We start from the raw sequence: 56,702 nt of genomic DNA, 5'->3' as shown, positions 1-56,702 counted from the left end.
TGTCGTCTATGCCTCGATCGATTATACGCTTGGCGCCAATGTCGAAAATCTGGGCCTGCTCGGCACCGCGAACCTGAACGGCACGGGCAACGATCTGGCCAATGTGATCGTCGGCAACAGCGGCAACAACGTGCTGACCGGCGGCGGCGGCAACGATACGCTGACTGGCGGCGCGGGCAGCGACACAGCCGTCTATGCGGGCGTGATGGCGGATTACCAGCTATCGACCGTCAATGGCTTGCTGCGCCTGAAGGACATCAACCTCGCCAACGGAGACGAGGGCAATGATGCGCTGATCGGCATCGAGCAGATCCAGTTCGCCGATCAGACGATCGCAATCTCTTCTCCCATCGTGCTGGATCTCACGGGAGACGGCGTGGCCCTCACCTCGCTGGCGGATTCGACCGCGACGTTCGACATGGACGGCGATGGCGTGGCCGAGAAGACGTCCTGGTTCGGCAAGGGCAGCGCTCTTCTGTTCCTCGATCGCAATGGTGATGGCACGCTGAGCGATGCCGGCGAGATGAGCTTCGTCGACGACAAGCCCGGCGCCAAATCCGATCTCGACGGCCTATCGGCTTTCGACAGCAATGGCGACGGCCTGCTCTCGGCGGCCGACGAGCAATTCGGCAGCTTCAAGCTGTTCGTGGACGGCAATGGCGATGGCAAGGTCGATGCCGGCGAGGTGAAGAGCCTGGCCGATCTCGGCATCGCCTCGCTCACGCTGGCGGGCACGGCGACCGACGCCAGCTGGGCCTTCGGCGACGCGATGGTGCTCAACACCGGCAGCTTCACCTATACGGATGGCAGCAGCGCCAATTTCGCGGACGTGGCCTTCAGCTACAGCGCCGCGAACACAGCGGCCCGGCAATTCGCCGAGGCCGCCGCCGTCTTCACGGCCCCGGCCGGCTCGTCGGAGCTTTCGAACGACCCCGAAAAGAAGCATAACGAGCTGGTTTCGATGGTTTATGCGGGGCACCACGCGATCTGATGGACGCACAGAACGGGGCGGATATTCCGAATTCCCCGAACCAGCCGTTTCCCGCCGATGACGGGCTGATCGCTCTCGCCACATTGCTCGCGCTGCACCGGATCCCCGCGGATCCGGCGCAGATGCGTCATGAACTGGGCCATGGCGACCCCGCTTCCGCCCAGGATCTGCTGCGGCTGATCCAGCGGCAGGAGGGTGCCAGGGGGCGGCTCGTGGATGCCAGCCTCGCCCGCCTGAAGCGTCTGCCGCTTCCGGCGATGGCCGAGGCGCATGGGGGCTGGTTCCTGATCGGCGCCGTGCGGGACGACATGGCGATGATCCAGCGCCCCGGCGAAGGCCCCGTCTCCATTCCGCTTGAGGAACTGGAGCGGATCTGGACGGGCCGGCTGATCCTCGTCACCACGCGGGAGGGCGTGGCCGGCCTTTCCGGCCGGTTCGACGTCACCTGGTTCATCCCGCAGATCGTCCGCTATCGCCGGCTGATCGGCGAGGTGCTGCTCATCACGCTCGCCATCAATCTGCTGGGGCTGGCCGCCCCCCTCTTCTTCCAGAGCGTGATCGACAAGGTTCTGGTGCACAACACGCTGGCCACGTTGCAGGTGCTGGCGATCGGCTTCGTCGCCGTCTCGCTCTGGGAAGTCGCGTTCGGCTGGCTGCGCACGCGACTCTATTCCGAAACGAGCCAGAAGATCGATGTCGAGCTGGGCGCGCGCCTCTACGCGCATCTGCTTCGCCTGCCGGTGGGCTTTTTCGAGAGCCGCCGCGTGGGCGATACGGTGATGCGCGCGCGCCAGCTGGAATCGATCCGCGAATTCCTCACCAATGCCTCGCTCTCGGTGCTGATCGATCCGGCCTTCACGATCGTCTTCATCGTCGCGATGCTGATCTATTCGCCGCTGCTCACGCTGATCGTGCTGGTATCGGTGCCACTCTACGTGGCCATATCGATGGTGGTGACGCGGCCGCTGCGCGCGCGCCTCAACGAGATGTTCGAGCGCAGCGCGGCCAACAATGCGCTGCTGGTGGAAAGCGTCTCCGGCATCCAGACGATCAAGGCGTCGGCGGTGGAGCCGCAATGGCAATCCCACTGGGAAAGGCAGCTGGCCGGTTATTCCGCCGCCAATCAGCGCGTCATCAATCTGGGCAATTCGGGCACGCAGGCCGTGCAGCTCGTCAGCAAGCTCAGCCTCGCGGCGATCCTCTATTTCGGCGCGCAGCAGGTGATTGCGGGCGCGCTCACGGTGGGCGGCCTCGTCGCCTTCAACATGTTTGCCCAGCGCGTCACCGGCCCCGTGATCCGGATGGCGCAGATGTGGCAGGATTTCCAGCGTGTGCGCCTCTCGGTGGAGCGGCTGGGCGACATCCTCAACACGCCGGTCGAGGCCGGCACGGGATCGCGCACCGCGCTTCCCGCCGTGAAGGGGCATATCCAGTTCGATCATGTGCGCTTTCGCTATGGCACGGAGGGGCCATGGACGCTGGACGACATCTCGTTCGATCTGCCGGCGGGCACCACGCTCGGCGTCTGCGGCTCCTCGGGCTCCGGCAAGTCGACCCTCACCAAGCTGCTCCAGCGGCTTTATACGCCTGCACTCGGCCGCGTGCTGATCGATGGCGTCGATGCGGCGCAGATCGATCCCGCGTGGCTGCGCCGGCAGATCGGCGTGGTGCTGCAGGAAAATCTGCTGTTCAACCGCACGATCCGGGAGAATATCGCGCTCTCCAATCCTGCCATGCCGATGGAGCGGATCATGGCGGCGGCGCAGCTTTCGGGCGCGCACGATTTCGTGCTCGCGCTGCCCCAGGGTTATGACACGCTGATCGAGGAACGCGGCGTCAATCTTTCCGGCGGCCAGCGCCAGCGCCTCGCCATCGCCCGCGCGCTCGTCATGCAGCCGCGCATCCTGATCCTGGACGAGGCGACCAGCGCGCTGGATGCCGAGAGCGAGGAAATCATCCAGAACAATCTGAAGGCGATGGCGCGTGGCCGCACCGTGATCGTGATCGCGCACCGGCTCTCCGCCATCCGCCAGTGCGATCGGATCCTCACGCTGGAGCGCGGCCGGATCGTGGAGAGCGGCAGCCATGAGGAGCTGCTCCGCGCGAAGGGCCGCTACGCCTCGCTCTATTCCCGCCAGATGGGCCTGGGCCTGGGGGGAGACGCGGCGTGAACATGATCGCCCGCCATTGGGAAGCCGTCCGTCAGGCGCTCGCCGCCGATCGGGAGCGCGAGGCCGGCCGCAGCGAGATGGAGGAAACCACCTTCCTCCCCGCCGCGATGGAAATCGTCGAAAGGCCCGTCTCGCCCACGGCACGGATGACGACATGGGTTCTTCTGGGCGGCCTGCTCGTCACGATCCTGTGGCTCAGCCTCGGCAAGGTGGATGTGGTGGCCTCCGCCAGCGGCAAGATCATTCCCGCCAGCAACATCCAGCTGGTCCAGCCGGCCGAGCAGGGCGTCGTCCGCCGCATCCTCGTCGAGGATGGCCAGATCGTGAAGAAGGGCCAGCCGCTGATCGTGCTCGATCCCACCGTCTCCACGGCGGAGGCGACGCAGGCGGAAAAGGCGCTGGAAACGGCCCGGCTGGATGCCGCGCGCGGCCATGCCGTGCTGTCGGCTCTGGACGGGCACGGCCTGCATTTCGTCTCGCCCCAGAAGCTGCCGGACGATGTGACGCAGATGCAGATCGCGCTGGCTCGCGCGCAGATTTCGCAGATCGAGGCGACGATCGCCGCCAAGGTGGCCGATACCGGTGCCGCGCGGGCCGCGCTCGCCGAAGCGGAGGTGCAGGCCGCCAAGCTCAAGGAGACCCTCCCCCTCCTCGACGAGCAGATCGCCGCGAATGAGGAAATGCTCGCCAAGGGCTATGTCTCGAAGCTGCGCGTGATCGAGATGCGGCGCCAGCGCCTCGCCAGCGGACGCGATCGCGACGCCGCGCTCCAGACGGCGCGGCGCGCGCGCGCCCAGATTGAGGCCGCCGCCAGCACGCGGGACCAGGCCCGCGCCGAAGCCCGCGCCAATGTGCTGACCGATCTCAACAAGGCCGAGGCGGAGGCGAAGCTGCGCGCCGAGGAACTGGCCAAGGCGACCTTGCGCTCCAGCCTTCAGGTACTGCGCAGCCCGGTGGACGGCACGGTCTCGCAACTCGCGGTCCACACGGTGGGCGGCGTGGTGGAGGCGGCCAAGCCGATCATGATCGTGGTGCCACGCGGCGGCAGGCTCGTCGCCGAAGTCCGCGTGTTCAATCGCGATGCCGGCGGTATCCGCGCCGGGCAGCCGGCGGCGATCAAGCTGGAGGCCTATCCCTTCACCCGCTACGGCACCGTGGCCGGCCGGATCGCGACGATCAGCAGCGATGCCGTTGAGGACGAGCATCTCGGCCTCGTCTATGTCGTCTATGTCGATGTGACCGCGAACGCGCAGGATCTGCAAAAGCGCGGCATCCACATAAGCCCCGGCATGGCCGTCACGGCCGATATCGGCACGGGCCGCCGCTCGATCATGAGCTATCTGCTCAGCCCGGTGCAGGCGATGGCGCACGATGCCGCGCGCGAGCCGTGAGCATGGCGCCCGCCGGGAATGATCTCAGGCGGGCAGCAGCATACGTTCGTAAAAACCGCCAAAGTCTCCGGCCGGCGAGACGAGATGGACCTCCAATATCCAGTGGCGGGTGCGACCGAGACGATCGGGATCGCGCATCCGCCCTCCATTGGACGGGCTGATGCGCCCGCCGTCCCTGCCCGCCGGAGATCGGGCATGAGGATATTTGCCGACAAGATGCCCCGCAATCCGCCCGCCGAAACGCCAGCCACGCCTTGCCGCCTCGTCCACCGCGAATGCGTATAGCTCGGCGCCGGTGATCGCATCGTCCGCCGCGAAGCGCCGGCTCAGCGCATCGAAGACGATATCCAGATCCGCGACCAGCCTGTGTCGTTCCGGATCGCTTCCGATCACATAGCTGCGCCCGACATCCGCCTCCCAGTCACCGAAGACGGGGCCGAGATCGAGAAAGACGATGTCGTCCCGGGCCACCATGCGGTCGGGCGCAGCCTCGCCAGCCACGCACAGCGCGTTGATGCCCGCGCGAACGACGCGATCATGCCAATGCGCCGTCACGCCGAAATCCCGCGCGGCGATCCTGTGGATATCGCGCTCGATCTCCAGCTCGGTGCGGCCAGCAGCGACGATCCCGGCGGTCTCGATCGCCTTCAGCAGGTCAAAGGCGCGCGCCTCGGCGGCGATCAATGCCGGGAGGGGATCGTCGGAACGATCGGCCTTCACATAGACCCACGCATCCGCGCCCGATCGCAGACGCACCGTGCGCCGCGCATAATCGGAAACCTCATAGGAATCCGCCGCCCACAGTTCGGCCTCGCTGATCCGGAACACGGTGCCCGTCACTTCGTCCCGGGGATCATCGCTCGCCACCACGATCGGGTGAAAGCTCTCCCCGCTGGTCGCCAGGACGGCCGGGTCGGTAATCTCGAGAAGCTCGGTCCGGTAGCCGGGCATCGCATCCCCGCGCCCGTCCAGCAGCCGGCCGAACGTAGCCATCTGCACCTCCGGCTGGCGCAGCGTGCCATAGGAAAAGAGATGGACGGGATGCGGATCGGTCATGCCACGCTCCATAAGCCAGCGGGAGGCTGCGGAAAATCACGAAAGCCGCGCCCACAAATTCGGCCTCCGGCACATGGAGGCACGCTGGCTCAGATCGCACCGGTGCCGGTGCCGGGACCGAGCCGCGCAAGCCGCCCCTCGATCCGGTCCACCACCGTCCGGGCGGCGGCGGACAATTGCCGCGCGGGATCGATACACAGGCCCAGCGCCAGGGGCCGCAGGATCGGATCGCTCAGGCGCACGAAACCCAGTTCTCCGCCTTCAACCTCGTCCACCACGTCGATCCAGGCCAGGATCGCGATGCCCAGTTCCTCGCGCACGAGGGATTTCATGAGCTGGATATTGTCCGATCGCACCACGATCTGCGGCGAAACTCCGCTGCTCGCCTCCAGCGCATTCACCTGATCACACAGGGCCAGCGGTTCGGCGGGTGCGATCATCGGATATTCCGCACACCGGCTGAACCGGACGGCATCGTGCGCGGTCAGCTCGTGCCCGGCCCGGGTGACGAAGCCGAGCGGTATCTCGGCATGGGCACGCACCTGCAGGCCGCGCGCGGATCTGGGGTCCAGAGCGAGGCCCAGATCCACTTCGCCGGACGCGACCCCCTGCATCACCAGATGATTTTCCAGCACGCTGATTTCGAATGTGATGCCGGGCAGTTCCGCCCTGATCTCGCGCAGAATCGCGGGCAGCACGGCCTGCGCAAGCGCGTCGATCACGGCGATCCGGACATTGCCCCTGCGCAGTCCCTTGAGATCGTCCATCCGGCTGGCGACCTGATCGAACTCGCGCTGCCAGCGCTGGCCGGCATCCAGCAGCATCTCCCCCGCGGCCGTCACCCTCAGGCCGGAGGGCAGTCGTTCGAACAGGGTGACGCCCAGATCCCGCTCGGCACGCAATATCTGCCGGTCGATCGCGGAAGCCGAGACGTTGAGCTGCTCCGATGCCTTCCGGATCGATCCCAGCCGGGCGACCGCGACGAAATAGCGCTGGAAGCGGGAAAAGCTGACAGGCGGCAAGGCGCTCTCTTTTTGGCAACGGATGATCGATTTCTATGATATGGAATTGATCGCCCCCGTCCAGCAGTGAGCCGACGTCGCATGGCGCGGCCGGGGACTCTCCACATGCTCGATACTTTGAAACGGCGCGTACTGCCGCGAGGCTGCACCTTCGACGAGGGCGACTGGCATATCCTTTCGCGGCACTGGTATCCCGTCGCGCTGGTGCGCGAAGTGGATGCGGGTGCCGTGCCCGCCACTTTGCTGGACGAGCAACTGATCGTGTACCGGAGCGCGGATGGCGCGATCGTCGTCGCCAACGATATCTGCCCGCATCGGGGCGTGCCGCTCAGCATGGGCAGCTATGACGGGGCATCGGTCGCCTGCGCCTATCATGGTCTGCGGTTCGGCGCCGAAGGCCGCTGCATCAAGATCCCGGCCCATCCGGATCGATCCATCCCATCGCAATTCCACCTGGCCACCTATCCAATGATCGAGGCCTACGGGCTCGTCTGGACCTGTCTCGCGCCCGACGAGCATGAGCCCGCCATGCTGCCGCCCATGCCGCACTGGACGGATCCCGGCTTCCAGCAGATCATCTGCCCGTGGATGGACATTTTCGGTTTTGCGGGCCGGCAACTCGAAGGCTTTCTGGATGTCGCCCATTTCGGGTTCGTCCACGCCGATACGTTCGGCGATCCGGACAATGTCAAGGTGCCCGATTACAAGCCCGTGCGCCATACGCACGGCTTCGAGGTGGAATATCGCAGTTCGGTCGGCAACTATCCGATCGGCGCGGTGGAGCGCGGCCGCGAGGGTTTCGAATGGCTGCGCCACTTCAACGTCCACCTGCCGTTTACGGCCACGCTCGTCGTGCATTTTCCCGAAGGCGGCCGGCTGGTCATCATGAACGCCGCCAGCCCGGTCTCGGCCCGCCATACCCGCCTGTTCGCGCCGATCGCCCGAAATTTCGACACCGATCTTCCGGTGCAGGATGTCTATGATTTCAACGCGCGGATTTTCGCCGAAGACAAGGCGATCGTCGAGACACAGCGCCCGGAATGCCTGCCCCTCGATCCCGTCATGGAGGCGCATTTCCCGGCGGACCGAAGCTCGATGGCCTACCGCCGGGGGCTGCGGGACATGGGGTTGAGCCGCTTCTTCATCGCCTGACCGCTCGTTCCAAAGCCACGCACATCATAGGGAAGGTGCCACCCGGCCCCGGGGTGGCACCCACCTGCCCGGCACGACCCGCGCCACTCTCGGCGATCGCGCGGGGAGTACGCTGTCCAACCCCCTGCCCACTCCCCTTCCCGCCTGACGAATCCGGGCCGCCCGATAAACCGGGTCCGAAGAACCTTCGGCATGCCGCATCCCGCTGCCACAGGCGGCCCGCAAAACGCCGATCCACAGTCCGATTTTTTCCGATTTACCGCGACAAATCGCTCCATCGCCCTTTTCGGTTCATCGACCGCAAAGAAACAATGTAGCAATGGCCCACGCCGGAGATTGGATGGGGTGCGGCGATTGGCCTATGATTCCGTCTCTTGCGCATGAATAGCGGGGTGCTGATGGCGATCACGAAGATTGCTGAAAAATTTCGGGTGCGCTGGGCAGGCCTGCCGTTTGCGATGATCATGCTTTTGACGGATCCATCGTCGGCCGCCACGCCGCCGGCCGGCCCGCCGCTCGCTCCGATCACGCTCCAGTCCGCCATCGCCACCGCGGAGGATGCGAATATCGATGTGCTGAGGGCGCGGCTCGCGGTGAAGACCGCGCAGGCCGGGCTTCGCAGCGCCGATACCGCGCCCAATCCCGTTCTGAGCGTGAATGCCGTGCAGGTGCGCCCCTCGCGGATCGGCAACCTGCCTTATGGCCAGGTGGCGGACACGGTGGCGCGGGTCGACGTTCCGCTGGAGCGGGGCGGCAAGCGCCGCGCGCGCACCGATGCGGCGCGGGCGATGGTGAATGCCGCCGAGGATGACTTTTCGGATGCGCGCCGACAGATGCGATCGGCCGTCACCGATGCCTATTTCGATCTGAAGGCGGCCGAGGCGAAGCTCGCCATCCTTACCTCCATCGCCGATGCCTATGCGCAGAGCACGCAACTGGCCGGCAAGCAGCAGCGCGCCGGTGGCCTTTCCGAAGGCGATCTCGCCCGCCAGAAAGTGGAGGCGCTGCATGCGCGCGGCGATGCGCAGCAGGCCGTGAGCGACTGGCACGATTCCCAGCTCGCGCTGGCCGGCCTGATCGGGCGGGAGGCGGATGCCCCGACCATCGCGACCGCCAGCGACTGGCCGGCCGGCAGCCCGCCCAGTACGGAACCGGCTGACGCGGTGGCGCTGCGCCGCCCGGACGTCCGCGCCGCAGATGCCCGCACGGATGCCGCCCGCAAGAATCTGGATGGCGCCCACGCGCTGCGCTATCCGGACGTGACGGTCGGCGCGCAATATGAGCGCGCCGCCGGCGATCTGGGTGTGGGCAGCAGCGTCGGCGTGGGCTTTTCCGTGCCGATCCCGGTGCGCAATCGCTACAATGGCGAGGTCGATGCCGCGGGCACCGCACTCGTCCAGGCCGAAGCCGACGCGCGCAAGACGCTCGCCACCGCCACGGCCGAGATCGTCATCGCGCGCCGCGCTGTGGACGAAGCAGGCAGGCGCCGGAAGCTGTTCGACGAGGAGGAGATTCCCGCCGCCCGCCGTGCCGCTGGTGTCGCCGAATTCGCCTATTCGAACGGCGCCACATCCCTGATCGAACTTTTGGACGCGCGCCGCGCCCTGCGCGCGACCGAGCTGGGCGCGATCGATGCCCATTCCGATGAAGCCCACGCGATCGCGCGCGTCCGGGCCGCCGAATCCAGCGGAGACGAATGACGATGGCCAACACGCTAGGTTCCGGCAGAGCCATTGCCGCACTGGCATCGCTGGCGCTGCTGTCCGGGTGCGGCAAGCCCGACACGCCTCCGGCAGCCCCCGCCGCGAAAGCGACCGACCTCATCACCTATGCCAAAGGCGCGCCGGAGCTGGATTCGATCCAGACGCTGGTGGCCAGCAGCAGCCCGCTGCCGATTTCGGATGACATGAATGCGCGCCTCGGCGTCGACGAATCCGAGACGAGCCGCGTCGGCGCCCCCATTGCGGGGCGGGTAACCCGGCTTCTGGCCGATATCGGCCAAGCCGTGCGCGCGGGCCAGCCGCTCGCCTATCTCGATGCGCCGGATATCGGCCAGGCGCGCGCCGATCTCCTGAAGGCGCGGGCCGACAATGATCGCAAGGCACGCGAGATGGATCGTTCGCGCCTGCTCTATTCCGGTGGCGCCATTGCGCGGCGGGATCTGGAAGGCGCGCAGGCGGATGCGGCCGCTTCCTCGGCCGAACTGGAGCGCGCGCGCCTCCGGCTCGGCAATCTCGGTGCCGGAAGCGGGGATTCCCTCGCGCTCACCAGCACAGTGTCCGGCTATGTCGTCGATCGCCAGATCAATCCGGGGCAGCAGATCACGGCCGGCCAGGGCCCGCTCTTCACCGTCACCGATCCCAAGAAGCTGTGGCTCACAGTCGACGTGCCCGAAACATCGGTTTCGCGCGCCCGCGTGGGCGAGATGATCGAGTTCGACGTGCCCGCCTTCCCCGATCGCCGCTTTCAGGGGCGGATCACGCAGATCGGCCTCGCGGTGGATCCCGGCACGCGCCGCGTGCAGGTGCGCGCCGAGGTCTCCAATCCCGATCTCGCGCTGAAGCCGGAAATGTATGCGCGCGCGCGGCTCGTCACGGATGATGGGCGCCGCGCGATCAAGGTGCCCAATGCGGCCCTCTTCGAACAGGGCATGCAGACCTATCTGTTCAGGGTCGAGGCACCCGGCCGCTTCCGCCGCGTGCCCGTGAAGGTGGGCGAGCGCGGCGACAGCGTCTCCTATGTGCTGGAAGGCATCAAGGATGGCGATCGCATCGTCGGCGAAGGCGCGTTGCTGCTCAACGCCCAGCTCGCCGGAGACTGATCGCGATGCTCGAGAAGCTGGCCCGCTTCGCGGTCGACAAACGCATATTCGTGATCGTGATGGTCCTGGCGCTCATCATCGTCGGCGCCCGCTCGGTCACGACCCTGCCGATCGAGGCCTTCCCCGACGTGCAGGATGTCCAGGTGGTGGTCATCACCCAGCAGACGGGGCAGGCGCCGGAGGAGATCGAACGCGCCATCTCGCTCCCGATCGAGCGCGCCGTGGCCGGCACGCCGGGCGTGACGGACATCCGCTCCGTCTCGATCACCGGCCTTTCGGTCGTCACGATGATCTTCGCCGACGGGACGGACGATTATTTCGCCCGCTCGCAGGTCTTGGAAAAGCTGCGCGATGCCGATCTGCCCCCCGGCACGGTGCCCAGCCTCGCGCCGCTCAGCACGGCCGTGGGCGAAGTCTATCGCTATGTGCTCGAAAAACCGAAGGATATGCCGCTCTACGAAGCGCGCGCCATCCAGGATTTCGTGGTGCGCCCGGCGCTGCGCATGGTGCCCGGCGTGGCAGACGTCACCAGCTTCGGCGGCAGCATCAAGCAATATCAGATTCTCGTCCGCCCCGATCTTCTCAAGCGCTACGGTGTCACGCTGGCCGATATCCAGACGGCGGTGGGCAATGCCAATTCCAACGTCGGCGGCGGCACGATCCCGCGCGGGGACGAGGCGGTGGTGGTACGCGGCATCGGCCTGTTCAAGGGCATAGACGATGTCGGCAACGCGGTCGTGAAATCGAAGGACGGCAATACCGTGCGCGTCCGCGATCTGGGCGATGTCGTGATCGGTACGCCGGAACGTGGCGGCATGGTCGCGATCGATCGCGAGAATGACGTGAGCGAGGGCATCGTCACCATGATCAAGCGGCAGAATGCCGCCGTGGTGGTGAAGGGCGTGCGCGATACGGTCGACAAGCTCAACGCGCAATTCCGGCTGGATGCCAAGCGCACGGGGCGCGAGCCCATCCAGATCCGCCCGACCTACCAGCGCACCAAGCTGCTGGATCGCACGGTGGAGACCGTCGCCGAAAATCTCGTGGTCGGTGCCACGCTCGTCACCGTCCTGCTGCTCATCTTCCTGCGCAACTGGCGCGCCGCGCTCGCCGTGGCGGCGATCATCCCGCTCGCCCTGCTCGCCGCCTTCGCGGGCCTCAGCGGCGTAAGCGTTCCCGCCAACCTGATTTCGATGGGTGCCGTCGATTTCGGCATCATCATCGACAGCGCGGTGGTGCTGGTCGAGGCGCTGATGGTCGCGCTTTCGCTGGAGGCCGCCAAGCATGATGGCGCCCAGCCGGATCAGATGCGGCGACGGCAGGTGCTGCGCAACACCGTTGCCAACCTCGCCCGGCCGATCCTGTTTTCCAAGGCCATCATCATCATGGCCTTCGTGCCGATCTTCACCTTCCAGCGGGTGGAAGGGAAGATGTTCTCGCCGGTGGCGCTCACCCTCTCCTTCGCGCTGGCGGCCGCGCTGGTGCTGACGCTCACCTTCCTGCCCGCGGTGCTGAGCTTCCTCACCGATCGGTACGACATGTCCGAACGGCACATCGCCTGGATGGACAGGCTGCGCGATCGCTATCGCGACATCATGGTGAAGGCCGGTGCACGCGGAAAGCTGGTATTCGGCATCTCCATCGCCGCGCTGATCGTGTCGGCGGCCTATGTTCCCAGGCTCGGCTCGGAATTTTTGCCCAAGCTGGACGAGGGCAATATCTGGCTGACGATCCAGCTGACGCCCTCCGCCGCGATGGACACGACCCGCCGCGTGGAAGCGCGGATCCGCGCGATCATGCTTTCCTATCCCGAAGTGCATCAGGTGAGTTCGGAAACCGGCCGGCCCGATGACGGCACCGACCCCAAAGGCCCATCCAGCCTGCAGATGCTGATCGATCTCAATCCGCGCTCGGAATGGCGATCGCAATTCCCCACCAAGGCGGCGCTGGAAGACGATATGCGCAAGCGGATCGACAAGATCCCCGGCGTGCCGACCAACTTCAGCCAGGCGATCGAGGATAGCGTCGAGGAAAGCCTCTCCGGCGTGAAGGGCGAGATTTCGGTCAAGATTTTCGGCCCGGATCTGTCGATCCTCGAGGAACTCGCGGACAAGACGGCGAAGGTGATCAGCGCCGTGCCCGGCGCGGCCGATGTGGATGCCGTCAAGTCCGGCGGCCAGACCGAGGTGCGCGCCGTGCTCGATCGCGATGCGATGGCGCGATACGGCCTCAATTCGGCGGATGCGAACAACGCCATCGCCACCGCATTTGGCGGCTCCACCGTGGGCACGGCCTATGAGGGCGATCGCAACTTCGACATCGTGCTTCGCTTCGCGCCCGATCAGCGCATGGCCGTGGACGATCTGGCGGCACTCCAGATCCCCCTCCCCGCCGGCGGCACGATTTCGCTCGGCGAGGTCGCGCATGTCGACGTCCGCGTGGGCGCATCGCGCATCAGCCGCGAAAATGGCGGGCGCAACGCCGCCGTGAAGGCCAATGTCGACGGGCGCGATCAGGGCGGCTTCGTGGTCGACGCGCAAAAGGCCGTCGCCGATCAGGTGAAGCTGCCCGCCGGCTACACGATGGTGTGGGGTGGCCAGTTCGAGAACCAGCAGCGCGCGATGAAGCGGCTGGCGGTGATCGTGCCGATCGCCCTGTTCGGCATCTTCATCCTGCTGTTCGGCGCGTTCCGCTCGGTCCGCTCGGCGGCACTGATCCTCGCGATGGTGCCGTTCACGATCGTCGGCGGCGTCGCCGCGCTGGGGCTGGCCGGGCTGCACATGTCCGTTTCCGCCGCCGTCGGCTTCATCGCCGTCGCCGGCATTTCGGTGCAGAACGGCGTCGTGATGCTGGAGCATATCTCCCATCGCTATGCGAACGGGGACACGTTCGACGTGGCCGTGATCGAGGGCGCGGTGGATCGCCTGCGCCCGATCCTGATGACGGCGCTGATGGCGGGCCTGGGCCTGCTGCCGGCGGCGCTCTCCACCGGCATCGGCTCCGAAACGCAGCGGCCCTTCGCCTGCGTGATCGTGGGCGGCATCGTCTCCGCCACGCTGTTCATGCTGCTGCTGCTGCCGCTTTCGCTACAGAAGCTGAAACCCAAGGAGTAAGGCGAGCGGGAGCCACTCGCGCCGACGAGCGAAAATCGTCGCGATCGCGCGCCGCGCCGGGAGAAAACGGCGCGAGTTGCGCATCGGCGCGACGGCGGCCTACATCCCGGCTATCCGCCCCAACAGCCGAGACCTTGATGCTGAAAGTCGCCGACGAAAGCACGCCGCCCCCCGCGCCCCACCCCTGGTACAAGCATCTTTATTTCCAGGTTCTGGTGGCCATCGTCGCGGGCGTGCTGCTCGGCCATTTCGCGCCGGTCACAGCGGAACAGATGAAGCCGCTGGGCGATGGCTTCATCAAGCTGGTGAAGATGATCATCGCTCCGGTGATCTTCCTCACGATCGTGACCGGGATCGCCGGCATGCGCGATCTTGCCTCGGTCGGCCGCGTCACGGGCAAGGCCTTCGCCTATTTCCTCACCTTTTCCACGCTTGCCCTGTTCGTCGGCCTGCTCGTGGCGAACGTCATCCGGCCGGGATCGGGGCTCAACATCGATCCCGCGACGCTGGATGCCTCCAAGGTCAGCGAATTCGCCGCCAAGGCGCACGAGACGACGCTCACCGGCTTCCTGCTCGGCGTGATCCCCGAAACTTTCCTGTCGGCGCTCACCGAGGGAAATATCCTCCAGACGCTGTTCGTCTCGGTGATCTTCGGCATCGGCCTCGCCCTGATCGGCGAACGCGGCGAACGGTTGACGGCCGCGCTGGAGGATCTTTCCATCGCGGTGTTCAAGGTCGTCGCCATCCTGATGAAGGCGGCCCCGGTCGGCGCATTCGGCGCGATGGCCTTCACGATCGGCAAATATGGCGTGGGCACGCTCGCCAATCTCGCCGCTCTGGTCGGCACCTTCTATCTCACCTCGCTGCTGTTCGTGCTGGTGGTTCTGGGCCTCGTCGCGCGTGCCTGCGGTTTTTCGATCCTGCGGCTGATCGCCTATCTCAAGGCGGAGCTTCTGCTTGTGCTGGGTACCTCCTCCTCCGAAAGCGCGCTGCCCGCGCTCATCCAGAAGATGGAGCAGGCCGGCTGCCCCAAATCGATCGTCGGCCTCGTGGTGCCGACCGGCTATTCCTTCAATCTCGACGGCACGAACATCTACATGACGCTCGCCGCGCTCTTCATCGCGCAAGCCTGCAATGTCGATCTCACCTTCGGGCAGGAAATGCTGCTGCTCGGCGTGGCGATGCTCTCGTCGAAGGGCGCGGCGGGCGTTACCGGGGCGGGCTTCATCACGCTGGCGGCGACGCTCTCGATCGTGCCGTCCGTGCCGGTGGCCGGCATGGCTTTGATCCTCGGCGTCGATCGCTTCATGAGCGAGTGCCGCAGCCTGACCAACTTCATCGGCAATGCCGTCGCCACCGTGGTCGTCTCCCGCTGGGAAGGCGCGCTCGACAAGGATGCGCTGGATGCGGCGCTGCGCGGCAAGACAGCGGAAAGCGAAGTCGCCACCATCCACTAGGCGGCATGCGCTCCCGCCCGCGCGGGAGCACATGCTCCATGCCTCAGCGCAGCGTCTCGCGAACCACCGTCGCCAGCGGCGTCGTGGCCCGCCCGATCAGCGCGCTCAGTTCGTGCCCGTCGTCGAACAGCGCGCCACCCGCCGCCGTGGCGCTGCTCTCCGCCAGAATCGCGGCGAGCGGCCCCGGCAGCCCGATCCCTTCCAGCGCCTCCCGATAGGCGGCCTCGCTCATATTCACATAGGTAACCGGCCTGCCGCTCGCCGTGGCGAGCGCCGCCGCATAGTCCGCCAGCGTGAAGCTCTCGTCTCCGGCCAGTTCATAGACCTGGCTGGTCATCGCAGCATCAGTCAGCACGCGGGCGGCCGCCTCGGCATAATCGCGCCGTGCCGCCGCCGAGATCCGCCCCTCTCCGGTGCTGCCGATCACGGCACCATGCTCGATCGAGGCGGCCGCGCTCATCGTATAATTCTCGATATACCAGCCGTTGCGCAGCAGCGCATAAGGCATGCCGCTCGCCCGGATCGCGGCCTCGGTCGCGCGATGTTCGACAGCGAGACCCAGCGGGCTGCTGTCGGCGCGAAGGATGCTCGTATAGGCGATCGCGCTCACGCCCGCCGTCTTCGCCGCCTCGATCACGGCCGCATGCTGCGCCACGCGCTTGCCCACTTCGCTGGACGAGATGAGCAGCAGCCGCTCCACACCGGCAAGCGCCGGCGCCAGCGTGCCCGCCTCATCATAATCGAACGCCCGCACGATCACGCCGCGCGCGGAGAGATCCGCCACGCGCGCCGGATCGCGCACCAGCGCCACGATCTTGCCGGGCTCGATCCGGCCGAGCAGGGCTTCGATCACCAGCCGGCCGAGTTGGCCCGATGCTCCGGTCACTGCGTACATCAACGTTCTCCGATACGGTTGCGGAGAACCAGATAGTTCCATAACTTACCGATCGTAAGTACGCACATGAAGGTAAGTGTGGATGCTGAAGCCGACGTCCTCGCATCTTGCGGACCGGATGGCCCGCGGCGACGTGTTCGCGCCCGGCTGCCCGTCGCGCGCGATCCTCAAGCATGTGACGAGCAGTTGGGGGCTGCTGACGCTGATCGCCCTGCGGCGGGGCACGCTGCGCTTCAGCCAGCTTCGCCGCCGCGTGAACGGCGTGAGCGAACGGATGCTCGCGCAGGCGCTACAGCAACTGGAGGGAGATGGACTGGTGCTGCGCCGCAGCTACCCGGTCGTGCCGCCGCATGTGGAATACAGCCTCACCCCGCGTGGCGAGGAAGCGGCACGGCTCGTGGAAACGCTGGCGAACTGGATCGAGGATAATCTTCCGGCGCTCATGCCTTCATCCGCCGCCGAAACCGACGAGGTCGAGGCCTAGAACAAGGCGCCGCGTTCACGCCCCGCACTGACGCGCAGGCAATATTTGCGGAAAGACGGAGATTATCGCGAATTTATATCATTCGCCGAAGGGCATGGATCAGTCGGAAGCGCCGATCATCTCATCGATCGACGGCGCCCCGACCGATCGCTTCAGCTAAGGAGAAAGATAGTCGCCGCGGCAACCGGACCACCAATGAAGATGGCAAGAAGCAACATGACCAGCATCATGATCGATCGCTGATTGGTCGTCGTATGCAGATTCCGACTATCTTCCATGCACCTGTCTCCTTTGCAGCGGACTCTTATGATCCTGTAATGCAACAAGAGTGGGCCATATTGTGCACAGCAACGCAAGCGCAATCTTCCGACAGATCCCGCGCTATTCGCGGTCAGCCGGATATCTTCTCATGTTCCGCTGCCAGTTTTAGTATGTTTTCCGCCAATTCCGGACGGCAGATCAGAAGATCCGGCAGATAAGGATTGGCGCGATTATAGGAGAGCGCGCTGCCATCGACACGGCTGACATGCAGCCCCGCCGCAGCCGCCACCGCGATCGGCGCGCAATTGTCCCACTCATATTGGCCGCCGGTGTGAAGATAGATGTCCGCGTCGCCGCGCACCACCGCCATCGCCTTGGCCCCGGCCGATCCCATCGGCAGCAGCTCGGCCCCCAGAGCCTCCGCCACGGCCACGGCCTCGGCCGCCGGCCGCGATCGGCTGACGAGCATCCGCGGCCTTTCCGGCGCGGGGCCGGGCGCCGGCGGAGCGTCGGATCGCATCACCTCGCCCAGAGCGGGCAGCGCCACCGCGCCCAGCGCCGCCTTGCCCTCCACCGCGAGCGCGACATGCACCGCCCAGTCGCTCCGGCCCTCGCCATATTCGCGCGTGCCATCCAGCGGATCGACGATCCAGACGCGGCTGCGCGAGCAGCGCGCCGTATCGTTCAACTCCTCTTCGGAGAGCACCGCATCGTCCGGCCGCTGCACGCGCAGCGCCTCCATGATGAAGCGATTGGCGACGAGATCACCGGCCGTGCCCAGCGTCTTGCCTTCGAACAGGCCGGAGCGCTGGAGCGCGAGCAGCACGTCCCCCGCCGTGCCGGCGATGCGCGCCGCAAGTTCGGCATCGGTGATGCTCACGGGATCAGACGCGCCACGATCAGGTCCGCAGCCGCCTCGGGCGAAAGCGCGGTCGTATCGATGCGGATTTCGGGCGCGTCAGGGGCTTCATAGGGGCTGTCTATGCCGGTGAAGTTCTTCAGCTGCCCGCTGCGGGCCTTCGCATAAAGGCCCTTCACGTCGCGCGCCTCGGCCTCGGCCAGCGGCGTATCCACATGCACCTCGATGAACTCGCCGGGCTTCATCATCTGGCGCACCATGTCGCGTTCGGCCCGAAAGGGCGAGATGAAGGCGGTGATGACGATCAGGCCCGCATCGGTCATCAGCTTGGCCACCTCGCCCACGCGGCGGATATTTTCCACCCGATCGGCATCGGTGAAGCCCAGATCCTTGTTCAGGCCGTGGCGCACATTGTCCCCGTCCAGCAGGAAGGTGTGGCGGTTCATCCGCGCCAGCTTCTTTTCCACCAGATTCGCGATGGTCGATTTGCCCGCGCCCGAAAGCCCCGTGAACCACAGGACAGCGGGCGTCTGGTTCTTCAGCGCGGCATGCGCCTCGCGGCTCACGTCCTGTGCTTGCCAGTGCACGTTCTGCGCGCGCCGCAGGGAGAAATGGATCATCCCCGCCGCCACCGTGGCATTGGTGATCTTGTCGATCAGGATGAACCCGCCCAGCGTCTTGCTGGGGCTGCCCCGATCATCGGCATAAGGCTCGAACACCAGCGGGCGATCGGTGGAGAGATTGGCCACGCCGATCGCGTTCAGTTCCAGCGTCTTCGCCGCCAGATGCTCCAGCGTGTTGACGTTGACCTGATATTTGGGCGCCGCGATCGTGGCGCTTACGGTCTGGGTGCCCAGCTTCAGCCAATAGGAGCGCCCCGGAAGCATCGCTTCGTCCGCCATCCAGACGATCGTGCTTTCGAACTGGTCGGCCGCCTGGGGAGGATTGTCCGCTATGGCGATGACATCCCCGCGCGAGCAATCCACCTCATCCGCCAGCGTGAGCGTCACGGATTGGCCCGCGATGGCCTCCTCCAGATCGCCGCCGAGCGTGACGATGCGCGATATGCTCGATGTCTTGCCGGAAGGCAGGATACGCACGGCATCGCCGGGCTTCACCGATCCGCTCGCGATCAGCCCGGAGAAGCCCCGGAAATCGAGGTTTGGACGATTCACCCACTGCACCGGCATCCGGAAAGGCTTGGCCTGATCCGATGTCTGGTCGACCGAAACCGTCTCCAGATGATCGATCAGCGTCCTGCCGTGATACCAGGGCGTGCTCTCCGACAGGGAGGCGATATTGTCGCCCCTGAAGCCCGAAATGGGGATGGCCGTGAAATCGGTGATGCCGATCTCGCTGGCGAACGCGCGATAGGCGAGCCGGATGCGATCGAACACGGTCTGGTCGTAATCGACCAGATCCATCTTGTTCACAGCGAGCACGATGTTCCGGATGCCGATCAGGTGCGCGAGATAGCTGTGCCGCCGCGTCTGCGTCAGCACGCCCTTGCGCGCATCGACGAGGATCACGGCAAGGTCGGCCGTGGACGCGCCCGTCACCATGTTGCGCGTATATTGTTCGTGGCCGGGCGTGTCGGCGACGATGAACTTGCGTTTCTCGGTCGCGAAAAAGCGATAGGCGACGTCGATCGTGATCCCCTGCTCGCGTTCGGCGGCGAGGCCGTCCACCAGCAGGGCGAAATCGATCTCGCCGCCCTGCGTGCCCACCCGCTTGCTGTCCGCCTCCAGCGCCGCCAGCTGATCCTCGAAGATCATCTTGCTGTCGTAGAGCAGCCGGCCGATCAGGGTGGACTTGCCATCGTCCACCGATCCGCAGGTGATGAAGCGCAGCAGGGTCTTGTGCTGGTGCTGCGCCAGATAGGCGTCGATATCCTCGGCGATCAGCGCGTCGGTCTTGTAGATGGGCTCGCTCATCAGAAGTAGCCCTCCTGCTTCTTCTTCTCCATGCCGGCGCCGCCCGCATCCTTGTCGATCGCGCGGCCCTGCCGTTCGGAGGTCGTCGTCAGCAGCATTTCCTGGATCACCTCCGAAAGCGTCGCCGCCTCGCTCTCCACGGCACCCGTCAGCGGATAGCAGCCGAGCGTACGGAAGCGGACCGATCGCTCCACAGGCGCCTCGCCCGGCTTCAGCGGGAAGCGATCATCGTCCACCATCAGCAGCATGCCGTCGCGCTCCACCGTCGGGCGCTTATCGGCGAAGTAAAGCGGCACGATCGGCACGTCGTTCAGCTGGATATATTGCCAGATGTCCAGTTCGGTCCAGTTGGAGATCGGGAAGACCCGGATGCTCTCGCCCTTGGCCTTGCGGGCATTGTAGAGGTTCCACAATTCGGGCCGCTGGTTCTTGGGATCCCAGCGATGATTGGCCGACCGGAACGAGAAGATGCGCTCCTTGGCGCGGCTTTTCTCCTCGTCGCGCCGGGCGCCGCCGAAGGCCGCATCGAAACCATAGAGATCCAGCGCCTGCTTCAGCCCCTCCGTCTTCCACATGTCCGTATGCAGCGCGCCATGATCGAACGGGTTGATCCCCCGCTCTTTGGCCTCCGGATTCTGGTAGACGAGCAGTTCCATGCCGCTCTCCTTGGCCATCCGGTCGCGGAGATCGTACATCGCCTTGAACTTCCATGTCGTATCGACATGCAGCAGCGGGAAAGGCGGCGGGCTGGGATAGAAGGCCTTGCGCGCGAGATGCAGCATCACCGCGCTATCCTTGCCCACCGAATAGAGCATCACGGGCTTTTCGGCCTCGGCCACCACCTCGCGCAGGATGTGGATGCTCTCGGCTTCCAGTCGTTCGATATGGGTCAGGGTCTTGGCGGACATGGTCTTTTCGAAAATCTCTCGAGGCGCGGAGGCGCGATATTGGATCGCACCTGCCCCAGCGCCACGCCCGCCGCCATCTACTTTTCCTTATCCCACGCCATGTTAGGCTTTCCGCCTATCGCGGGCCGCCGGCCTTCGCCTGGGGCGCAGCCCCATCGACCGGGTCGCCCCGATCGCCTTCGTCCGCGTGGCCGATCTCCTTGCGGATCTCGATTTCCTGCAATGCCCTCGCCCGGGCGGGATCGAAGACGATGAACGCCGCATCGATCCCCTGCCCTCCGAAGTGCCTGCGCCCCTTGCGCCGGGCGCGGTCCTTCAGGCCGGCGATGGTGAGGGGGAGCAGCATGACAAGCGCCAGCGCGGTGATGCCGGCGATCGCCCACTGGCCGAGCGCTCCCGTCATCCGGCCCGGCCCCTCAGAGCTGCCTGCCCTGCCGGCCCGCCAGCTCGACCACATATTGCCAGGCGACGCGGCCCGAACGATGGCCGCGCGTCGTCGCCCAGGCGATCGCCTCCTGCGGATCGAAGCTCAGGCCGTGCGCGCGCGCATAACCCGCTACCATCGCCACATAGGTCGGCTGGTCGACGACGTGAAAGCCCAGGCTGAGCCCGAAGCGATCGGCCAGCGCCAGCTTGTCATCGGCCACGTCGCGCGGATTGATGACGTCCGTCTGCTCGCTCATATGCCGGTCCACGATGTGGCGGCGATTGGCGGTTACCAGCAGGCGCGCATTGGCCGGCCGCGCCTCGGCCCCGCCCTCCAGCAGGGAACGCAGCCGGCGCGGGCCGCCATCGCCATCGGCAAAGCCCAGATCGTCGATGAAGATCGCGAAGGCGCGGGCCACGCCTGCGATCCGATCGAACAGGGGGGGCAGCGCATCCAGCGTGTCGCCCGCAACCTCGATCAGCGCCAGTGCCCCGCCCTCGGCCTGCACCTGGCCGACCGCAGCCTTCACCAGTGCGGACTTGCCCGTGCCACGCGCGCCCCACAGCAGCACGTCATGCGCGGGGAAGCCCCCCGCCAGCCTGCGCAGATTGTCAGTCAGCTGCGCCTTCTGCGGATCGATCCCCTCCAGCAAGGCGAGCGGCAGCGGCGCGAAGTCGCGCGCCGCCACCAGCGCGCCATCCCGCCACACATAAGCAGGCGCGGCCATCGGATCGGCCGAAAGGGGCGGCGGCGGCGAGATGCGCTCCAGCGCCTCCACGATGCGGGAAAGCAGGGCCTCGCTCATGCTGCCAGCGCCCTGATCGCGGCTTCATCGAGCCGCCACGGCTCCCATCCCGTCTGCGGCCTGCCGCCGATCGTCCGGTAGAAATTCATCGCGCTCTCATTCCAGTCCAGCACAGCCCAATCGATCCGGGCGCAATTCCGCGCCACCGCTTCCCGCGCCAGCGTGCGGAACAGCGCCCTGCCGGCGCCCGTACCACGAGCACGCTCGTCGACCACAAGATCTTCCAGATAGATGCCCGCCCTGCCCGTCCAGGTCGAATAGTTGAGAAACCACACGGCGATGCCCACGATCGCACCACCCGCCTCGGCGACATGGGCATGAACCTGCGCGCCCTCTGCAAAAAAGGTGGCGCGCAGCGATGCTTCGGTCGCCTCCACCGCATCCGGCTGGCGCTCATAGATGGCGAGGTGGCGGATCAGCCGCAGGATATGCTCCTCGTCGCCCGGCATCGCGCGGCGCACCGTCACGCTCACAGCGATACCTCCGCCGCCATGGGCTGGGGCGATCGGGCGAAAGCGGCGATCAGGCACCCCGTCACGATCAGCGCGGCCCCCGCCAGCACAGTCGTGCTCAGCGCTTCGCCGAACATCAGCGCGCCGAAGATCGCGGACCAGACGAAGGCCGTATATTCGACAGGAATCAACGTTTTCGCCTCCGCACGCGCATAGGCCCAGGCGAGGAGAAACACCGACGTCTGCGCCAGCGCCGCACCCAGGATGATCATCGGCCAGTGCGACAGAGCCGGCAAAGGCGCAAGCCATGGCGCAAGCGGCAGCAGCCACAGCAAGGTGGTTCCGTTCTGGAAAAAGGCGATCTCGGTCGGGCTCGCCGCCTGCGCCTGCCGCCGCAGCAGGGTGATACCATAGCCATAGATGGCAGCCGCACCGAGGATCGCCAGCCCGCCGCCAACGGCCGCTTCGTCCACCGCGCCCGTCAGCCTTCCCGCGATCAGCACGCCGACACCGGCAAGGCCGAGCAGCGAGGCCAGGATCGTCCGCATCCCGATCCGCTCGCCCAGCAGCACCGCCGAACAATAAAGCGCCACGAGTGGCGAGATGAAGGACAGCGCGATCCCCTCCGCCATCGGCAGCTTCGTCAGTCCATAGAAATAGCCGGTCGCGGACAGGGCCGTCACGGCGCCGCGCTTCGCATGCAGGATCAGTACGGACCGTGCCGGCCAGGCGCCTCCCCGCGCCAGCAGCAGCGCGCCCGTGATCGGCACCGCCGCCACCGTGCGCCACAGCATCGCGCAATAGGCGCCGATCAGGAGCGAGAGCCCCTTCATCACGGCATCCATATAGGTGAAGATCGCGATGCCCGCACACGCCGTCGCAAACGGGATGACGGGCGTCGTCGCCCCCCTGTCCACGCTCATTTGGCGGACCTGCGCCCGGCCGCGATCGCAATCTGCGCCCAGCGGATCATGGCTTCGGCATCGTCATGCACGTCGCCGGGCGCGCGCCTGTAGTTCATCGTCGCGATCCTGCCCTTGCGCGCGTAGCTGAAGCGCTCGGCGCCCTCCGCGTCCCAGAGCGGATCGCTCACCGCATCGGCCTTGAACCAGAGATCGTCCATCGCCGCGATCGCGAAGATCGTGCCGTCGCAATAAAGCGTGGCGCCGCCCATCATCCGCCGCATCGTCACTTCACCTATGGGTGCGAGCGCCTCGCTCACCCAATCGACCAGCCCCTGATCGAGGCTCATGCGTCGATCCGATTCCCCGTCACGGGCGCTGCCGGATCTTCCCGGCCGCCACCTGCCCGCGCAGATATTCGCGGCGCGCCTCGAACTGCTCCCGCTCGGCATCCGAAATCCGGTCGCCCGCGCGCGCCTCGGCGGCGGCCACCGCCCCGGCATCCCGGCGCAGCCGCTTGGCCTGACGGCGTGAAAGCTGGCCATTGTCCCGCCCGTCATCGATGCTCTGGCGGATCTGGCCCAGTTCATAATCCGGCCTGAAGGGCAGCTGCGACGGGCGCGTATGATAGCTGCCCGCAATCTGCGCGGAAACCGGCGCCGCCATCAGCAGGCCAAGCATCCCCCACGCATATCCACGCATCGCCATCCTCCTCCGTCCGGGATCACTCCGCCGCGACGGCCTCCGCCTCCGCAGCGGCCTGGGCCGCCTCCATCTCCGCCGCCTTCGCCTCGACCAGCTTCACGATATGCTCGATCATGTCGGCATCCTGCACGGTATGATCCGTGACGCCCGACAGATAGACCATATGCTTGCCATTGCCGCCTCCGGTGAGGCCGATATCGGTCTCGCGCGCCTCACCGGGGCCGTTCACGACGCAGCCCAGCACCGAAAGGCTCATCGGCACGCGGATATGCTGGAGACGCGATTCCAGCGTCTCCACCGTGCGGATCACATCGAATCCCTGCCGCGCGCAGGACGGGCAGGAAACGACGCGCACGCCGCGCTGGCGAAGCCCCAGCGCCTTCAATATCTCGTAGCCGACGCGCACTTCTTCCTCCGGCTCGGCCGAAAGGCTCACGCGGATCGTGTCGCCGATGCCGAACCACAGCAGCGATCCCATGCCGATCGAGGATTTCACCGTGCCGCCGATCAGGCCCCCGGCTTCGGTAATGCCAAGATGGAGGGGGCAATCCACGGCTTCGGCCAGCTGCTGATAGGCGGCGGCGGCGAGAAACACGTCGGAAGCCTTCACCGCCACCTTGAATTCATGGAAATCATGATCCTGCAGCAGCTTGATATGATCCAGCGCGCTTTCCACCAGCGCCTCCGGGCAGGGCTCGCCATATTTTTCGAGCAGATCCTTTTCGAGGCTGCCCGCATTCACGCCGATGCGGATCGCGCAGCCATTTGCCTTCGCCGCGCGCACCACCTCGGCCACGCGCGCATCGGAGCCGATATTGCCGGGATTGATGCGCAGGCAGGCCGCCCCCGCATCCGCCGCCTCCAGCGCGCGTTTATAGTGAAAGTGGATGTCCGCCACGATCGGCACCTTTGCCGCGCGCGTGATCAGCGGCATCGCCGCGGTAGAGGCTTCGTCCGGGCAGGAGACGCGGATGATATCCGCGCCCGCCTCTTCGCAGCGACGGATCTGGTCGATCGTGGCGGCGGCGTCCTCGGTGGGCGTATTGGTCATGGTCTGCACCGAGATCGGCGCATCGCCACCGACGGGAACCTTGCCGACCATGATCTGACGGGATTGGCGGCGCGCTATATCGCGCCAGGGACGAACGGACATTGGAAGCGGATCTCACAGGCTGTTCGCACCGCCTATAGCGCATCCCATGCGCCCGGCGCACCCCCCGTGACACCATATCGTCGCACGGACGGTTGACGGCGGCGCTGCATCGCAACAGGAGACGCCGGACGTGCCCGATCCCGCTTCCGCCTTCTCTCCTGCCGCATCCACGCCCCATCCATCCGGCGGCGGGCGCCATTTCGGGATGGACTGGCTGCGCATCGGCGCATTTCAACTGCTGATCCTCTACCATATCGGAATGGTCTTCGTGCCGTGGGAATGGCACGTCTCCTCGGAGCAATCCGTGCCGTGGGCGGTGCTGCCGATGGTGGCGATCAATGCGTGGCGCCTGACCCTGCTGTTCATGGTCTCCGGCTTCGCCAGCGCAGCGATGCTCGCACGCAAGCCCGCACTCCCGCCTTTCCTGCGCAACCGGCTCGTACGGCTCGGCATTCCCCTGCTGTTCGGCGTCATCCTCATCACGCCGGTCCAGCCCTGGATCCAGCTGACCACGCAGCGCGGCTACGATCACGGCTTCGGCTATTTCTACCTGCACGATTATTATCGGTTCGCCATGTATCGCGGCATGCCCCTGCCCGCGTGGCAGCATCTGTGGTTCGTCTTCTATCTGCTCGTCTATACGATCGCGCTGACGGCCCTGCTCGCCCTCCCGGCCGGAATACGCGCCTTTGCGCGCCGCTGGGCCGAGCGGCTTCTGTGGGGGCCGCTGCTCCTGCTGCTGCCCATCGCGATCGCCATCCCGATCCGGCTCCACTGGCTGCCGCATGCCGAGGACAATCACAATTTCCTGGGCGATTGGGTGGCGCACATCCGCCATTTCCCGGCCTTCGTCTGCGGCTATCTGCTCTACAATTCTCCCTCGCTGTGGCGATCGATCCGCGGCAACTGGCCCTGGATCGCGGCGCTCGCGATCGCCGCCACGGCCGGGGCGGTCTATATCGCATGGGATTATCCGGCGACGCGGCCGATCACGCGGGGCATGCGCGATATCTATCAGTGCATCCGCGTCGTGCAGGGCTGGGCCTCGATCCTGGCGCTGATCGGCATCGCGGATCGCTTCTGGAATCATGACGGGCGCTGGCGCGCCATGCTCGCGGAAGCCGTCTTCCCCTTCTACCTGATCCACCAGACGATCATCATCGTCGTCGGCTGGCTGATGCTGGGCAGCGGCCTTTCCAACATCGTGCAGTTGATCCTCCTCGTCGCCAGCACGATGATCGGCTGCTGGATCTTCTATATGGTGGGGCGCAGGATCCCGCTGGCGCGCCCGCTCATCGGCCTCCGTCCGCTCGCACATTCATCCCGAAAGGCACCGGCATGAGCAACTGGACCCTCGTCATTCACGGCGGATCGGGCTCGATGGCGCGGGGCAGGCTTCCCGAGGCCGAGGATCAGGGCGCGCGCGCCGGCCTCGACGCCGCGCTTCGCGCCGGAGCCGCCCTGCTGGATGCGGGCGGCTCCGCGCTCGATGCGGTGGAGGCGGCCGTGAAGGTGCTGGAGGATGATGCGCATTTCAATGCCGGCCGGGGCGCCGTCTTCTCCTGGGATGGCGTGAACGAGCTGGACGCCGCGATCATGGACGGCGCATCGCGCGCGGCCGGCGCCGTCAGCGCCGTCACCACCACGCGCAATCCGGTGGCGCTCGCGCGCAAGGTGATGGAGGATGGCCGCCATGTCCTCCTTTCCGGCGCGGGCGCGGACGGCTTCAGCCGCGAAGCCGGGCTGGAGCAGGTTCCGCCCGAATATTTCGCCTTGCCGGAGCGGCGACGCCAGCTGGACGAGATCAAGGCCGGCGGCGGCTTCGACAGCGCGATGAAATATGGCACGGTCGGCGCCGTCGCGGCCGACGCGCGGGGCCATGTCGCCGCTGCCACCTCCACCGGCGGGCTTACCGCCAAGCGCTGGGGCCGGATCGGGGACAGTCCACTGATCGGCGCCGGCACCTATGCCGACGACCGCGCCTGCGCCACATCCTGCACCGGTTCGGGCGAGGTCTTCATCCGCGCCGTCGCCGCGCACGAGATCGCGGCGCGCGTGCGGCTGAGCCAGCTCGGCCCGATCGATGCCGCCGCCTCCGTTGTCGCCGAGATCGGCGTGATGGGGGGCAAGGGCGGCGTCATCACGGTCGGCCCGGATGGCACGGGCGGCTGGGCGTTCAATACGCCGGGCATGTATCGCGGCATCATGCGATCGGGCGAAGCCCCCCGGATCGCGATCTACGACGACGAGGATTGATGCGAATGATCCGCCGTTTCCTTCTGATCCTGCTCGGCATTTCCGCGATCGGCGCATCGCCGGCCGCCGCCTTCTGGGAATATGGTCACCAGACGGTCGCCACGATCGCCTTCTCCCAGGTGCAGCCGCGCACCCGCGCCAGCATCCTGTGGCTGTTGAAGCGGCAAAGCGTGCTGGAAACGCCCACCTGCCCGGCGAAGACGATCGAGGAAGCCGCCGTCTGGCCCGATTGTGTGAAGACGCTGGGGGATCGTTTCTCTTATTCCTCTTCCTGGCATTATCAGGACTTCGACGTCTGCAAGCCGTTCGATTTCAAGGCGAACTGCAAGGATGGTAATTGCGCCTCGGTGCAGGTGATGCGAGCCCAGCGCATGCTGGCGGATCGCAAGCTGCCGACCCGGGATCGCGTGATGGCGCTGGCCTTTCTCGTCCATTTCGTCGGCGACATTCACCAGCCGCTCCACGCGGCGGAGGCGCATGACGATGCCGGCGGCAACGGCACGCGCGCCAGCTATGGCGTGATCGGTGGCCGCACCAATCTCCACGCCATCTGGGATGGGCTGCTCGCCGATCGGGCAATTTCCACCCCGCCCGGCGGCCCGGCCGGCCTGCTTTCCGGCGCCACGCCGGCCGAGCGCAAGGCCATGGCACAGGGCTCGCTGGAGGATTGGATGCGCGAAAGCTGGGGCGTCGCGAAGGATTCTGTCTATCCCACGGCCGCCGGAAACGTCTGCGCGCTGCCGGCCGGCACGAAGGCCAGCGGCAAGCTGGACGAGGCAAAGATCCAGGCGCTCATCCCGGTGATGCGCAAACAGGTTCTGGAGGGCGGCCTCCGCCTTGCGCGAATGCTGGACGAGGCGCTGGACGGCGACCATCCCGAAGTCGCCCACCCGCCCCGCCCCCCGCGCAATGCAGGGTGAGGGAGCCGCCGGAAGCGGGCTTCATTTTCCTTCGTGAGCGCGACCTCACCGGCAATGCCCCGCCTCCATACGATGAAGGAGGCAGGGATGGAGGGAACGCTCCAGTTCGAAAACGGCATGCTGCGCTTCGGGCCGTTTTCCTATGAGGATGAGGTCGATCCCGATCCGATCAACGCCTGCACCCTGCCCCTCGCCGACAAGCACGTCGTTGAACGGTCGTCACGGCGTTTTGCGCCTTCAAGCGGCGAGATCACGCGAGTTCGCTCGAAGTGATCGAACTGGCGCCTGGGGTGTCAGTCGAGCAGGTCGCTGCTCGAACCTTCGCCCACCTCCTCGTCGAGCAGACGCCGAGCCGCCGGGAAAGCCGAAATTATCCTCTGGGGAGCGAACACCAGTTCGCGATGCGTTCGGCGGGCCTCTCCAATGGCCTCACTCGCCGAACGCCAATGGGACCCCATCGGGTATGGGGAGCCTGTGCGCGCGCAGGGTCATCGCGACGTTCGTGAAGTGACCAACGGTAACCGAGTCCTGCATCCCCAAGCAGATCGCGGGCTTTGATGCCGGCATCTCTGTTCGTGCAAGTCGCCGTGATGCCGGGCGACGATCGATGTCGCTATGCCCGTGCCTGCCGCCGGAACTCCGGAGGTTTTGCCCAGCCGAACCGACTTGAGGCGCGCCGCACCCCATGGCGAAGTGATCGAGAGCGTTCCGCGCGTGGCTGGCGTCCCTCTCGCCACTGGCGGACCATTTGCCGGGCACTGCATTTGCCCCTGACAGCGCCTAACCGTCGTCCGCGTTGGCCGCTCCCGCCAATCCGCCCCATCTCCGTCCGCCCTTCGACAAGCCCGGCCTGCGCGGTCTATCAGCGGCGCCATGCGCTATTTCCTCGATACCGAATTCGATGGCTTCGGCGGCCCGCTGCTCAGCCTGGGCCTCGCCGCCGAGCATGGGGACAATGATTATTATGTCGCCATCCCCTACGATCACGAGCCCACCGAATGGGTCGCGCGTCATGTGGTGCCCTATCTGAAGAGCGTGCCGCACACGCTTTACAACCAGCTCGATCGGGAGGCGGCCGCGCACGATATCGCCGCCTATCTCTCGGCCGACGACGATCCCGAAATCATCGCGGACTGGCCGGAGGATATCGCGCTTTTCTGTCGTCTGCTGCTGGTGGGCGATACGGAGATCGTGGACATATCCCACCTGCGCTTCCGCTTCCTGCGCACGCCCGGCTTTTCCACCGCGCGCAACAGCGCCGTGCCCCACAATGCACTGCACGACGCGCGCGCGCTCCGGGATTTCGTACTGTCGACGGAGGGGTGATCGCTCGGCCGGCTGGCCGCGCGCCTCGCTTATTGCAGCGTAGGCTCGTCGCCTGAATTCAGCCCGAAGAAGCGCAGGAACTCGACGAGCATGTCCGCACGATCGGCGAGCGTCGGCGCCTCCAGCAGCGCCTGCTTGGCCGCCACATCGAAGGGCACCACCTGCGATATGCCGCTCACCAGCGCCTCGTCGTCCAGCCGCCCAACCTCGTCCCATTCGATCTCGAAGCCGTGCGCCAGCGCGAAGCGCTTCGCCTCAGCCTCCACGTCCGCGCGCACGACGCTGGGCAGCGGATCGGGATCCTCGGCATCGGCCGAAAACGTTTCCGCCTCGATCTGGCGAAACGGCGTCGCGACATCCATTTCGCGCACCGTGCGGAAGCGCGTCAGCCCTTCCAGCACGATATTGAAGCGCCCGTCCTCCAGCGCCTCCACCTGCGCGATGCGGCCCACGCAGCCAATATCGAACAGGGCCGGCGCGGGATCGTCCTCCCGCTCGCTCGGCAGGGGCTGGATCATCGCGATGCGCCTGTCGCGCGCCAGCGCATCGCTCACCATCGCCCGGTAGCGCGGCTCGAAGATATGAAGCGGCAGATAGGCGCGCGGCAAAAGGAGCGCGCCCGGCAGCGGGAAGATGGACAGCCGCGTGCCGATGCGCGTCGTCATCCGAAGAGGACGGCCGAAAGACGGCGGCGCTGCTGTGCCACCCACGGATCTTCCAGACCCGTCGCCTCAAACAGGGTGAGCAGCCGCTTGCGCGCGGCCGCGTCATTCCACTCGCGATCCAGCTCGATGGAGGCGAGCAACACATCCGCCGCGCCATCGCGATCACCCGACGCCATCAGTGCACCGGCCAGCTCATAGCGCGCTTCCTGATCCTCGGGCGCGGCCGCCACCTTGGCCCGCAATGCCTCGATCTCGCCAACGGGGCCGGCTTCTGCCGCCAGCGCGATCGCCGCGCGCGCCCGCTGGACACCCGCATCCTTCGCCTTGTCCGCCGGCAGCGTATCCAATGCCGCCGTCGCTTCTTCCGGCTGCCCGGCCGCGACGAGCGCGCGCGCCAGGCCAGCCACCACGGCGGGATCTTCCGGCGCCATATCGATCAGCTGCGTGAAGATCGAAACCGCACGCTCCACCTCGCCCGCTTCCAGCACCTGCTCGCCCATCTCGATCAGCGGGGCGACATCCTGATGCAGCTGATCGTCCGCTCCGTGGATCGGAAGCTGGCGCAGAAGCTGATCCAGGATCTGGCCGATCTGGCTTTCGGTGCGCGCCTGCGTGAGATCCGCGACCGGGCGCCCCTGGAACAGCGCATAGACGGTGGGGATCGAGCGGATCTGGAATTGCGAGGCAATGAACTTGCTCTCGTCCACGTTCACCTTGGCCAGCACCACGCCCTTGCCGGCATAGGCCTTGGCCACCTTTTCCAGCACGGGTGTCAGCTGCTTGCAGGGGCCGCACCATTCGGCCCAGAAATCGAGAATGACGAGCGCGTTCATCGACGGCTCGATCACGTCGCGCTGAAAGGCCTCGATCTCCGCCTTGTCCGCCGCGCTCATGCCCAGAGTCGCCAAAGTCCCGTCCTCCACTGTGTCGAATTGCCGCCCCTATGTGGGCGATGCCGCCCCGAGGGCAAGGGAGAGCCGCGATCGATACGCCGGGCCGGGCCGCGCATCAGCCGTTCGCCGCAATCGAAAGCCTGCATTCACCACCCATTCACGGGTCGAAGCAGAGTTTTCCGTCGCGATAAGGGAAGGTTTTATGAGAAGCTTGCTCCTGCTTGCCGCTCTGGCCGCCGCCTCTCCGACCGCCAGCCGCCCGCCCCGCTCCGATGTCGGCGGCGTGGCCTGCCCGAAAACCGGCCCCAGCCTCGCCGCGGATCAGGGGCAGGCGCATCTCAAGCGGCTGGACCGGCTTCCACCCACCGCGCAGATCCTGACCGTGCTTCGCTCGGAAGGCGGATGCGAGACGCCCGTCATCGTGCGCTACGGCATCGGCAACAATGTCGACGCAGGCGCGCCTGTGGACATTCCCTCCCCGGCCTCGCGCTAGGCCGGCGTCATACGGAACGGATCAGCCCCTCCAGAGGGCGTGTCGTCGACGCCTGCGCGAACAATGCGCGCTGGACGCGTTCCGGCTCGATCGCGAACGTCTCCGCCGCGAGGCCGGCGATCACGCCGTCCAGCCCCGTCGTCGGCTTGAGATCGCGCCCCTGATAGAGCTGGGCCTGCGCCAGCCCCGGCCAGTCCGCGATCACCCGCCCGCCTTTCAGCCCGCCACCGAACAGCATCGCCGCCGATCCCGTGCCATGATCGGTGCCGCCCGTGCCGTTCGCCGCCGCCGTGCGCCCGAATTCGGTCGCGACGACCACTACGGTATCAGCCCATGCGTCGCCCAGGCCGTCGCGCAGCGCGCCCACCATCTGATCCAGCGCCTTCAATTGCGCGGTCAGGCGATAATCCTGCCCGCTGTGCGTATCCCATCCCCCCGTTTCCAGCATCGCGATGCGCGGACCGTCCGGCCTGGTGAGGAAGGTGGCGGCCAGCCGCCCGAGATCGGCCGGCGCGCGGCCGGCATTCTCATCCGGAACCATCCCGCGCGCCTCGCGCGCCGCATCCCACAATGCATGCAGCTGGGGATCGTTCTGGTAGAGGCGCCCGACACGCAGGAGCAGGTCATCCGACGCCTGCGGCAGGGAGGACGGCGCATAGGAGGCGACCTCCACGCGCCCGCGCAGCGCGGGCGGCACGGTCGGCGCGAAGGCGATCGCCTCGTCACGCGCCCTGGGCAGTAGGCCTACGAGCCTGTTGAGCCAGCCGTCCCGCACCTCATATGGCAGGGCGCCCCCCGTCTCGAGAACATTCTGTCCGTCGAAATGCGAGCGATCGCGATAGGGCGATGCGGTGGCGTGGACGAAGATCGCCTGTCTGTCGGCATAAAGGCCCGCCACCCGTTCCAGCGCCGGATGCAACGCGAAATGTCCGTCCAGCCGGTTCGTCCTGGCGGGATCGATCGCAAGACCGCCGCGCAGCTTCGCATAATCGGGATCGCCATAGGGCACGACGATATTGAGCCCGTCCGCCGCTCCCCGCTGGATGATGAACACGAACCGCCGATCCGTTTCCACCGCCGCCAGCGCCATGCGCGGCGCGACGAGCATCGCCCCGCCCAGCGCCGCGAACCGCAGGAAATCGCGACGGGGAAGATGATGGTGGCCGCTCATGCTCACCTCCTCTGAAATTCGGGGCTGACGAGCAGCAGCGCGAGCGCCGTCGCCCCGCTATCCGCCTGGGCGATCGCGGCCGCGGTCGCCGTCGAAAGCGCGGCCGGCATCAACCGGGGCGCCAGCGCGCGCGCGTCCAGCCGTTCGCCCGCCTGCGCGGCGAGGCGCTGCGCCAGTTCCACGCGACGCATCAGCGCGTCAGGCGAGGCCCAACTGGCGGAGATGTCGTCATAGCCGGCGGGCGATCCCGGCCGCCATACGGGCTGGCCGAGCTGGTTCTGGATCGAGGCGACATCCATCTGGCCGATGTCCCGCCGCCCGAGCCCGCGCAGTGACGAGATCGTCCAGTCCCACGGGCTCTTGAACTTGGTGGCGCCTGCGGCCCATGCCTCCGGCGCCTCGATCAGCACGCGATAGACGTTCGGCAGATCCCCGTCGCTCCGACGGAAGGCCGCCGTCATGCGCTCCACCAGCGCGGGCGGCGGATCATCCGCCACGAAATGGCGGGCCAGCTTCGTAGCGATGTGCCGCGCCGTGGCGGCCGAGGTGGCGAGATCGTGCAGCACCGCCCTCGCCTGCCCCTCGCCCTCGTCGGCATAGGCATTGCCCAGGATCGTGCGCGTGCCGGGCTCGTGAATGTTCGGACGGAAGAGGAAGCCGCCCGGATCCGGATCGTTTACGCCGCCGCCTGTGCCCCCCGCCCCGGCGAGGGACCAGCCGGTCAGCGCGCGCGCAAATTCGGTGACATCCGCCTGGGCATAGCCGGTGCGCACGCCCAACGTGTGCAATTCCATGATCTCACGCGCGAGATTTTCGTTGAGGCCCGGCCGCTTGTCCGGCCGGGTCTGCGCGACCCGCAGCGCGACGCGGCTGTCCGGCCCGACCGAACGCGCCTGATCCAGATACAGGAGCATCGCCGGATGCCGCTCCACCGCGATCAGCATATCCTCGAACCGGCCGAGCACATGGGGGCGGATCGCATCGGCCTCGAAGGCGCCGGCGAAGGCCGTCACCTGCGGCTTGTCGGCGGAAATGGCGAAATGATTGGCCCAGAAATGGACGAGCCGCTCCACGAAGGGCGTATCGCTCGCCAGCGCGCTCGCCATGCGCGCATCGGCCGCCGTGCGATAGGCATCGCGGATGCGGGCATTCGCGTCCTTCCGGGCATCCTGCGTCGCCATATCCTTTTTTGGATCGGCATCGGCCGCCTTCGCCGCCTTGCGCGCCTGCGCCACCTGCGCGAGATCGGCGAAATAATCGGTCGCCAGCGTCGCCGCATCCGGCAGCGCCGAAAAGGCCGCTGGGCGCGGCTCATATCGATCGAACTGGCGGAGCAGCCAGCGCTTCGGATCGGCCGGGGGCACATCGTCGGGCCGCGCGCCAAGGCCGAAGCGATTGAGTGCGATCGAGGCGGGCGAAATCAGGATCGCCATAGGTCACTCCACGCTACCAATCCTGCTTGAACGCCGGACTCCGCAAAATCCGTCGCCGGGCGGCGCAAATTTTTCAGGCGCGCCCTGAAACGCTCAGCGCGGCCGCGCCGGCGCGGCCGGCTGGCGAAATGGCCCCTGCCGCAGCGCGCCGGCCAGCTTCTCGCGCTCGCCCACGGGAAGCCCCGCCGAAAATTCCACGACGCGCCGCTCCAGCCTCTCCCGCAGCGCCACGTCTGCCGCCCGCGCCCGATCGAGCTGGGTGGAGATCGCCGCTGCATCGAAATCAGGGCGCACATAAAGGCGCGCGGCTTCCGCCCGCGCCTGCCGCCCCTCGATCACCAGCCCTCGCGCGCCGAGCGCCGTCTGCCGCATCGCAGCGCGAAACTGACGCCGCTGCTCCGGCGGCAATACGTCCGCCACCTGCGTGCGCCAGCCGATGCGATTGCCGTAGCCGTGCGTCCAGCGCCACACGCCGCCCCCGATCGCGCCCACGAGGAACACGTTCAGGATCAGCGAACCGATCAGCAGGATCCTGATCCCGCGGCTCATCGCGCCTCCTCCGCCCCGGCAAGATCACCAAAGGCCGTACCCGTCTCGCGCAGATCCAGCGCGCGGGACGAAACCGTCAATGCCGCCGTCGCGGCCGATCCGGCCGCCACGCCCGCCGCTCCTGCAAGTCCCAGCAGGATGGCGCTCCACCACAATCGCGCGCGGCTCCACGTGCGTGGACGCGGTCGGAGCGCGAGGATGCTCGCCACCAGCCCCGGAGTGGGGGCCGCGACGGAATGGCGCAACAGCAGCGCATCGAACGCCCATTCCTCGTCCAGCAATCGCGCGGCGTACGGATCGGAGCGACCGAACGCCTCGGCCGCCGCGCGCTCCTCCCCGGGCCAGCGGCGTGGATCCGCGCCATAGGCTGCGACGATCGCCTCGAAGCGCGCGCGGCTCATCTCAGTCATCGCCTTCCTCCATCAGGCGGGCACGCAATGCGCGCCGCCCGCGCGCCAGCAGGCTTTCCAGCGCATCGACGCCGATGCCCATCAGCACGGCCGCCTCGGCGTTGCGAAGCTCCTGATAATACGTGAGGATGATCGCCTGCCTCTGTCGATCCGGAAGGGACGCGAGCGCGGCTGTCACCCGCGCCTGTTCGCCACCGGCGATCAGCGCCGCGTCCGGTGCATCCCGGTCGTCCGCCTCATCCCAGTTTTCCGGCAGGGGAAGCTCGCGGCGGCGGCGCAATCGATCCGTGCAGAGGTTCAGCGCCACCCGGTGCATCCAGGTGTCGAAGCGGGCCGCGCCGGGGGTCCACGCGGCGGCATGGCGCCAGATCCTCAGAAAGACCTCCTGCGCGATATCCTCCGCCTCAGCCGCATCGCCAAGCAGGCGCGCGGCCAGCGCCTTGAGCCGGGGCAGCTTGCGCGCGACCAGCGCTTCGGCGGCATGTTCGTCGCCCCGCCCGATCCTCCGAACGAGATCGCCATCCGGATCGGTCTCATCCAAGCGGCATCGTCTCCATATGCGCGGCGCGGGCCGATCATCCGCGATCCATCATGCCTTCCAGCCGCCCGCGCGCCGCCTCGCGCTCGGCTGCGGAAAGCGTACCATTCCCGTCCGTATCCATCCGTTCGAAGCGCTTGGCGAGCATCGCATCCATCTCACCGCTGTCGAGCGCGCCATCATCATTCGTATCGAGCCGCCCAAAGATCCGGCCGGCAAGCTTCGCCCGGCGGCCGGTCGCCTTGGGGGCGCCGGGGCGCGCTTCGAACTCCTTCTCGCTGATCCGCCCGTCCCCGTTGCTGTCCAGCGCCATCATCCGCGGCCGCGCGGCGGCCCGGAACTGATCGAGCGTCATGCCGTCGGCGGATGTCGTCTGCGCCGCCAGCGCCACCGGAAGGAGCAGCGCGCCGGCAACGCAGATGCGCAGGCTCGTGGGGGTCATAACCGGCTCCTGTCCGTGGTGGTCCATGCCCTTCAAACGGAGCAGGCCGCACGATCCGTCGCGCGGCAGGCGATTTTATCGAATGGCCACGAGCCTCACATCGAGCGCAGCTGCTCCAGCCACGGCGACGCCACGCCGTCGGAGGGCGCGCGCCAGTCGCCACGCGGGCTCAGGCTGCCCCCGGCCGAAACCTTCGGCCCGTTGGGAATGGCCGATCGCTTGAACTGGCTGGTCTGGAAGAAGCGCCTCAGGAATTCCTCCAGCCAGCGCCTGATCGTCTCCAGATCATAAGCGTTGCGATCCGCTTCCGGGAAACCGATCGGCCACAGGCCGGCCGCAGCGTCCCTCCACGCATGCCAGGCGAGAAAAGCGATCTTGGTGGGCGTCAGCCCGTGCCGGACGGTATAATGCAGGAAGAAATCGTGCAGTTCATATGGCCCGATCCGGGATTGCGTGCTCTGGATCGCGCCGCTCGCATCGGCCGGCACCAGTTCTGGCGAGATTTCCGTGCCCAGTATCGCCTCCAGCACGCGATCCGTCTCGGCATCGAACTGGCCGGTCTTCACGCTCCAGCGGATCAGGAACTGGATCAGCGTCTTCGGCACGCCGGCATTCACGGCATAGTGGCTCATCTGATCGCCCACGCCATAGGTGCACCAGCCCAGCGCCAGCTCCGAAAGGTCGCCGGTCCCGATCACGAAGCCGGCCCGATCATTGGCGAGGCGGAAGAGATAATCGGTGCGCAGCCCAGCCTGCACATTCTCGAACGTCACGTCATAGACGGGCTGGCCGCTCGCGAAGGGATGGCCAAGATCGGCAAGCATCTGGTTGGCGGCCGGGCGGATGTCGATCTCCACGCCTGTCACGCCCAGCGCGTTCATCAGCGCCCAGGCGTTGGCCTTGGTCTCATCGCCCGTGGCGAAGCCCGGCATCGTATAGCCCAGGATCGTGTCGCGCGACCGCCCCAGCCGATCGCACGCCTTGGCCGCCACGATCAGCGCATGGGTGGAATCCAGCCCGCCCGAAACGCCGATCACCAGGGTCCGCGCCCGCGTCGCCTCGATCCGTTTGGCGAGGCCGGCCACCTGGATGTTGAACGCCTCGTAGCAATCCTCGTCCAGCCGCGCCGGATCGGCCGGCACGAATGGAAAGCGCGCCACTTCGCGCCGCAGCCCGACATCCGCGAAATCGGGCCGGTGCGCGAAGCCGATCCGCCGGAACGCCGTCTCCGGATCCCCCTCCGCGCGTGCGCAATCGTTGAATGTGCCGAAACGCATGCGCGCCTGCCGTAGCCGGGCGACGTCGATGTCCGCGATCGTCAGGCCGGGCTGCGGATCGAACCGGGCCGAGCGGGCCAGCTGATGGCCCAGTTCGTGGATCATCGCCTGCCCGTCCCACGCGAGATCGGTCGTGCTCTCGCCCGATCCCGAGGCCGAATAGACATAGGCCGCCGCCGCCCGCGCCGATTGCGACGCGCCATAGAGATCGCGCTCGCGTTCCTTGCCGACGACGATGTTGGAGGCCGAAAGATTGCACAGGATCAGCGCTCCGGCGAGCGCCCCGCGCGACGATGGCGGAATCGGCGCCCAATAATCCTCGCATATCTCGGCATGGAAAACGAAATCCGGCACGTCTTCCGCCGCGAAGATCAGATCGGTGCCGAAGGGCGCGCTCTGCCCCGCCACGACGATATCCAGCCCGGTGCAGCCGGCGCCGGGGGCGAACCAGCGTTTCTCATAATATTCGCGGTAATTGGGCAGATAGCTTTTCGGCACCACGCCCAGAACCCGACCGCCAGCGATCGCAACCGCCACATTGTAGAGCCGTCCGTTGCGGCGCAGCGGGGCGCCGACGAGCAGCACCGGCTTCAGGCCGAGGCTCGCCTCCACGATCCGGCCGAGGCCCGCCTCCACCGCATCGAGCAGCGCATCCTGAAGATGCAGATCGTCGATCGCATAGGAAGAGACGCACAGTTCGGGATAGACGATCAGGTCCACGGCTTCGGCATGGCCGCGCCCGGCGAGATCGATGATCCCCCGCACATTGGCCGCGACATCCCCGGCCGAGGCGTGCGGCGTCGCCGCTGCCACCCGCACGAAACCCTGGGCATGGATCGAGAAGAAGCGATCGGTCATGCGTCACGCCTTAAACCGTTCGCACCGCGCTTGTCGAAGGGCCGCCCTCCGCTTTCTGCGGCGCCCGATCAGATCCTGAGGCGTGCCCAGATCGGCAGATGATCGGATGCCGTCCGCGCGGTCAGCGAACTGTGCACGCCGCTTTCCTCGACGCGCACGCCTCCGCCCACGAACATCCGGTCGAGACGGCCCACCGGGCGCCGCGCCGGGAAGGTGTGGCCCAACGGCACATCGTCATGATGTCGCGCGAAATCCTGCAGGCAGCCCTGACGAGGCCGCCATTCGTTGAGATCGCCGCAGAGAACGATCGGCGACGCCTGCGCGTCGTCGGCCACCTGCGAGAGGATCGCATGTGCCTGTCTTCGTCGCCACAGGCCCGAAAGATCCAGGTGCATGCCCACTACGCGCAGCCGCTGCCGGCCGATGCGCAGATCGGCGCGCACCGCCCCGCGCGGCTCCAGCATGGGGATGGTCAGCGCATCGCACGCCTCGATCTCCACGCGCCCCTCGCGCACGAGGATGGCATTGCCGTGCCAGCCCATGCTCGCCTGCCGCCGCGCGATCGGCACCGGTCGATAATGGCCATGCTCGGCCAGCATGTGAAAGGGAATGGCTGCCTCGCGCGTACCGAAGCGGCGATCCGCTTCCTGGAGGACGACGATATCCGGATCGATCTCCCCCAGCACTTCGAGGATGCGTTCCGGCCGGCGCCGGCGATCCGCGCCGATCGCCTTCCGGATATTGTAGCTCGCGATCAGAACCATGTGCGGAAAAAGCCGTCCCCGTCGGAAATCGTTCCCTCAGACCTCCCCGTGTGAACGGGGACGTAACAAAAGGTGCGGCGCAGATGCAACATGTGACAAAAATCCTAACGCTTGCTGCCAGATGAACGGAACCATTCGGCCCTACTTTGTTGCGGCGCGGCACCGCTCCCATTACGACGCGAACATTCGGCCGCACAGGGGCGCGGGCGTCATCGTCTCGTCATAACGACCTGACAATGCGCCGCCGGACAACATCAAAGGGGTTCAAGCGTGATTAAGAAACTGCTTGCAGGCTGCGCCGTGTCCGCGCTGGTTCCGGCAGCTGTACTCGCCCAGTCGACGGGTGCCGTCGATTTCGAGAACGTCATCGTCGTCACGGGCTCCAGCGGCGCGAAGAGCGTCGCCGGCGTCCAGATTCCGCAGACGGCGCGTACCAAGGGCGTGCTGACGCAGGATTTCATCCAGCACACGACGCCGGGCCAGTCGATCAACGACACGATCAACATGCTTCCGGGTGTCAGCTTCCAGGCGAACGATCCGTTCGGTTCGGCCGGCGGCACGCTCGCGATCCGCGGCTTCGACTCGACCCGCATCAACCAGACGTTCGACGGTATCCCGCTGAACGACACGGGCAGCTACGAAATCTATTCGAACCAGCAGCTCGACCCCGAACTGATCGAGCAGGTGAACGTCAACCTCGGCACCACCGACGTCGACAGCCCGACGGCGGGTGCTTCGGGCTCCACCGTCAACTATCGCAGCCGCAATCCCACCGACGACTTCCATGTTCGTCTGCAGGGTTCTGCCGGCAACTATGAATTCATGCGCATCTTCGGGATGGTCGATACCGGCGTCTTCACGCCGTGGGGCACGAAGGCCTGGATCGCGGCCAGCCGCGCCACCAACGATGCGCCCTATGGTCATCGCGGCCAGATCAGCAAGAAGCAGTTCAACGCCAAGGTCTATCAGCCGATCGGCACGAACGGCGACTTCGTCTCGATCGCGGGCCACTATAACCAGAACATCAACAACTTCTTCGGCTCGTTGCCGTTGCGCGTGGATCAGACCGCCAGCCCGCTCAGCAGCACGGTTCGTCCGGTGACCTCGCTGTCGTCCGGCCGCCAGCCGCTGACGAAGGACGAGCGCAACTACACGATCCCGATCTGTAACGTGGCCGTCGCCCGCGCGGGCCAGGTGGATTCGCCGAACACCTGCGGCACCTCGTTCGACGAGCGCTACAACCCGTCGCGCACTGGCAACGTCCGCATCAATTCGCGCTTCACGCTGAAGGAAGGCCTCGTCCTCACGGTCGATCCGTCTTACCAGTACACGCTCGCCAACGGCGGCGGCACGGTCACGGCGAACGAAGGTCTGCGTGACATCGATCCCAGCTCGGCAGTCGTCAACCTGCAGCCCGGTTATTTCGGTGGCGTGCCCTATGCCGGCCGCGATCTGAACGGCGACGGCGATACGCGCGATACGGTGACGATGGCCGCGCCCAGCAACACGCAGACGCATCGCTACGGGGTCATCGCCTCGCTGCGCTACGATCTGTCGCCGGATCACACGGTCCGCGTCGCCTACACGCTGGATTATGGCCGTCACCGCCAGACCGGCGAAGTGGCGCCCGTCGCCTCGAACGGCGCCTCGGTCTACAAGTTCACGACCGCGGATCCGCTGCTGGGCAGCAACGGCTCCACGCTTCAGAAGCGTGACCGTCTCTCCAAGGCGATCCTGAACCAGGCGTCGGCCGAATATACGGGCCACTTCTTCCAGGACCTGACGATCACCGCCGGCATCCGCGCGCCGTTCATGCAGCGCAAGCTGGATCAGCGCTGCTTCACCAGCTCGATCACCGGCTTCGTGGAGTGCTTCGGCGACAATCCGTCCGCCGGCGCGATCGCGGCTGCCACGGCTGCCAACCCCTATACGGTCAGCGCCGCCGGCGTTCCGTCGGGCTGGGCGATCCCGCAGAAGCGCACGCTGAAGTATAACAAGGTCCTGCCATCGGCGGGCTTCATCTATCGCTTCACGCCCGCCATCGCGGTGCACGGCAATTACTCGAAGGGTCTGCAGGTTCCGGGCACGGACAACCTGTATAACAGCTTCTATTATCCGCTCGGCACGAGCCCGGCGAAGCCGAAGCCGGAAACCTCGGACAATTTCGATCTCGGTGTTCGCTACACCAGCTCGAAGATCCAGGCGGAGCTGTCGGCCTGGTACACGCGGTTCAACAATCGCCTGAGCCAGTCCTATGATCCCACGGTCGATCGCTCGGTCTATACGAACCTCGGCCGCGTCGATCGTTACGGCATCGACGGCAGCATCTCCTACTCGCCGATCCGCGAAATCTCGGTCTATGCCTTCGGTTCGTACCTGAAGTCGAAGATCAAGGATAACGTGCAGGCGGGCTCGGCGGCGACGACGACCTGCGCCGGCGTCGAGCGTGGTTCGGCCACGACGACGCAGCTCTCGAACTGCTTCTTCACGGAAGGCAAGCGTGAGTCGCTGCAGCCGGTCTACACGATCGGCGGCCGCGTCCAGGCGAACCTCGATCCGGTCACCTTCGGCGTCGACGTGAAGCGCACGGGCCGTCGCTATGTGAACGACCAGAACCTGCCTTACTTCCTGTGCACCGGCTCGGCATCCGCCAGCGGCCTGGTCTGCTCGGGCACCGGCGCGGTTCAGTACATGACGTATGGCGCGTTCATTAAGGGCTACACGCTCGTGAACCTCGATGCGCGCATCTCGCTGGAGCCGCTGGTCCACAACGACCGCACCTGGCTGCAGTTCAACGTGACCAACCTGTTCGACAAGCTGTTCGTCGGCGGCTCGACGACCAAGTCGGTCACCAGCGTCGCGACCACGCCTTTCTTCCAGATCGGCACGCCGCGCGGCATTTCGGGCACGCTCAACGTCGGCTTCTGAGCCGATCGCGGGATACCCAAACAGGAAGGGCCGGCGGAGCGATCCGCCGGCCCTTTCCTTTTGGGGATTTGGGATCGACGGGGGCGATCCGGCGCCGTCAGCACAGTCTTCATCAGGCTGCGCTTCCGTCAGCCCGTTCTTCGTGAGCCAGCCTCCGGCGCAGGCGGCCGGCGCTTATTCCACCCGCTCAGCCGGATCGGTGCCCCACATATGGGCCTGCTCGATCCAGCCGGCCTTTTCGCCGATCTCGATCCGGCACCAGCTTCCGTCGCATTTGGAGATACGGCCGACCACGCCGGCCTGTGCCTGCCACAGGAGCCGTGCGCCGTCGCTCGCCTCGGCGCGGATCGGGCGATAGCCCTCCGAGGCGGATATGATCGCCGTGCGTCGCGCCGAAAGCAGGATCGCCAGCATCCAGCCGGTCGCCCCGTCCATATCCTGCACGCGCCGCCATGCGCCGTGCACCTGCACCACGCGCACCGGCAGATCGCGCCTTTTGTACAGCCAGATACCCGGATAGCTGCGGTCCGGCCCCGATCGCATCATCGCCTGCCCGGCAGCGATAGAGGCCCAGTAGGGAACGGGCCGCTCGGGCGCCGCAAGCACGGGGCCGCCGACACTCGCCGCCAGCGCGACCCCCGCCATCATCATTCCCGAACGCCGCATTCCGCCTCCTGCCATGATCCGGTCCTAACCGGATCGGCCCGTGTCAGAAAAGCCCGCTCTTTGGTGCGACACCTTGTTTCACATTTACAGGGCATCGCCACGGGCGGATCATTCCGCCCGGCGGCGCATTCAGGCAGGGTGCGCTTCCAGCCACGCCAGCACCTTCTCAGGCGCGCTTTCGCCATAGGGATCGTCGTCCAGCCCCTGATCGTTGATCCCCGGCTCCTCGAACCAGGCGACGATGCGACCATCGTCCACCACCATCGCGTAGCGCCAGGATCGTTCGCCGAAGCCCAGATGATCCTTGCGGATCAGCATGCCCATGCGCCGCGTGAAATCGGCGGAGCCATCGGGCAGCAGCCTGATCCTGTTCACGCCGAGATGCCGCCCCCACTGATACATGACGAACGCGTCATTGACGGAAATGCAATAGACATCCGACACGCCATGCGCCTGAAAATCGGGGAAAAGGCGCTCATAGGCCGGGCATTGCTCGTTGGAGCAGGTAGGAGTGAAGGCGCCGGGCAGCGAGAAGACCACGATCCGCTTGCCCGCGAAGATGTCGCCGGTCTTCACATCCTGCCAGCGAAAGGGATTGGGGCCTTCCACCGTCTCGTCGCGGACCCTGGTCTTGAAGACGATATCGGGGACGTCGCGTCCGATCATGGCTGAAGCTCCTTTTCGAGGTTCGATGACGTCCGGCCGGCCCGATCTCAGGTGATCCCGATCTCAGGTGATGGGGCCTTCGGCACGCCCCTGAACGAACTGATCCACATAGGGGTTGCCGCTGTCGTACAGGCGATCGCGCGGCCCGCACCAGATGATCTTGCCGCGATAGAGCATGGCCACACGGTGCGCGATCTTGCGGGCGGAGGCCATGTCATGCGTGATCGTCAGCGCCGTCACGCCCAGATCGTCGACCAGGCTGACGATCAGATCGTTGATGACATCGGCGCGGATGGGGTCGAGGCCGGTGGTCGGCTCGTCGAAGAAGATGATCTCGGGGCGCGGGGCGATGGCGCGTGCCAGGGCGACGCGCTTCTGCATGCCACCGGAAAGCTCGCTGGGGCGCATGTCCAGGATGCGGGCATCGAGCCCCACCCGCTCCAGATTTTCCTCGGCGATCTTGCGCATCCGCGCGCTTTCGATCCGCTGGCCGTGGGTCAGCGCGAAGGTCACGTTGCGCCAGATCGGCATGGAATCGAACAGGGCCGATCCCTGGAAGAGCATGCCAAACTTGGCGCGGATCCGTTCGAGCCGGACGCCGCTGGCGCCCACCACCTCTTCGCCGTCGATCAGGATCGATCCCCTGTCCGGCTGCAACAGCCCGAGGATGCATTTCAGCGTGACCGACTTGCCGCTGCCCGACTGGCCGATGATGGCGAGGCTCTCGCCTTTCTCCACCTCCAGGCTCATGCCATCCAGCACGGCCCGGCCGGCGAACGACTTGGAAAGCCCGTCGATGACGATCTTGGCCTCCGCCATCAGCCGAACACCATCGCGGTGATGAGGAAATTGGAAGCGAGGATCAGCATGAAGGCGGAAACCACCGCCGTGCGCGTCGCATTGCCCACGCCGGCCGCGCCGCCACCCGCGCGATACCCCTGATAGCATCCCATCAGCGCGATGAAGAAGCCGAACACCGCCGCTTTCACCAGCGCCATGCGGAAATCGTCCGCATCCACGAAGCGACGCGTGACGTTCAGATAATTGGCGGAATTGAAACCCAGCTTCTGGACGGCCAGCAACCAGCCGCCGAAAATGCCGATCGCATTGGCCACCACCACCATCAGCGGCAGCGCCACCACCGCTGCGAACAGGCGCGGCGCCATCAGGTAGCGATAGGCATCGGTGCGCAGCGTCGCCAGCGCATCGAGCTGCTCGGTCACGCGCATCGTGCCGATCTCGGCCGCCATCGCGGAAGAGACGCGCCCCGCGACCATCAACCCCACCAGCACCGGCCCCAGCTCACGGACGATACCGATCACCACCACCGCCGGCACCGTGGATTGCGCCGAGAAGCGCGATCCGGCCGTATAGATTTGCTGGGCCAGCGCCGCGCCCGTGAAGATCGCCGTAAGGCCGACGACCGGCAGCGAGAACCAGCCGATATGGGCAAGCTGCTCTGCGAAGCGGGCGGGGTAATAAGGCGGGGTCAGCCCGCGCACGATGATGCGCCCGGTGAACGCCGCGACCCGGCCGACCGACGCCAGCATGCCGATCACGGTGCGGCCGATCATCGCGAACAGCTGGATCATGGCTTTGAGCGGAAAGGCGATCATGGATATGCGCGCATAGCGGGGCGCCCCGCGCCACCGCAACCGCTTATCCTGCGCGCGCGACATGCCGCATCGGGGTCAGACCGCATCGCGGGCCTGTATGCGGGATGTCGCCTGCATCTCAATGCTTCTCGCCGCGCCCCTTGCGGAAGCGCTTTTCCGTGTAGCGCTGGTAATAATCCTGCACATGCGCCCAGCCTTCCTCGGCCGTCTCGCAATAATGGATCAGGTCCAGATCCTGCGGGGCCACGACGCCCTCTTCCACCAGCGCGTCGAAATCGACGACCCGGTTCCAGAATTCCTTGCCGTAGAGCAGGATCGGAACGACGGCCATCTTGCCGGTCTGGATAAGCGTCAGCAGCTCGAAGAATTCGTCGAACGTGCCGAAGCCCCCCGGAAACACCGCCACGGCGCGCGCGCGCATCAGGAAGTGCATCTTCCGAAGCGCGAAATAGTGGAAGTTGAAGCTCAGGTGCGGCGTCACATAATCGTTGGGCGCCTGTTCGAACGGCAGGGCGATGTTGAGCCCCACCGTTTCCGCACCCACCTCGCGCGCGCCGCGATTGGCGGCTTCCATGATCGAAGGGCCGCCGCCCGAGCAGACGACGAACTGGCGCTTGCCGTCTTCCTCGCCGCCTTCGCGGCTGGCGATCTGCGCCAGTTCGCGCGCAACCTCGTAATAATGAGCCTTGGCCTTGAGGCGCGTCGCGATCCGGGTCTGGGTCTCCGTCTTCGCCGCGGCCACGATGGCGTCCGCCTTGTCCGGCGCCGGAATGCGCGCCGATCCGTAAAAGACGAAGGTGGAGCCGATTCCCGCCTCCTCCAGCAGCAATTCGGGCTTCAGCAGCTCCAGCTGGAAGCGCACCGGGCGCAGATCGTCGCGCAGCAGGAATTCGCTGTCGGCATAAGCGAGCCGATAGGCGGGATCGGATGTCTGCGGCAGGATCCCGGCCGACTGCGCGGCCACGGCGTCGTCCTTCGCCTTGCTGAAGACGCGCTCGGGCAGGTCCTGCTTGTTCTTTGCCATCGTCAAACCTCACGAGACGGGACATTCCCCGCCGGAAAAACGGGCGTGGTTAGCGGCAATATGGGCCGTTGCCCATGTCAAAATGCAGATGATCGCGATGATAGGCGTTCGCATCCGGCCCGAGCACCACCGAAAAGCGCCGGCACGCCGCCTGATGCACGGCCCGCAGAAACGCACGCGCCTTGGGATCGGGGCCATTCCAGTCGCCCAGCACGGTGATCCTGCGTCCACCCTGCAAAACGAAGGCGGATATATCCACGGCATTCGCCCGGCCATGCTCCGAAAGATCGGCGCCCTTAACCCCATTCTTGGGGCGGCAGGCGAAGCTCCCGAAACTTTCGATCTTCACCACCGGTTTGCCCAGGATCGCCTGCGCCTGAATTGATACGGTATCGCGCACCCACATCGTGAAGGGCAGCGCCGTCATGCACTTCATCGCGCCGAGATTGGTGACCGGAATACCGATCGCTACAAGCTTCACGGCATGGGTCGCCGAACAGCCGCCCGGAAATGTGCGATCGGGCAGCGCCTCTATCTTCACGTCCAGCTTCGCGAAGCCGGCCATGCACTGGCGATAGGCACGGGCATCGTCCGGCGGGGCGGAAGCGCCGCGAATCCGGGGCCTGCCGCCACAGCCGGCGACGAGCAGCAGCACCATCAGAAGCGGCAGGATCGTACGCGACATCGCCCCTTGCTAGATGGCTTTGCCGATCATCGCGAGCCTGCCGCCGCGCAAATCAGACGAATATCTCCGCCACGTCGCGCTGGAAGATCCGTTCGGCCAGATTGGCCGAAATCTCCCGCACCAGCCGGATGAACATCCACGCCGTCACCGCCGCACTGCCAAAATACAGAAGCTCGATCACCAGCGCGGCCGGCACGCCGACATCGAATCCGTCCAGCCTCTGCGCGATGTTGGACAGGATATTGGTTGCGATCCAGAAACCCCACCACATCGGCAGATAATCGCCCGGCACCGAGGGCCAGTCCGCCGGATTTTCGCTGACCTGATAGATTTCGCGCATCGCATAATAGGGCTTCACCAGATTGGCGAAGGGCACGAAATACCAGCCGACCGCCCAGCCCGGTCGGGTCGTCTCGCCGCCCGACAGCGCATAGGCGATCGTCGCGACCAGATAGATCCAGCGCATCGCGATCACGGCGCCCACGATCAGGGCGACGAGAAACACAAGCGACGCCAGGCCGATCACGTCACGCCCCGCATATCCGGCCGCGCCCGCAACCGTCACCGCCGACAACAGGCCGAGGCTTGCCGCGATCGCGATCGTCGCGCCGATCGCCCGGCGGCCGGCCGCGCGCGGATCGCGCAGTTCATTCATCCCTTTTCATTCCCCCACCCTACACCGAAACCAGCATCGATCCGGAATTGCCCACTACAGCGATATTCATCGGCCGGAGCGCGAAATGCAATTCGGGCCGCAACAGCCTTGGCGCGACCGCCCCGGCTCCGCCATCATGCAGCCGAACATCGTCCGGATGCGGAACGGGAACCAGGGGGCGACGAGCGGCGGCGCACGATGCGCCCCCCCTTTGCCATCGGCACCTCAGCTTGGTTTCACTTCAATAAATTTCGTTCTGCGCAGGATTCCATCGCAGGAGCGTTGACACAGGCCCCGATATGTTTAGTTCCGGCGGCGGGCCACGCCGTCCCAACGCGGCGCGTGCTCTCTGTGAGGAGAGTTACATGACTGATACCGTTACGGCTGCAGCCACGTCGGCTGTGGCATCCGCCGCACACCCGGCCAAGCCGGATCTCAAGCCGGCGCGCCCCTTCTTCTCGTCCGGCCCCTGCGCGAAGCCGCCCGGCTGGCATGCCGATGGCCTTGCCACCGCCAGCCTCGGCCGTTCGCATCGTTCGAAGATCGGCAAGAGCCGGATCGTCCACGCGATGGACGTCACCCGCAAGATTCTCGGCATCCCCGATACGCACGTTCTCGGCATCGTTCCCGCGTCGGACACCGGCGCGGTTGAGATGGTGCTCTGGTCGATGCTGGGCGCACGCCCCGCGACGATGCTGGCCTGGGAGAGCTTCGGTGAGGGTTGGGTCACCGATGTCGTCAAGCAGCTCAAGATCGACGCGAAGGTGGTCAAGGCCGGCTATGGCGCAATTCCGGATCTGAACGCGGTCGATTGGGCGACCGACGTGGTCTTCACCTGGAACGGCACCACATCCGGCGTGCGCGTGCCGAACGGCGACTGGATCGCGGCCGATCGCGAAGGCCTCTCCATCTGCGACGCCACCTCCGGCGTGTTCGCGGCGGACCTGCCGTGGGACAAGCTCGATGTCACCACCTTCTCCTGGCAGAAGGTTCTCGGCGGCGAAGGCGGCCATGGCGTGCTGGTGTTGGGGCCGCGCGCTGTGGCGCGGCTGGAAAGCTATACGCCGGCCTGGCCGCTGCCCAAGATCTTCCGCATGACGAAGGGCGGCAAGTTCAACGCCTCCATCTTCAAGGGCGACACGATCAACACGCCCTCGATGCTCGCTGTCGAGGATGTGATCTGGAGCCTCGAATGGGCTCTCGGCCAGGGCGGCCTTTCCGCCCTGATCGAGCGTGCCGACGCCAATGCCGCCGCGCTCGACGCGTGGGTGCGCAAGACGGACTGGATCGATCATCTCGCGGTGGACCCCGCGACGCGATCGAACACCAGCGTCTGCCTCAAGTTCGCGCCCTCCGCCGTCGAGGGGCTGGACGAGGAAGCGCAACTCGCGCTCGTCAAGAAGATGGCCTCGCTGCTGGAAGCCGAGGATGCGGCCTATGATGTCGCCGGCTATCGCGATGCGCCTCCGGGCATCCGCATCTGGTGCGGCGCCACGGTGGAGACCGCCGACATCGAGGCGCTCGGCCCCTGGCTCGACTGGGCCTTCCACACCGCACGCGCGGCCTGACGCTCCCCGGTGCTCCCGCAAAAGCGGGAGCCCGGAACCACACGCGACCCTACCGGCTTCCCCGGCCCTCTGCTCTCGCCGGGGCACGGCACCTCATTCCAGGATGCAACTCCCATGCCCAAGGTACTGATTTCCGATAAGATGGATCCTCTCGCCGCAAAGATCTTCCGCGAGCGCGGGGTCGAGGTCGACGAGATTACCGGCAAGACCAAGGAGGAGCTGATCGCGATGATCGGTGACTATGACGGTCTCGCCATCCGTTCTTCCACGAAGGTGACGAAGGATGTCCTCGCCGCCGCCACGAACCTGAAGGTCGTCGGCCGCGCCGGCATCGGCGTCGACAATGTCGACATTCCCGCCGCCTCCTCGGCCGGCGTCGTCGTGATGAACACGCCCTTCGGCAATTCGATCACCACCGCCGAACATGCCATCGCGCTGATGTTCGCCCTCGCCCGCGATCTGCCGGAGGCCGACAAGTCCACCCAGGCCGGCAAGTGGGAGAAGAACCGCTTCATGGGCGTCGAAGTGACGGGCAAGACGCTCGGCCTGATCGGCGCCGGCAATATCGGCTCGATCGTCGCCGATCGCGCGCTGGGCCTCAAGATGAAGGTCGTCGCCTATGATCCCTTCCTCACGCCTGAGCGCGCGCTGGATCTGGGCATCGAGAAGGCCACGCTGGACGAGCTGCTGGCGCGTGCCGACTTCATCACGCTCCACACGCCGCTGACGGATCAGACGCGCAACATCCTCTCGGCCGAAAATCTCGCCAAGACCAAGAAAGGCGTGCGCATCGTCAATTGCGCGCGTGGCGGCCTGATCGATGAGGTCGCGCTGAAGGCCGCGCTGGACAGCGGCCACGTCGCCGGTGCCGCGCTCGACGTGTTCGCGGTGGAGCCGGCCAAGGAAAGCCCGCTCTTCGGCACGCCCAACTTCATCTCCACCCCGCATCTGGGCGCATCGACCAACGAGGCGCAGGTGAATGTCGCGATCCAGGTGGCCGAGCAGATGGCCGATTTCCTGATGACCGGCGGCGTCACCAACGCGCTCAACATGCCGAGCCTCTCGGCTGAGGAAGCGCCGAAGCTGAAGCCCTATATGGCGCTGGCGGAGCGGCTCGGCCGACTGGTCGGGCAGCTCCAGGGCGATGCCATCCAGTCGGTCGCGATCGAGGTGGAAGGTGCTGCGGCCGAGCTGAACCAGAAGCCGATCACCGGCGCCGTGCTGGCGGGCCTGATGGGCGTCTATTCGCAGACGGTGAACATGGTGAATGCGCCGTTCCTGGCCAAGGAGCGCGGGCTGGACGTGCGCGAGGTGCGCCATGATCGCGAGGGCGATTATCACACGCTCGTCCGCGTCACGGTCGGCACGCCGCAGGGCGATCGCTCGGTGGCGGGCACGCTCTTCGCCAATGCCGAGCCGCGTCTGGTCGAGATTTTCGGCGTCAAGGTGGAGGCCGATCTGGCCGGCGAGATGCTCTATATCGTCAACGAGGATGCCCCCGGCTTCATCGGTCGCCTCGGCACCACGCTGGGCGAAGCGGGCGTCAATATCGGCACCTTCCACCTCGGCCGCCGCGCCGCGGGTGGCGAGGCGGTGCTTTTGCTCTCGGTCGACCAGCCGATCGCACCCGCTCTCGGCACGGTGAAGGCGCTGCCGGGCGTGAAGGTCGTCAACGGCCTGAGCTTCTGATCCAGCCGCCCGGTTCGGGCGGATACGAGCTTGCCGGGATGGGACCGTCGGGAATTCTTCCCGGCAGCGATCCGGGCAGGCTCGATCTTCACTCGAAACAATCGGGCGGGAAGCAACCGACATCCCCGGTGGCGCCCACGCGAAACCACGCTAAAGACCGCGCCACGATGACCATCCCAGCCGGCCTCCTCCCCGAAGGGCTCCGCGATCGCCTCCCGCCTCAGGCGGAGGCCGCGTCGCGCCTCATGCACCGCACGATCGTGGCGATCGGCCGCCACGGCTATGCGCGCGTCTCGCCCCCGCTCGCCGAATTCGAGGAGAGCCTCGTCGGGCGCCTGAAGGCCGCGCGCGCGCAGGATCTGCTGCGCATGGTCGATCCCGTCTCGCAGCGCATGCTGGCGCTCCGGCCGGACATGACAGCGCAGGTGGGCCGGATCGCCGCCACGCGGATGGCGCACAGCCCCCGCCCGCTCCGCCTCGCTTATGGTGGACAGGTGGTGAAGCTGCGCGCCACGCAGCTGCGCCCCGAACGCGAACTGGCGCAGGTGGGCGCGGAGCTGATCGGCCGCGATACCGTCGCCGCCGCGATCGAGATCCTGAATGTCGCGCTGGATGCGCTGGCCGCCGCCGGCGTCACCGATGCCACGATCGATCTCACCCTGCCCGATCTGGTCGATACGCTTGCAGGCGGGGCACTGCCGCTGCCCGCCGGGCGGGCCGAGGAGGTTCGCGAGCTGCTGGATGCCAAGGATGCGGGCGGCCTCGCCGCCGCGGGAGCGGACGCCTATCTGCCCCTGCTTTCCGCCTGCGGGCCGCTCGATACAGCGCTTGCCCGCCTGCGCGCCTGCGCCGGCCTCGAAATTCTCGACAGCCGCCTTGCCGGGATCGAGGCGATCGCCGCCGCGATCGGCCATCGCGCCACGCTCACGCTGGATCCCACCGAGCGCCATGGCTTCGAATATCAGAGCTGGATCGGCTTCTCCTTCTTTGGCGGTGGCCTGACCGGCGAGATCGGGCGCGGCGGCAGCTATGCGCTGATGCACGACGATGGATCGGAGGAGCCCGCGATCGGCTTTTCCCTCTATCTCGATCCGCTCGTGGATATCGGGCTGGGCGTGGAACCCGCGCGGCGCATCTTCCTCCCGCTCGGCCATGATCCCGTCGCGGCGATGGCGCTGCGCCGCGAAGGCTGGATCACGATCGCGGCCCTGGACGAAACGGACGATCCCTCCGCGCTCGGCTGCGATCACAGCTTCGAGCAGGGTGCCCCCGTCGCCGTCGCTGTCGTCGCCCGGGGCTGATCGCGCCGAAGGTTCTTTTCATCCGGAGTCCGCGCATTGGGCCGGAGTTCGGCAAGCACACCCGCTTCCGATTACCGGCCGAGCCGCTCCTTCAGAAATGCGAGCAGGTCGGCAGAGCTTCTGTCCCCCGGCGTTCCGATCATCTTGTTGAGCTGCCCGTGGTTGCGCCCCTCCACCGTGATCGTGCGGGCCGGCGTTCCGGCACGCGCGAGCGCCGCTGCGAATTCAGCCGCCTGCGCGCCCGAATCGGCGCGGGCGGCGACATGGAAGATCTGGAAGGCGCCCGCATTGGGGCGCGCCGCGTGGAGCATGGGCGAGAGCGCGCTCTGGGTGGCCGGATCGCGCCCGAAGGCGCGCAGATAGAGGCGCCGGAGCAGTGGCCCGGCCTCCGAAATCTGGCGCGGCACATCATATCCCGCGCCATCCAGCAGCGAGACGGCCCTGATCGCGGCCATCGGCACGCCGGCCTCTTCCAGATAGGCAGGATCGGTTCCCACCAGCGCGGCCAGATGCGCGCCCGCCGAATGGCCGACCAGCGCGATCCGATCGGGATCGAAGCCCAGCGCGCTCGCCCGTGTCCGTAACGTGGCGATCGCCTTCGCGACATCGCGCGCCTCGTCCGCCACGCTCACGGCGGGAGCCAGGCGATAGTCGATCGAGGCGAAGGCGAAGCCGTTTCGGGTGAGGAAATCCGGCTTGGCGAGGGTGGCATCCTTCTTGTCGCCGAACATCCACGCACCGCCATGAATGAAGATCACGAGCGGCGCGTCCCGTTGACGCGCCGGATAGAAATCGAGCCGTTGCAAGGGATCGGCGCCATAGGAAACGGCGACGGGCGGTTCCGCCCGCACGGACGGGGGCAAGGATGCCGCCAGCAGCACCGGGACGATGATCGAAAGGCTTTTGCGAAAAGCATTCTTCTTCATGCGCCTTTGAACGTCCTCCGCCGGCCGATCCGTCGCTTTCTCCCACACGACCGACCCGGCGCGCGTGCATCCTCGTCCGGCATGCACGCGCCGCCGAGGGGCAGGCCGCTCCTTCCTTGACTCCTCCGGCCCGGCGCGGCACTGGCGCGGCGCACTGCTTCTCGCAGATCCTGTCCCGTCCGATCGCCGAGTCCTGTCGAAGGGCGATCCGGATCTCCCTCGGCAGGGGGAAAGCTGTATTCATGGCCAATGTGACCGTCATCGGTGCCCAGTGGGGCGATGAGGGCAAGGGCAAGATCGTCGACTGGCTCGCCAGCCGTGCCGATGTCGTCGTTCGCTTCCAGGGCGGCCACAATGCCGGCCACACGCTCGTCGTCGGCGATCAGACCTACAAGCTCAGCCTGCTGCCATCCGGCATCGTGCGCGGCACGCTTTCGGTGATCGGCAACGGCGTGGTGCTGGATCCCTGGCATTTCCGCGATGAGGTGGCCAAGCTCGAGGCGCAGGGTGTGAAGATCAGCCCCGAGACGCTGCAGATCGCCGAAACCTGCCCGCTGATCCTGCCGCTCCACCGCGATCTGGATGGCCTGCGCGAGGATGCCAGCGGCGCCGGCAAGATCGGCACCACGCGGCGCGGCATCGGCCCGGCCTATGAGGACAAGGTGGGCCGCCGCGCGATCCGCGTCTGCGATCTCGCCCACCTCGACGATCTCGATCCCCAGCTCGATCGCCTGTGCGCGCATCATGATGCGCTGCGCGCCGGCTTCGGCGAGCCACCGGTGGATCGCGAAGCCCTGATGAAGGATCTGCGCGAGGTGGCAGGCTTCCTGCTGCCTTATGCCCGCCCTGTCTGGCGCACGCTTGACGAGGCCAAGGCGCGCGGCCGGCGCATCCTGTTCGAAGGCGCGCAGGGCGTATTGCTCGATGTCGATCACGGCACCTACCCGTTCGTCACCTCGTCAAACACGATCGCGGGCACGGCGGCGGGCGGCTCGGGCCTGGGCCCGTCGGCGGCGGGCTTCGTGCTCGGCATCACCAAGGCCTACACCACCCGCGTCGGCGGCGGCCCCTTCCCGACCGAGCAGGCGAACGACATTGGCGAGCGGCTCGGCACGCGCGGCCATGAATTCGGCACCGTCACGGGCCGCAAGCGCCGCTGTGGCTGGTTCGATTCGGTGCTCGTGCGGCAGGCGGTGGCCGTTTCCGGCATCACCGGCATCGCGCTCACCAAGCTGGACGTGCTGGACGGCTTCGAGGAGCTGAAGATCTGCATCGGCTACAAGCTGGGCGGACGCGACTATGATTATCTGCCGCCGCATGCGCGCGATCAGGCACTGGCAGAGCCGATCTACGAAACGATCCCCGGCTGGTCGGAGTCCACGGCAGGTGCCCGCAGCTGGGCTGATCTGCCGGCAGCGGCGATCAAATATATCCGCCGGATCGAGGAACTGATCGGCTGCCCGGTCGCGCTCGTATCCACGAGCCCCGAGCGGGAGGACACGATTCTGGTGCGAGACCCCTTCAGGGATTGATCTCGCGCCGGAAAACGGCACCGCATCCCGGCAACAGAATGTTATCCCGCAATAACACGCCCCAACCCCGCTGCCCTCTTGCGGGGCGCGAGCGTTTCAGATTGATTACTCGCGGATGTCTGATCCGGATCGCGCCTGAAGGCGCACCGGATCCGGCAGCCGGGTGCTTCGGGGGGAGTGCCTGACCGGGGGAATATGGCGCGGTGATTGTTCGAACCGATCTGGCGTGGGCTGTCCGATCCGTCGGGCTGTCGGTGCACGGACGATATGCGCGCCCCCGGTCGATACTCCATCGGCAATTGCCTGCGGCTGTCAGCGAGTCCACCATCCGATGATGGTGACAGCTCCACACTCCCCCGCCCACCTCACGATCCGCCCCGCCCGGCGGGATGAAATTCCCACGCTGGAAGCGATGATCGCCGCTTCCGCGCGCGTCCTCAGCCGCGGCTTCTACAGCGAGGAAGAGACCGAAGCCGCGATCGAGCATGTCTTCGGCGTCGATACGGATCTCGTCGACGACGGCACCTATCTCATCGTCGAGGATGAGGGGCGGTTGCTCGGCTGCGGCGGCTGGAGCCGGCAGCGAACGCTCTTCGGCGGAGATCGGTTCGCTGCCCGCACGCCCGGCTTCCTCGATCCGGCGATCGATGCCGCCCGCATCCGCGCCTTTTTCGTGGCACCCGAGGCCGCCCGGCGCGGCGTGGGCGCAGCATTGCTCGCCGCCTGCGAGGATCGCGCCCGTGCGGCCGGCTTCACGCGCGCGGCGCTGATGGCAACGCTGCCCGGCGTGCCCTTCTATGCGCGCCATGATTATGTGGCGGGCGAGGCGATCGAGCAGATGTGCGGCGACTGCCCCGTTCGCTTCATTGCCATGACCAAAGACTTGTTGCGGAATTGACACAGGAAACAGAGAATCAGCAACAACAATCCTGAAACGCTTCCAGCATGTTGCAAGAATCGGAAGCCGCATCATAGCATCGTGAAGTATAAATATACCTGTATCTTGTGACGCGTCAGGGGGCTGGCGTGTGATAGAGATCGGCTGTTCTGCCGACGATTGGGGGGTGCCTTCGAAAAGGCCACAGGCTTTATCGGGGGACAAGATGAACGGAAATTCCTATATTTCGCGCGGTGCGCTGGCCGTGGCGATGCTGGTCGCCGCACAGCCGGCCTGGTCGCAGGCCACGTCCGGCGCGGCCGCCGGCGACGAGGCGATCATCGTCACGGGCACGCGCACCACCGGCTTCAAGGCTTCGGACAGCCCTGCCCCGATCTAGATCCTCGGCAGCGACGCGCTCAACCGCGTCGGCCAGCCCGATCTCAACCAGGCGCTCGCCCAGCAGATTCCGTCCATCCAGGTGCAGGCGTTCGGCAACGATCTCACCGCCTTCCACCCGTCGATCAAGCTGCGCGGCGTGAGCCCGAACCACACGCTCGTCATGATCGATGGCAAGCGCCGCCACGGCACCGCGAACGTTGCCGTCACCAATGCGGTCTGGACGGGCGGCGCCGCCCCCGATCTGGGCCTGATCCCCGGCGACATGATCGATCACGTCGAGGTTCTGCAGGATGGCGCCGCCGCGCAATATGGCACGGATGCGATCGCCGGCGTCGTGAACTTCATCCTCAAGAAGAACGATCATGGCGGCGTCCTCAATCTGGACGGCGGCGAATATTATGCCGGCGACGGCAAGCAGCGGCACATTTCCGGAAACATCGGCATCGCGCCGATCGAGGACATGTATCTGTCGCTGACCGGTGAGTTCAAATATCACGGCTACAGTTTCCGCGGCGACGTGGATCCGCGCGTCGTGGATACCGGCTTCAATACCTCGGCCAATACCGGCAACAATGGCGGCCGCACCATCCTCGCGCGCTTCCCGAGCGTGAAGAATTTCGCCAATTATCCATACGTCAACCGGATCTTCGGCGATGGTCGCATGGAATTGACCAACGGCTTCTACAACTGGGGCTATACCGGCTTCAACAATATCGAACTCTACTCGTTCGGCAGCATTTCGCGCCGCGTGGGCCGCACGAACCAGAATTATCGCCTGCCGAACGTCGTCTACGGCAAGTCGGCCGCCGCCACGATCAACACGGCGACACCTACCGGCGACATCCCCTTCCCGCAGGGCTTCTCGCCGCAGGAAGTGCTGCGCGAGCTCGATTATTCGGCAACGGGCGGCGCCAAGGGCACGTTCGGCGCCACCACCGTCGATCTCAGCACCACCTATGCCCGCGACGTGAACAAGATCTACGTCGAGAATTCGGCCAACGCCGCGCTCTATTACGACACGTCGACGCTCACGACGCCGGGCTATACGCCGCGCAACGTGCTGAACGGCTCGTTCATCTCCACGCAGTCCGTCTCCAACCTCGATATCGCGCATGAACTGGAGGTCGGCCTCGCCAGCCCGGTCACGATCGCGGGTGGCCTCGAATATCGCTGGGAGGAGTATCAGCTCCGCGCCGGCGATCCCGCGTCTTAT

At 66.4% G+C, this 56,702-nt stretch carries 55 protein-coding genes (1 of these 55 running past the window's edge); 23 read left to right on the top strand and 32 right to left on the bottom strand.

Annotated features, from left to right (window positions below):
* The 3 genes in view from DI605_RS16645 to DI605_RS16635 are tightly spaced (at most 2 nt apart) and all read left to right on the top strand, a layout consistent with a single transcriptional unit that may run on beyond the window.
* A protein-coding gene (locus DI605_RS16645) for a Calx-beta domain-containing protein (RefSeq protein WP_293976137.1) crosses the window boundary here: on the top strand, window positions 1–991 show its end. The gene continues 6,380 nt to the left of window position 1, outside the view; 991 of the gene's 7,371 nt are visible here — the last part of the coding sequence; the start codon falls outside the window, past its left edge; it ends in the stop codon at window positions 989–991.
* The gene (locus DI605_RS16640) at window positions 991–3,162 is read left to right on the top strand and encodes a type I secretion system permease/ATPase (RefSeq protein ID WP_293976135.1); all 2,172 of its coding nucleotides are present in this window, start codon (window positions 991–993) and stop codon (window positions 3,160–3,162) included. The genes DI605_RS16645 and DI605_RS16640 overlap by 1 nt, the downstream gene beginning before the upstream one ends.
* Before the next feature lie 2 nt (window positions 3,163–3,164).
* Window positions 3,165–4,553, top strand: a complete 1,389-nt coding sequence (locus tag DI605_RS16635; RefSeq protein ID WP_293976241.1) for an HlyD family type I secretion periplasmic adaptor subunit — start codon at window positions 3,165–3,167, stop codon at window positions 4,551–4,553.
* A 24-nt stretch (window positions 4,554–4,577) separates the two neighbouring features.
* On the opposite strand, the gene DI605_RS16630 is transcribed toward DI605_RS16635, so the two are convergent.
* Window positions 4,578–5,609, bottom strand: a complete 1,032-nt coding sequence (locus DI605_RS16630) for a M24 family metallopeptidase (RefSeq protein ID WP_293976133.1) — start codon at window positions 5,607–5,609, stop codon at window positions 4,578–4,580.
* Window positions 5,610–5,698: 89 nt separating this feature from the next.
* A complete protein-coding gene (locus tag DI605_RS16625; RefSeq protein ID WP_293976131.1) occupies window positions 5,699–6,631 on the bottom strand; it encodes a LysR family transcriptional regulator in 933 nt (310 codons plus the stop codon).
* Between the two features lie 105 nt (window positions 6,632–6,736).
* Here DI605_RS16625 and DI605_RS16620 point away from each other — a divergent pair, with 105 nt between their 5' ends.
* The 5 genes from DI605_RS16620 to DI605_RS16600 all read left to right on the top strand — a co-directional run bounded on the left by DI605_RS16620 (window position 6,737) and on the right by DI605_RS16600 (window position 15,174).
* A complete protein-coding gene (locus DI605_RS16620; protein ID WP_293976129.1) occupies window positions 6,737–7,783 on the top strand; it encodes an aromatic ring-hydroxylating dioxygenase subunit alpha in 1,047 nt (348 codons plus the stop codon).
* Window positions 7,784–8,181: 398 nt separating this feature from the next.
* Complete coding sequence (locus DI605_RS16615; RefSeq protein WP_293976127.1) at window positions 8,182–9,483, top strand: TolC family protein; 1,302 nt, start codon at window positions 8,182–8,184, stop codon at window positions 9,481–9,483.
* On the top strand, window positions 9,480–10,604 hold the full coding sequence (locus tag DI605_RS16610; RefSeq protein ID WP_293976125.1) for an efflux RND transporter periplasmic adaptor subunit: 1,125 nt from the start codon (window positions 9,480–9,482) through the stop codon (window positions 10,602–10,604). Before DI605_RS16615 ends, DI605_RS16610 begins: the two co-directional genes overlap by 4 nt.
* A gap of 5 nt (window positions 10,605–10,609) precedes the next feature.
* Window positions 10,610–13,717, top strand: coding sequence for a CusA/CzcA family heavy metal efflux RND transporter (locus DI605_RS16605; protein WP_293976123.1), 3,108 nt, complete (start codon window positions 10,610–10,612; stop codon window positions 13,715–13,717).
* Between the two features lie 137 nt (window positions 13,718–13,854).
* Entirely contained in the window at window positions 13,855–15,174 is a 1,320-nt protein-coding gene (locus DI605_RS16600) for a dicarboxylate/amino acid:cation symporter (RefSeq protein ID WP_293976121.1), read from the top strand.
* A 43-nt stretch (window positions 15,175–15,217) separates the two neighbouring features.
* On the opposite strand, the gene DI605_RS16595 is transcribed toward DI605_RS16600, so the two are convergent.
* Window positions 15,218–16,069: an SDR family oxidoreductase gene (locus tag DI605_RS16595; RefSeq protein ID WP_293976119.1), complete on the bottom strand. Its 852-nt coding sequence runs from the start codon at window positions 16,067–16,069 to the stop codon at window positions 15,218–15,220.
* Window positions 16,070–16,151: 82 nt separating this feature from the next.
* Between DI605_RS16595 and DI605_RS16590 the strand changes: the two genes are divergently transcribed.
* On the top strand, window positions 16,152–16,553 hold the full coding sequence (locus DI605_RS16590; RefSeq protein ID WP_293976117.1) for a helix-turn-helix domain-containing protein: 402 nt from the start codon (window positions 16,152–16,154) through the stop codon (window positions 16,551–16,553).
* A 152-nt stretch (window positions 16,554–16,705) separates the two neighbouring features.
* Here the strand turns inward: DI605_RS16590 and DI605_RS16585 are convergent, their stop codons facing one another.
* From DI605_RS16585 to ispG, 11 genes are all read right to left on the bottom strand, one after another.
* On the bottom strand, window positions 16,706–16,831 hold the full coding sequence (locus tag DI605_RS16585) for a hypothetical protein (RefSeq protein ID WP_293976115.1): 126 nt from the start codon (window positions 16,829–16,831) through the stop codon (window positions 16,706–16,708).
* 113 nt (window positions 16,832–16,944) lie between these two features.
* Window positions 16,945–17,694 carry a 3'(2'),5'-bisphosphate nucleotidase CysQ gene (locus tag DI605_RS16580; RefSeq protein ID WP_293976113.1) on the bottom strand — a complete coding sequence of 250 codons (750 nt, stop codon included), beginning with the start codon at window positions 17,692–17,694 and terminating at the stop codon, window positions 16,945–16,947.
* On the bottom strand, window positions 17,691–19,607 hold the full coding sequence (cysN, locus tag DI605_RS16575) for a sulfate adenylyltransferase subunit CysN (protein ID WP_293976111.1): 1,917 nt from the start codon (window positions 19,605–19,607) through the stop codon (window positions 17,691–17,693). The genes DI605_RS16580 and cysN overlap by 4 nt, the downstream gene beginning before the upstream one ends.
* Window positions 19,607–20,515, bottom strand: coding sequence for a sulfate adenylyltransferase subunit CysD (gene cysD / locus DI605_RS16570; protein ID WP_293976109.1), 909 nt, complete (start codon window positions 20,513–20,515; stop codon window positions 19,607–19,609). Before cysD ends, cysN begins: the two co-directional genes overlap by 1 nt.
* A gap of 115 nt (window positions 20,516–20,630) precedes the next feature.
* The gene (locus DI605_RS16565; protein WP_293976107.1) at window positions 20,631–20,918 is read right to left on the bottom strand and encodes a hypothetical protein; all 288 of its coding nucleotides are present in this window, start codon (window positions 20,916–20,918) and stop codon (window positions 20,631–20,633) included.
* A gap of 13 nt (window positions 20,919–20,931) precedes the next feature.
* Window positions 20,932–21,747, bottom strand: a complete 816-nt coding sequence (locus tag DI605_RS16560; protein ID WP_293976105.1) for an ATP-binding protein — start codon at window positions 21,745–21,747, stop codon at window positions 20,932–20,934.
* Complete coding sequence (locus DI605_RS16555) at window positions 21,744–22,220, bottom strand: GNAT family N-acetyltransferase (protein WP_293976103.1); 477 nt, start codon at window positions 22,218–22,220, stop codon at window positions 21,744–21,746. Before DI605_RS16555 ends, DI605_RS16560 begins: the two co-directional genes overlap by 4 nt.
* Window positions 22,217–23,122, bottom strand: coding sequence for a DMT family transporter (locus DI605_RS16550; RefSeq protein WP_293976101.1), 906 nt, complete (start codon window positions 23,120–23,122; stop codon window positions 22,217–22,219). Before DI605_RS16550 ends, DI605_RS16555 begins: the two co-directional genes overlap by 4 nt.
* Window positions 23,119–23,451 (bottom strand): TfoX/Sxy family protein, encoded by a 333-nt coding sequence (locus tag DI605_RS16545; protein ID WP_293976100.1) that lies wholly within the window; start codon window positions 23,449–23,451, stop codon window positions 23,119–23,121. The genes DI605_RS16550 and DI605_RS16545 overlap by 4 nt, the downstream gene beginning before the upstream one ends.
* 19 nt (window positions 23,452–23,470) lie before the next feature.
* Window positions 23,471–23,803 carry a hypothetical protein gene (locus DI605_RS16540; RefSeq protein ID WP_293976099.1) on the bottom strand — a complete coding sequence of 111 codons (333 nt, stop codon included), beginning with the start codon at window positions 23,801–23,803 and terminating at the stop codon, window positions 23,471–23,473.
* A gap of 22 nt (window positions 23,804–23,825) precedes the next feature.
* A complete protein-coding gene (gene ispG, locus DI605_RS16535) occupies window positions 23,826–24,959 on the bottom strand; it encodes a flavodoxin-dependent (E)-4-hydroxy-3-methylbut-2-enyl-diphosphate synthase (protein WP_293976098.1) in 1,134 nt (377 codons plus the stop codon).
* Window positions 24,960–25,089: 130 nt separating this feature from the next.
* On the opposite strand from ispG, the gene DI605_RS16530 reads away from it, so the two are divergent.
* From DI605_RS16530 to DI605_RS16510, 5 genes are all read left to right on the top strand, one after another.
* Window positions 25,090–26,301, top strand: coding sequence for an acyltransferase family protein (locus tag DI605_RS16530; RefSeq protein WP_293976097.1), 1,212 nt, complete (start codon window positions 25,090–25,092; stop codon window positions 26,299–26,301).
* Window positions 26,298–27,215 (top strand): isoaspartyl peptidase/L-asparaginase, encoded by a 918-nt coding sequence (locus DI605_RS16525; protein ID WP_293976096.1) that lies wholly within the window; start codon window positions 26,298–26,300, stop codon window positions 27,213–27,215. Before DI605_RS16530 ends, DI605_RS16525 begins: the two co-directional genes overlap by 4 nt.
* A gap of 5 nt (window positions 27,216–27,220) precedes the next feature.
* On the top strand, window positions 27,221–28,135 hold the full coding sequence (locus tag DI605_RS16520) for a S1/P1 nuclease (RefSeq protein WP_293976094.1): 915 nt from the start codon (window positions 27,221–27,223) through the stop codon (window positions 28,133–28,135).
* Window positions 28,136–28,222: 87 nt separating this feature from the next.
* Window positions 28,223–28,408, top strand: a complete 186-nt coding sequence (locus DI605_RS16515; protein ID WP_367120067.1) for a hypothetical protein — start codon at window positions 28,223–28,225, stop codon at window positions 28,406–28,408.
* A 600-nt stretch (window positions 28,409–29,008) separates the two neighbouring features.
* Complete coding sequence (locus DI605_RS16510; RefSeq protein ID WP_293976092.1) at window positions 29,009–29,461, top strand: hypothetical protein; 453 nt, start codon at window positions 29,009–29,011, stop codon at window positions 29,459–29,461.
* Between the two features lie 29 nt (window positions 29,462–29,490).
* Here DI605_RS16510 and DI605_RS16505 read toward each other — a convergent pair whose 3' ends face one another.
* Together DI605_RS16505 and DI605_RS16500 are read right to left on the bottom strand one after the other, a co-directional pair.
* On the bottom strand, window positions 29,491–30,126 hold the full coding sequence (locus tag DI605_RS16505; protein ID WP_293976090.1) for an LON peptidase substrate-binding domain-containing protein: 636 nt from the start codon (window positions 30,124–30,126) through the stop codon (window positions 29,491–29,493).
* A complete protein-coding gene (locus DI605_RS16500; protein WP_293976088.1) occupies window positions 30,123–31,019 on the bottom strand; it encodes a tetratricopeptide repeat protein in 897 nt (298 codons plus the stop codon). The genes DI605_RS16505 and DI605_RS16500 overlap by 4 nt, the downstream gene beginning before the upstream one ends.
* Before the next feature lie 202 nt (window positions 31,020–31,221).
* On the opposite strand from DI605_RS16500, the gene DI605_RS16495 reads away from it, so the two are divergent.
* A complete protein-coding gene (locus DI605_RS16495) occupies window positions 31,222–31,512 on the top strand; it encodes a hypothetical protein (RefSeq protein ID WP_293976086.1) in 291 nt (96 codons plus the stop codon).
* 7 nt (window positions 31,513–31,519) lie between these two features.
* Here DI605_RS16495 and DI605_RS16490 read toward each other — a convergent pair whose 3' ends face one another.
* The 8 genes from DI605_RS16490 to DI605_RS16455 all read right to left on the bottom strand — a co-directional run bounded on the left by DI605_RS16490 (window position 31,520) and on the right by DI605_RS16455 (window position 38,954).
* The gene (locus DI605_RS16490) at window positions 31,520–32,683 is read right to left on the bottom strand and encodes a DUF1501 domain-containing protein (RefSeq protein WP_293976084.1); all 1,164 of its coding nucleotides are present in this window, start codon (window positions 32,681–32,683) and stop codon (window positions 31,520–31,522) included.
* A 2-nt stretch (window positions 32,684–32,685) separates the two neighbouring features.
* A complete protein-coding gene (locus DI605_RS16485) occupies window positions 32,686–34,116 on the bottom strand; it encodes a DUF1800 domain-containing protein (protein ID WP_293976082.1) in 1,431 nt (476 codons plus the stop codon).
* Between the two features lie 93 nt (window positions 34,117–34,209).
* Entirely contained in the window at window positions 34,210–34,665 is a 456-nt protein-coding gene (locus DI605_RS16480; protein WP_293976080.1) for a periplasmic heavy metal sensor, read from the bottom strand.
* Window positions 34,662–35,075: a hypothetical protein gene (locus tag DI605_RS16475; RefSeq protein ID WP_293976078.1), complete on the bottom strand. Its 414-nt coding sequence runs from the start codon at window positions 35,073–35,075 to the stop codon at window positions 34,662–34,664. Before DI605_RS16475 ends, DI605_RS16480 begins: the two co-directional genes overlap by 4 nt.
* Window positions 35,068–35,616: an RNA polymerase sigma factor gene (locus DI605_RS16470; RefSeq protein ID WP_293976076.1), complete on the bottom strand. Its 549-nt coding sequence runs from the start codon at window positions 35,614–35,616 to the stop codon at window positions 35,068–35,070. The genes DI605_RS16475 and DI605_RS16470 overlap by 8 nt, the downstream gene beginning before the upstream one ends.
* Before the next feature lie 34 nt (window positions 35,617–35,650).
* Window positions 35,651–36,055 (bottom strand): signal transduction protein, encoded by a 405-nt coding sequence (locus tag DI605_RS16465; RefSeq protein ID WP_293976074.1) that lies wholly within the window; start codon window positions 36,053–36,055, stop codon window positions 35,651–35,653.
* Between the two features lie 95 nt (window positions 36,056–36,150).
* Entirely contained in the window at window positions 36,151–38,190 is a 2,040-nt protein-coding gene (locus DI605_RS16460; protein WP_293976072.1) for an NAD(+) synthase, read from the bottom strand.
* Window positions 38,191–38,258: 68 nt separating this feature from the next.
* A complete protein-coding gene (locus DI605_RS16455) occupies window positions 38,259–38,954 on the bottom strand; it encodes an endonuclease/exonuclease/phosphatase family protein (protein ID WP_293976070.1) in 696 nt (231 codons plus the stop codon).
* 270 nt (window positions 38,955–39,224) lie between these two features.
* Between DI605_RS16455 and DI605_RS16450 the strand changes: the two genes are divergently transcribed.
* Window positions 39,225–41,882, top strand: coding sequence for a TonB-dependent receptor (locus tag DI605_RS16450; RefSeq protein ID WP_367120066.1), 2,658 nt, complete (start codon window positions 39,225–39,227; stop codon window positions 41,880–41,882).
* Window positions 41,883–42,056: 174 nt separating this feature from the next.
* On the opposite strand, the gene DI605_RS16445 is transcribed toward DI605_RS16450, so the two are convergent.
* The 7 genes from DI605_RS16445 to DI605_RS16415 form a co-directional block, all read right to left on the bottom strand.
* Entirely contained in the window at window positions 42,057–42,548 is a 492-nt protein-coding gene (locus DI605_RS16445) for an SH3 domain-containing protein (RefSeq protein ID WP_293976068.1), read from the bottom strand.
* A gap of 129 nt (window positions 42,549–42,677) precedes the next feature.
* The gene (locus DI605_RS16440) at window positions 42,678–43,214 is read right to left on the bottom strand and encodes a peroxiredoxin (protein ID WP_293976066.1); all 537 of its coding nucleotides are present in this window, start codon (window positions 43,212–43,214) and stop codon (window positions 42,678–42,680) included.
* 63 nt (window positions 43,215–43,277) lie between these two features.
* A complete protein-coding gene (locus DI605_RS16435) occupies window positions 43,278–44,033 on the bottom strand; it encodes an ABC transporter ATP-binding protein (RefSeq protein WP_293976064.1) in 756 nt (251 codons plus the stop codon).
* Entirely contained in the window at window positions 44,033–44,830 is a 798-nt protein-coding gene (locus tag DI605_RS16430; protein ID WP_293976062.1) for an ABC transporter permease, read from the bottom strand. Before DI605_RS16430 ends, DI605_RS16435 begins: the two co-directional genes overlap by 1 nt.
* A 118-nt stretch (window positions 44,831–44,948) precedes the next feature.
* Window positions 44,949–45,854: a TIGR00730 family Rossman fold protein gene (locus tag DI605_RS16425; RefSeq protein WP_293976060.1), complete on the bottom strand. Its 906-nt coding sequence runs from the start codon at window positions 45,852–45,854 to the stop codon at window positions 44,949–44,951.
* Between the two features lie 49 nt (window positions 45,855–45,903).
* Window positions 45,904–46,539: an extensin family protein gene (locus tag DI605_RS16420; RefSeq protein ID WP_293976058.1), complete on the bottom strand. Its 636-nt coding sequence runs from the start codon at window positions 46,537–46,539 to the stop codon at window positions 45,904–45,906.
* A 52-nt stretch (window positions 46,540–46,591) separates the two neighbouring features.
* Window positions 46,592–47,194 (bottom strand): DUF4328 domain-containing protein, encoded by a 603-nt coding sequence (locus DI605_RS16415; protein ID WP_293976056.1) that lies wholly within the window; start codon window positions 47,192–47,194, stop codon window positions 46,592–46,594.
* 365 nt (window positions 47,195–47,559) lie between these two features.
* Between DI605_RS16415 and DI605_RS16410 the strand changes: the two genes are divergently transcribed.
* The 3 genes from DI605_RS16410 to DI605_RS16400 all read left to right on the top strand — a co-directional run bounded on the left by DI605_RS16410 (window position 47,560) and on the right by DI605_RS16400 (window position 51,752).
* Window positions 47,560–48,762, top strand: a complete 1,203-nt coding sequence (locus DI605_RS16410) for a phosphoserine transaminase (RefSeq protein WP_293976054.1) — start codon at window positions 47,560–47,562, stop codon at window positions 48,760–48,762.
* Window positions 48,763–48,876: 114 nt separating this feature from the next.
* The gene (serA, locus tag DI605_RS16405; protein WP_293976052.1) at window positions 48,877–50,451 is read left to right on the top strand and encodes a phosphoglycerate dehydrogenase; all 1,575 of its coding nucleotides are present in this window, start codon (window positions 48,877–48,879) and stop codon (window positions 50,449–50,451) included.
* A gap of 167 nt (window positions 50,452–50,618) precedes the next feature.
* Window positions 50,619–51,752: an ATP phosphoribosyltransferase regulatory subunit gene (locus DI605_RS16400; RefSeq protein ID WP_293976050.1), complete on the top strand. Its 1,134-nt coding sequence runs from the start codon at window positions 50,619–50,621 to the stop codon at window positions 51,750–51,752.
* A gap of 71 nt (window positions 51,753–51,823) precedes the next feature.
* Here DI605_RS16400 and DI605_RS16395 read toward each other — a convergent pair whose 3' ends face one another.
* Entirely contained in the window at window positions 51,824–52,678 is an 855-nt protein-coding gene (locus DI605_RS16395) for an alpha/beta hydrolase (RefSeq protein WP_293976048.1), read from the bottom strand.
* A 242-nt stretch (window positions 52,679–52,920) separates the two neighbouring features.
* Here DI605_RS16395 and DI605_RS16390 point away from each other — a divergent pair, with 242 nt between their 5' ends.
* The 4 genes from DI605_RS16390 to DI605_RS16375 form a co-directional block, all read left to right on the top strand.
* Window positions 52,921–54,210 (top strand): adenylosuccinate synthase, encoded by a 1,290-nt coding sequence (locus DI605_RS16390; RefSeq protein ID WP_293976047.1) that lies wholly within the window; start codon window positions 52,921–52,923, stop codon window positions 54,208–54,210.
* A 331-nt stretch (window positions 54,211–54,541) separates the two neighbouring features.
* Complete coding sequence (locus DI605_RS16385; protein WP_293976045.1) at window positions 54,542–55,108, top strand: GNAT family N-acetyltransferase; 567 nt, start codon at window positions 54,542–54,544, stop codon at window positions 55,106–55,108.
* Between the two features lie 205 nt (window positions 55,109–55,313).
* Complete coding sequence (locus tag DI605_RS16380) at window positions 55,314–55,487, top strand: hypothetical protein (RefSeq protein WP_293976043.1); 174 nt, start codon at window positions 55,314–55,316, stop codon at window positions 55,485–55,487.
* On the top strand, window positions 55,488–56,702 hold a 1,215-nt coding region (locus DI605_RS16375; RefSeq protein ID WP_293976238.1), incomplete at its 3' end, for a TonB-dependent receptor plug domain-containing protein.

It is taken from the genome of Sphingomonas sp. (assembly GCF_003248515.1).
Taxonomy (GTDB): Bacteria; Pseudomonadota; Alphaproteobacteria; order Sphingomonadales; family Sphingomonadaceae; genus Sphingomonas_I.
This window is presented reverse-complemented; position numbering and strand designations above follow the sequence as displayed.

Bases quoted from the DNA above. Each gene is read 5' to 3' on its own strand.
- DI605_RS16465 (WP_293976074.1), bottom strand. From the start codon at position 36,055: ATGACCCCCACGAGCCTGCGCATCTGCGTTGCCGGCGCGCTGCTCCTT.
- DI605_RS16525 (WP_293976096.1), top strand. From the start codon at position 26,298: ATGAGCAACTGGACCCTCGTCATTCACGGCGGATCGGGCTCGATGGCG.
- DI605_RS16510 (WP_293976092.1), top strand. From the start codon at position 29,009: ATGCGCTATTTCCTCGATACCGAATTCGATGGCTTCGGCGGCCCGCTG.
- DI605_RS16500 (WP_293976088.1), bottom strand. From the start codon at position 31,019: ATGAGCGCGGCGGACAAGGCGGAGATCGAGGCCTTTCAGCGCGACGTG.
- DI605_RS16415 (WP_293976056.1), bottom strand. From the start codon at position 47,194: ATGAATGAACTGCGCGATCCGCGCGCGGCCGGCCGCCGGGCGATCGGC.
- DI605_RS16475 (WP_293976078.1), bottom strand. From the start codon at position 35,075: ATGACTGAGATGAGCCGCGCGCGCTTCGAGGCGATCGTCGCAGCCTAT.
- cysD (WP_293976109.1), bottom strand. From the start codon at position 20,515: ATGTCCGCCAAGACCCTGACCCATATCGAACGACTGGAAGCCGAGAGC.
- DI605_RS16615 (WP_293976127.1), top strand. From the start codon at position 8,182: ATGGCGATCACGAAGATTGCTGAAAAATTTCGGGTGCGCTGGGCAGGC.
- DI605_RS16520 (WP_293976094.1), top strand. From the start codon at position 27,221: ATGATCCGCCGTTTCCTTCTGATCCTGCTCGGCATTTCCGCGATCGGC.
- serA (WP_293976052.1), top strand. From the start codon at position 48,877: ATGCCCAAGGTACTGATTTCCGATAAGATGGATCCTCTCGCCGCAAAG.
- DI605_RS16425 (WP_293976060.1), bottom strand. From the start codon at position 45,854: ATGGCAAAGAACAAGCAGGACCTGCCCGAGCGCGTCTTCAGCAAGGCG.
- DI605_RS16485 (WP_293976082.1), bottom strand. From the start codon at position 34,116: ATGGCGATCCTGATTTCGCCCGCCTCGATCGCACTCAATCGCTTCGGC.
- DI605_RS16430 (WP_293976062.1), bottom strand. From the start codon at position 44,830: ATGATCGCCTTTCCGCTCAAAGCCATGATCCAGCTGTTCGCGATGATC.
- DI605_RS16515 (WP_367120067.1), top strand. From the start codon at position 28,223: ATGGAGGGAACGCTCCAGTTCGAAAACGGCATGCTGCGCTTCGGGCCG.
- DI605_RS16635 (WP_293976241.1), top strand. From the start codon at position 3,165: ATGATCGCCCGCCATTGGGAAGCCGTCCGTCAGGCGCTCGCCGCCGAT.
- DI605_RS16495 (WP_293976086.1), top strand. From the start codon at position 31,222: ATGAGAAGCTTGCTCCTGCTTGCCGCTCTGGCCGCCGCCTCTCCGACC.
- DI605_RS16445 (WP_293976068.1), bottom strand. From the start codon at position 42,548: ATGCGGCGTTCGGGAATGATGATGGCGGGGGTCGCGCTGGCGGCGAGT.
- DI605_RS16490 (WP_293976084.1), bottom strand. From the start codon at position 32,683: ATGAGCGGCCACCATCATCTTCCCCGTCGCGATTTCCTGCGGTTCGCG.
- ispG (WP_293976098.1), bottom strand. From the start codon at position 24,959: ATGTCCGTTCGTCCCTGGCGCGATATAGCGCGCCGCCAATCCCGTCAG.
- DI605_RS16600 (WP_293976121.1), top strand. From the start codon at position 13,855: ATGCTGAAAGTCGCCGACGAAAGCACGCCGCCCCCCGCGCCCCACCCC.
- cysN (WP_293976111.1), bottom strand. From the start codon at position 19,607: ATGAGCGAGCCCATCTACAAGACCGACGCGCTGATCGCCGAGGATATC.
- DI605_RS16630 (WP_293976133.1), bottom strand. From the start codon at position 5,609: ATGACCGATCCGCATCCCGTCCATCTCTTTTCCTATGGCACGCTGCGC.
- DI605_RS16605 (WP_293976123.1), top strand. From the start codon at position 10,610: ATGCTCGAGAAGCTGGCCCGCTTCGCGGTCGACAAACGCATATTCGTG.
- DI605_RS16440 (WP_293976066.1), bottom strand. From the start codon at position 43,214: ATGATCGGACGCGACGTCCCCGATATCGTCTTCAAGACCAGGGTCCGC.
- DI605_RS16395 (WP_293976048.1), bottom strand. From the start codon at position 52,678: ATGAAGAAGAATGCTTTTCGCAAAAGCCTTTCGATCATCGTCCCGGTG.
- DI605_RS16545 (WP_293976100.1), bottom strand. From the start codon at position 23,451: ATGAGCCTCGATCAGGGGCTGGTCGATTGGGTGAGCGAGGCGCTCGCA.
- DI605_RS16590 (WP_293976117.1), top strand. From the start codon at position 16,152: ATGCTGAAGCCGACGTCCTCGCATCTTGCGGACCGGATGGCCCGCGGC.
- DI605_RS16620 (WP_293976129.1), top strand. From the start codon at position 6,737: ATGCTCGATACTTTGAAACGGCGCGTACTGCCGCGAGGCTGCACCTTC.
- DI605_RS16460 (WP_293976072.1), bottom strand. From the start codon at position 38,190: ATGACCGATCGCTTCTTCTCGATCCATGCCCAGGGTTTCGTGCGGGTG.
- DI605_RS16640 (WP_293976135.1), top strand. From the start codon at position 991: ATGGACGCACAGAACGGGGCGGATATTCCGAATTCCCCGAACCAGCCG.
- DI605_RS16410 (WP_293976054.1), top strand. From the start codon at position 47,560: ATGACTGATACCGTTACGGCTGCAGCCACGTCGGCTGTGGCATCCGCC.
- DI605_RS16595 (WP_293976119.1), bottom strand. From the start codon at position 16,069: ATGTACGCAGTGACCGGAGCATCGGGCCAACTCGGCCGGCTGGTGATC.
- DI605_RS16390 (WP_293976047.1), top strand. From the start codon at position 52,921: ATGGCCAATGTGACCGTCATCGGTGCCCAGTGGGGCGATGAGGGCAAG.
- DI605_RS16505 (WP_293976090.1), bottom strand. From the start codon at position 30,126: ATGACGACGCGCATCGGCACGCGGCTGTCCATCTTCCCGCTGCCGGGC.
- DI605_RS16400 (WP_293976050.1), top strand. From the start codon at position 50,619: ATGACCATCCCAGCCGGCCTCCTCCCCGAAGGGCTCCGCGATCGCCTC.
- DI605_RS16610 (WP_293976125.1), top strand. From the start codon at position 9,480: ATGACGATGGCCAACACGCTAGGTTCCGGCAGAGCCATTGCCGCACTG.
- DI605_RS16420 (WP_293976058.1), bottom strand. From the start codon at position 46,539: ATGTCGCGTACGATCCTGCCGCTTCTGATGGTGCTGCTGCTCGTCGCC.
- DI605_RS16380 (WP_293976043.1), top strand. From the start codon at position 55,314: ATGAACGGAAATTCCTATATTTCGCGCGGTGCGCTGGCCGTGGCGATG.
- DI605_RS16480 (WP_293976080.1), bottom strand. From the start codon at position 34,665: ATGAGCCGCGGGATCAGGATCCTGCTGATCGGTTCGCTGATCCTGAAC.
- DI605_RS16565 (WP_293976107.1), bottom strand. From the start codon at position 20,918: ATGACGGGAGCGCTCGGCCAGTGGGCGATCGCCGGCATCACCGCGCTG.
- DI605_RS16560 (WP_293976105.1), bottom strand. From the start codon at position 21,747: ATGAGCGAGGCCCTGCTTTCCCGCATCGTGGAGGCGCTGGAGCGCATC.
- DI605_RS16540 (WP_293976099.1), bottom strand. From the start codon at position 23,803: ATGCGTGGATATGCGTGGGGGATGCTTGGCCTGCTGATGGCGGCGCCG.
- DI605_RS16585 (WP_293976115.1), bottom strand. From the start codon at position 16,831: ATGGAAGATAGTCGGAATCTGCATACGACGACCAATCAGCGATCGATC.
- DI605_RS16455 (WP_293976070.1), bottom strand. From the start codon at position 38,954: ATGGTTCTGATCGCGAGCTACAATATCCGGAAGGCGATCGGCGCGGAT.
- DI605_RS16435 (WP_293976064.1), bottom strand. From the start codon at position 44,033: ATGGCGGAGGCCAAGATCGTCATCGACGGGCTTTCCAAGTCGTTCGCC.
- DI605_RS16385 (WP_293976045.1), top strand. From the start codon at position 54,542: ATGATGGTGACAGCTCCACACTCCCCCGCCCACCTCACGATCCGCCCC.
- DI605_RS16550 (WP_293976101.1), bottom strand. From the start codon at position 23,122: ATGAGCGTGGACAGGGGGGCGACGACGCCCGTCATCCCGTTTGCGACG.